Below are 57,671 nucleotides of genomic sequence, written 5' to 3'. Positions count from 1 at the left end.
GTTTTCTGCTGAATCAAAGAGTTATGCGGTATTTAATAAAAAGCTTCTGGATTCAGATTCGTGTAGTATTTCCTTTTTCTTTTACTGGGAAAGTAACAACGCCAGTTCCTGGCATCAATTGTTTGAACTTCATGATCCGGATACGAATAACAATTTATTTTTCACCCCTCAAAACGGTTGGGGTAATAATATGAGCTCAGTAATTAGTGATAATAAAGAATATAGTAATTATGAAGCACTTAACGCCCGACCTATTGTTAAAAATACCTGGTTGCATGTGGCGATAACATTTGCTGATAAATTGGCAACCATATATGTTGACGGTGAGGAAGTTTCTCGAGGTTATATCATGTTTACACCAAAATCGGTTCAAACAAATTCATTGTATTTGGGTGGTAATCCTAATCGTTCGAACAATTATTATATGTCGGCAAGGTTAGATGATATTAAAATATTCAACAAATCTCTTAGTGCCAATCAAATCCAGGCCTTAGCTCGTGAAACCCAAATACCGGCACCGGAAAATAATAAAACACGTTGGGAAACAGCAGGTAATCCCATACAAATAGAAATTGATATTACCGATAAAAAACAAACTATTCAGAATTTTGGTTCTTCTGATGGATGGAATGCTGAGAGAATAGGGAAATATTGGCCGGAAACCAAAAAAGAGAAGTTAGCAGAGTTACTATTTAGTTCAGAAAAAGATGCGCATGGAAATCCTAAAGGATTAGGACTGTCTGCATGGCGTTTCAATATAGGAGCCGGGACTGCAGAACAAGAAGAGGCAAGCCGGATCACCCAGGAATGGAGAAGGACCGAATGTTTTCTCAATGCTGACGGAAAAAATTACAACTGGAATAAACAAGCTGGCCAGCAATGGTTTTTAAAACAAGCAGCGGTCAATTATAATATAAATCACATCATTGGCTGGCAAAATAGTCCACCGGTCCTTTATACTGATAATAATCTCGGTTTTAGAGAATATGGGGCAGCAATGTCAACCATATTAAAACAAGAATACTTCGACGATTTTGCACGTTTTCTTGCAGAGGTATCCAAACATTTTAAAAATGAAGGAATTAAGATTGATTATATAAGTCCATTAAATGAGCCTCAATATGCTTGGGCGCCTTCGGAAGTCGGAGGAAACGTTAGTCAAGAAGGTACCCCATGGACCAATCAGGAAATACATGATGTTGTAGTTGCTATTGATAATGAGTTTACCAAGCAAAATATCGATACAAAATTGTTTATTTCAGAAGCTGGCTCAATCAGTTATCATACAGGAGGTACAGGTCATGCCAGTAACCAGTTGGACAATTTTTGGAATCAGAATTCCACCCTCTCATTGGTAGGAACACCTTCGTTTTCTAATATAGTTTCCTATCATAGTTACTGGAAAGATTTTGGATCTGCTTTAGTAAGTGAACGGAAGACTTTTCTGGATCAAAGCCTTCAGTTGGATCCCGTTCCCATGGCATGGCAAACTGAATATTCTCTGTTAGGTGGAGGTTATAGAGACGGCTATGCCGATGGATACGTGCTAACAGAAATGGAATGTGCTTTATCGCTTTCGAAAGTTCTTATGGCCGACTTAAATGTTGCTAATACAACTGGTTGGCAATGGTGGAGTACATTCGGTCAAGGAAAACATGGGGGTGAATCAAGGTTTGCCCTAATTGAAGCACTAACCAAGAATGATAATTCTGATGGCGATTATCATCTCAATAAACTTTTTTACACGTTGGGTAACTTTTCTCATTTCATTCGTCCTGGAATGAAGCGGGTAAGCTATACGCGTTCTGATAATTTGACAATCTCAGAAGAAACCTCTGATATTATTTATTCAGTTTATACCGATGACAATGAAAAAAAGTTGGTACTAGTTGGGGCCAACTATACCAACGAAGCAATAGAATCAAAGATTTTATTGAAAGGTGTTGGAGATAAAAGGCTGCAAAACGCTCAATTATATTTAACAGATGAGTTTGTTAATTTATCTAAACAAGAATTTGATTTTTCATCCAATAACCTGATTGTTCCTGCTCATTCAGTAATTACTTATACAGCGGATATTTCATCTAATATCTCTGCAAACTCGTTTTTGAAAGTCCCGGAGTTTAAAGCTTATTATAATAAGATTAATAATGATATAATAGTTAGGTTCAAAGAGAATTCATCATTGAAGGAAATACGTCTATATAATACAACTGGAAATTTATTAAGTGTAAATCCCATTAGTAAAGGACTAAGAGAGATGACTATTCGTTCTTCTCATTTGGTGCAAGGAGTTTACCTGTTGGCAGGTATAGACGGCGTTAATGTTAGTACAACAAAGGTTATGGTTTCGAGCCATTGAATATGAACAAAATCAAGCAATTTTGACAATAGTAATATTAATCAAAGCAAATGAAAAACATACTATACATACTGATTATCTTTTGGGCACTTCCATCTTTTTCCCAGAACCATTCAGAGGTGAAAGTTGAGATAGACTTTGAAAAAACCCATCAGAAAATTAAATGCTTTGGTGCATCGGATTCCTGGAGATGTCAGTTTGTTGGTGAACACTGGCCAATTGAAACACGGAAAAAGATTGCAGAATTACTTTTTAGCCTTGAAATGGATAAGGATGGAAACCCCTTAGGTATAGGGCTTTCAAATTGGCGTTTTTATTTGGGGGCGGGTTCTGCTGAACAAGGGGATCAGTCAGATATACGTAACGTGTGGCGCAGGTCCGAATGTTTCTTGGATGCCAATGGCCATTATGATTGGACCAAGTACAAAGGACAGCGATGGTTTTTAAATGCAGCCAAAGAAAATGGAGTCCCTGTATTTACAGCCTACACCATTTCACCTCCGGTTTTTTATACCAAAAATGGATTAGCACATGCTACCAAGGGTGATTTAGGATTTAATTTAAAACCAGAATACTATAAGGCTTATTCCAAGTATCTGGTTGACGTTATCGAACATTTTGAAAAAAGGGAAAATATATATTTTGATTTTTTAAGTCCATTTAATGAGCCTCAATGGGCATGGGACAAAAGCAATCAGGAAGGTACTCCAGCAACCAATACTGAGCTTTTTAATTATGTAAAAGTTCTATCCGTGGAGATGGCCTCAAGAGGTGTAAAAACAAAGTTGCTTGTAGGTGAGGCTGGAGATGTTGGTTATTTGTATCAGAAAAAAGGTAAAAATAATAATGGCGATCAAATAAACGCATTTTATAATCCAGCGTCAGATTTATACATCGGAGATTTTGAAAACCTGGAGTATGCCATTACTTCACATTCCTACTTTACAACCTGGCCGTTAGATCAGCAAATATTATATCGTCAGAAATTGGCTGCCAGAATTAAAGAGATCAACCCAAAAATCGATTATCATCAAACAGAATTCTGTATCCTCGAAAAGAATTCCGAAATAAAAGGAGGTTGGGGTCGCGATACAGGAATGGCAACCGCATTGTATGTGGCCCGCGTGATTCATTCTGATTTGACGATTGCCAATGCAAGATCCTGGGAGTGGTGGACCGCATTGTCTCAATTCAACTTTAAAGATGGTTTAATTCATCTTGATGATGGTTTAGGGAATGGAGTAGAAAGTGATACATCTAAGCTTAATCATCAATTGATGTTCAATGGAAATATTTCCGAAACCAAATTATTATGGGCATTCGGAAATTATTCACGCTTTGTTCGGCCAGGGATGACACGTATTGATGTGGAATTAGAGAGTGACTTAAGTTTACTGGATCAAGCAACGGATCTACAAGTTTCTGCATTTAAGGATGCTTCAAAAGCAAAAGTTGTGTTGGTATTCATTAATCATAAAGAGGAAGATAGGCTGGTTAAGTTGGATGGAATTAAGTGGAAGGATGCATCTATTTATATTACAGATAAGGAAAGAAATCTGGATAAAAAGAAAGTGAGGAACAAAGAGTTGTTGCTGCCTAAACGATCTGTGTCAACTTTAGTCATTGCCAATGAACGGATATTAAAACAGAATTAATAATAAACATAAGGAAGAGAAGAAACATGAAAACACAAATAAACATGAAAACACGGATTTATGAAAGTGTTAGAAATTTCGCATTAGTTGTCTTTTCAATAACGATGTTGAGTAGTTTTTCGAAACGGGATAATATGGAGATGACGGAAGAAATGCACTCGGGGAGTTTGAGTAATTCGATCGTACAGACTGACTCAATAGCCGACAACAGCAAAGGTGAAAATAGCGTAAATGCCCGTAAACAGAAGATTATACTACCAACATACGGTTTGGGGAAACCAGAGATTAACCCGGTATTTTTTGAAAAACGAGTTTACCAGGGCTCGTCAGGTAAGGTTTATCCAGTTCCTTTTATCGATAAGGTTTATGACGAAAAAACGGATGAAACCTACGAATCGGTAGTCCTTGAAAACGAATTTGTGCGCTTGGTAATGTTACCCGAAATAGGTGGGAGAATTTTTGAGGCACAAGATAAAACCAATGATAATTACAATTTTTTCTATCAACAAAAGGTAATTAAACCGGCCTTAGTTGGTTTGGCAGGCCCTTGGATTAGTGGCGGTGTAGAATTTAACTGGCCACAACATCACCGTCCCGGCACGTATCTGCCGAGCGATGTTTACATTGAAGAGGAAGCGGATGGGGCAAAAACATTATGGATGTCGGAATACGATCCAATGTACCGTTTAAAAGGTATGCACGGCATCCGGATTCGTCCGGGAAGCTCTCTTGTTGAGCTACGCGGAAGACTTTTTAATCGTACGCCTTTAACACAAACATTTTTGTGGTGGGCCAATGTAGCGGTTGAAGTACATAAAGATTACCGTAGCTTCTTTCCACCTGATGTACATTATGTGGCCGACCACGCTGTTCGTGCACAAAGTAGTTTTCCAAATGCCGAAAACGATTATTATGGAATACCGTATCATGAGAGACCTGGCAAAAACGATTTGCGTAATTATGATAATATTCCTGTACCTACCAGTTACATGGTTTGCGATACAAAATACGACTTTTTTGGAGGTTATGATTTCAAAGCTGATGGTGGATTTATTCATGTGGCCAACCGCCATATTGCTCCGGGAAAAAAGCAATGGACTTGGGGTAATCATGACTTTGGAAGGGCCTGGGATCGTGAATTGACTGATGAAGGCGGACCGTACTTTGAACTTATGGCAGGTGTGTATACGGATAATCAACCCGATTTTACCTATTTGCTCCCGTACGAAACAAAAACATTCTCTCAATATTGGTGGTCATTTAAAAAACTTGGTCCCGTACAAAATGCCAACAAAGACTTGGCCATTCGTCTTGAAATTCAAGAGAACAATAAGTTGGATTTAGGGGTAGCAAGTAGTCGCAAACTAGAGAACCTAAAATTCATTTTGAAGATTGGTGATAATGAGAGAACTTTTGAAAACAAAACAGTAACTCCGAATGAGCCATGGCAAGATAATACCATTAAGATTAAAGATGGACAGAAAAATACTGTTTCATTAATCGTTCAGGATGAGAATGGTAAAGAGTTATTAGCTTACCATCATCGTGAAATCAATAAAGAACGTAACAGAAAATTGGCGTTTGAACCAGAAGAGCCTAAAAAAGTTGAAAGTGCTAACGATCTTGAATTGATAGGAGAACATCTTGAGTTGTATCGTCACCCCACGCGTTATCCGGAAACATATTGGAAAGAAGCGATTAAGCGCGATCCTAAAAGTTATAAGTCTTACATTGGACTGGGACGTTTAGCGCTTAAAAGTGGAAAATTTGCTGAGGCAGAAAAGAATCTTAAGGCAGCCATTGAAATAATGACTACTTATCATCCAAATCCTGCGTCAGGAGAGGCACACCATTTTTGTGGACTGGCTTGTGCGCTTCAAGGTAAATATGGCGAAGCTTATGGTTTATTCTATAAAGCTACCTGGAATTTCGAATGGCGTTCAGCATCATATTATCAGTTGGCAACAATTGATTGTATGAACAACGATTATGATACGGCATTGGAACATCTTGAAGAGTCGCTAAATACCAACAGACAAAATAATAAAGCAATAATTTTAAAAGCGGTTATTCAGAAAAGACAAGACAAAAAAGCGCTTGCTCAGGAAACCTTAAAAGCGCTTTTCAAAACTGACGCTCTTGATCAGTGGGCAAAATTTGAAGCAGCAAACCTGTCGGGTAATTACGATGATTTTATTCAATCGTCAAGAAATGATGCACAAACAATTATCGACATAGCATTTGATTATGCAGAAGCTGGTTTTTATAAGGAAGCGATTGATTTAATCGAACTTCATCATAAAAATGAAATCCCGAAATGTGTTGTACCAAACCCTATGGGTAAATCGGTAATGACACAGTTTGTACTGGCTTGGTTATATGATAAAGCAGGTGATGAATCAAATTGTACTAAAGTACTAAGTAAAGCGAAGGATGCTTCGTACGACTACTTTTTCCCATCAAGGCTTAATGAGCAATTGGTGTTGGAGTGGGCAATTGAGAAAGCAGAGCTTAAGTCACTTGCAGCATATGGTTTAGGTAACTATTACTTTAACCTAAAAAGACATGAGGATGCTATAAAATCATGGGAAATAGCTGTAGCAGCCAATAGCAAATACGGAACGTTATACCGTAGTCTGGGAATTGCATATTGGAATGCACGTGGTGAAGGTGAAAAGGCAAGAGAGGCTTATTTAAAGGCTATTGGGTTCTCGCCTGAGGATATGCGAATCCGTTATGAATACGACCAACTTAGAAAGAAATTAAACGATAGTCCAAAAGAGCGCTTAGCAAGTTTAGAACCTATGCTAGAGAAAATTAAAACACGTGATGATTTTTCTGTAGAGTTGGCAGCATTATACAACTTTAACGGTCAACATCGCAAAGCGCTGGATTTAATGGAGAACCGTAGCTTCCATCCATGGGAAGGTGGTGAAGGTCAGGTTTTAAAGCAATTTACTGAAGCTTGCCTTAAATTAGGACAGGAAGCATTGAAGAAAGGTGATGCTAAAACTGCCTTACAGTATTTTGAAAAATCGATGAACACACCAGATAACCTGGGAGAAAAATATCATCCACTTCAAGCTGTTGCACATATCAATTATTGGAAAGCGATGGCACTAAAAGCAATGGGTAAGAAGAAAAATGCAAATGCACTTTTCACAAAAAGTACCCTTGAAGAAGGTGATTTTATTAACATGGCTGTAAGTGCATATTCCGAGTTGTCATACTTCAAAGCACTTTCATTAATGGAGTTAGGAAAAAAGAAAGAGGCTGAAACCTTACTGAAAAACATTAAAGCATTTGCTGAGGCCAAATTAAAAGAAGAAGCGGAAATTGACTATTTCGCAACTTCATTGCCATTACTTCTGGTATTTGAAGATGATATTCAGAAGAGAAATACCATTGATGCAAAATATTTAATTGGACTTGCTGAGGTTGGACTTGGAAATACCAAAAATGCAAAGGATATACTTAAGGAAGTTTTGGTATTGAATTCGATGCATGTTGGGGCAAAAGAACTATTGGAACAGATTTCTCTTTAGGTCTGCCATAATTTAAAAAAATAAAATATGAAGTCAATATCGAGAATTATAGCATTACTCTTAGTCGTAATTATGGCAAGTTGTACATCTTCTTCGGTTGAAGAAATAAATCTTGAAGGAGAATGGACAGTTGTTTTAGATTCTGCAAATGTTGGCTTATCTGAGGAATGGGCGAAAAATAAACTGAATGGAACTCCCATTCAGTTGCCCGGCACCTTGGATGATGCCGGATTAGGAACAAAAAACACGCGTAAGCCTGAAATGAACAACGACATATTATGTGCGTTAACGCGAAAGCACCAGTATATAGGGGCGGCCTGGTATCAAAAAGAGATATTTATACCTGGTGAATGGAACGGAAAGCAATTAACATTAGAGTTAGAACGTGTTATTTGGGAATCTAAACTATTTGTTGATGGCGTATTGATAGGGAAAAATGAAAGTTTAATTGCGCCTCACAGGTACGACCTAAGTTCGGTTTTAACTCCAGGTAAACATACCTTGACTATCAGGATAGATAACTCAAACTTATATCCATTCATAAATGTTAAAGGTAACAAATATCCAGATCCGGTAAATCAGGACATGGCACATGCCTATACCAACCACACGCAAATTAAATGGAACGGCATAATTGGTGATATCAAACTAACTGCCAACAAAACAAATAAAGTAGAGAATCTTCAAGTATACTCAAATGTTTCCGAGGGAACAATTAAAGTAACATTTGAAGGAATTTCAAATACAGATTTGGAATTAAACTACCAAATATCTTCAACAGATGGTGAGGTGATTGCAAATGGATTCAGTAAAGGAGTAAATACCATAATAATACAGAAACCTCACAAAATGAAGCTTTGGGATGAGTTTACTCCCAATTTGTACAACTTTAATTTAATTGCTGGTACCGATACAACTTCTGTTCAGTTTGGTTATAGGGAAATTCAAAAGAACAATAAAGTACTAACGCTAAACAACCAACGTATTTTCCTTCGAGGAAATCTTGAATGTGCCATATTTCCATTAACCGGACATCCTCCGATGGAAAAAGCTGAATGGGCAAAGTTAATTGCTCAAGCAAAAGCTTATGGATTAAACCACTTGCGTTTTCATTCGTGGTGTCCTCCCAAAGCTGCTTTTGAAGCCGCTGATGAAGCCGGGTTTTATTGTCAGGTCGAATTACCTCATTGGAGTTTGATGTTTGGTAAAGATCAAAAAACTACTGATTTTCTAGTGAGTGAAGGCAATAGAATATTAAATGAATATGGGAATCATCCTTCCTTTGTGTTAATGGCTTTAGGGAATGAATTGGAGGGAGATGTGGATTTGTTGAATTCAACTGTAGCCAAGTTAAAGGCTAAAGACAACCGTCATTTATATATGACAACCTGTTACTCATTTCAACGTCCGTTAGGATTGGTAGCTCAACCACAAGATGACTTTTTTGTGACGCAAAAAACGGATAAAGGTTGGGTGCGTGGTCAGGGAATTTTCAATGCAAAGCCACCTCATTTCAACGAGGATTATAGTGCAACCAGTGAACATGTTCCCGTTCCTATTATTTCTCATGAGATTGGTCAATATTCGGTATATCCTGATATGACAGAGATTGAAAAGTATACTGGTGTTTTACAGCCATTAAACTTTATGGCAATAAGAAACGAACTGGAGAAAAAAGGACTAATGGATTTGTCTGATGAGTTTACTTATGCGTCAGGGAAACTTGCAGCTATGCTATACAAGGAAGAGATTGAAAGAGCCTTAAAAACGCCAGCTTTTGATGGTTTTCAGTTATTGCAGTTGCAGGATTTTCCCGGGCAAGGAACTGCATTAGTTGGTTTGTTAAATGCTTTCTGGGAATCGAAAGGCGCAATAAGTGCTGAAGAGTTCAGAGAGTTTAATTCAGAGGTTGTACCTCTTATCCGGTTTGAAAAGGCTGTTTATGAAAATGGCGAGAAGTTTAGTGCTTCATTAGAAATTGCCAACTTTTATAAAGAGATGAAAGGGCAGGATTTAGAATGGTCTCTTACGAATAAAGTTGGTGAAAAAGTAAAAGCCGGAGTTATTAAAGGTGTTGATTTGAAAATTGGTAATAATATCAATTTGGGCAATATAGAAATAGATGTGAATGTTGAAAAGGCTGCAGAATTAACCTTTAATCTCGCTTTAAAAGGTACCGAATATAAAAATAAATGGCATGTTTGGTTTTATCCAAAGAAAGTGAAAACATCCTCCGATAAAGTGATCATTACCAACTCTTATGAAAAAGCGAAAAAAGAGTTAAGTAAAGGTAAAACGGTACTGTTAAATCCTGATTATAAAAATATAAAAGGAGTTAATGGACGTTTTGTTCCAGTATTTTGGAGTCCAGTTCACTTTCCAAATCAACCGAGTACCATGGGTCTGCTAATGGATGAAAACCATAAGGCATTTAATGATTTCCCAACGAAAGGTTATACAGAATGGCAATGGTGGGATTTATGTATTCAATCTAAGTCTTTAATTGTAGATAGCTTGGATGTTACACCTATTGTGCGTGTTATTGATAATTTTGTTACCAATCATCATTTGACGAATGTTTTTGAAACGAAGGTTGGAAATGGAAAACTGATCTTTTCATCTATTGATTTAATGAATGAACTTGAAAAGCGACCAGTTGCCCGTCAACTAAGGTCAAGTCTTTTAAAATATATGGTAAGTCAGGACTTTAATCCATCTGGTTCGGTAAACATGGAAGATCTTGATTTTATGGATGAGAAAACTAAAAAGCAATTCAAGGCTTCTGATATTTATGATGAATAATAAATTTATGACACCTGGTACTCAAGGCATATTAAACTGTTTGTTGATCCTGTTGTTTCTAAGCTGTGGGGATGTTTTAGGGCAAAACAGACCCAATATCTTATGGGTGACTATTGAAGATACATCACCACAATTTATTGGATGCTACGGTAATAAAGATGCACGCACCCCTGAGATAGATAAACTGGCATTGAAAGGTGTGCGATTTGAGAACGCCTTTTCTACCGGAACGGTTTGTTCTTCAAGCAGGAGTACAATCATCACAGGTGTTCATACTTTTGAGATGGGAACCGGGCACCAGCGAAGTGCCTATCCTATCCCAGATTTCATTAAAGGATTTCCATATTTTCTTAAGCAACAAGGTTACTATGTAAGCAATAATAGTAAAACAGATTATAACATCGCGAATGCCGATGAGTTTACAAACGAGGCTTGGCACGAAAGCTCCAACAAGGCGGGTTGGTGGAAACGTCAACCTGGTCAGCCTTTTTTCTCAGTGTTTAATATTGCCGATTCTCATCAGTCCAGGACCATGACAAATTCGTATGAGTGGTATCAGAAAAATGTATTGGAGAGGCTTTCTCCAGAGCAAAGGATTGCTGAGGATGAATTCAAAATGCCTCCATTTTATAATGACACACCAGAAATGCGAAAGCATTTTGCACGGGTATATAATTCTATTAAACTAACCGATGTGCGAATAGGTGAAATATTACGTTGGCTTGAACAAGATAATTTAAGGGATAGTACCATTATCTTCTTTTATGCTGATCATGGCGAAGGAATACCCAGATGTAAGGCCAATGGCATTAATCTGGGATATCGGGTTCCATTTGTAGTCTGGTTTCCTGAGATGTACAAACATCTTTCCCCCTGGGGAACAGGAGGTGTAGTTACCGATGAACTGATTGATTTTAAAGATTTGGCACCTACATTAATTCATTTGACTGGAGGTATTGTTCCGGAATATATGAAGGGGCGTGTTTTTATTGGGGATAAAGTTGCTGATCCAGCAAAGTATATTGAATTGTCTACCGATAGGGTGGATAATGGAATAGACCTTGTGCGCAGCATAACAGATGGTAGGTTTATCTATTCTAGAAACTATATGCCTTTTATGCCACAGTTCCGCTATATCAATTATTTTGAAATTGGAGATATAAGCGTACAAATGAGGAAGGATTACGGGAAAGGGTATTTAAATGCGATGCAAAAATCGATTTTTTCGGAACGTCCTACCGAATATCTCTACGACATAGAGAATGATATATGGGAGACACGCAATCTGGTTGACGACCCGGAATACAGAAAGATACTGTTAGCAATGAGGAAACAGTTGGAAAAAAGGATATTGGGCTCACGCGATGTGCTCTTTCTGCCAGAATATGAAATGGCATCCATATCTAAGAACGAAACCCCTTATGAATACCGGATGGATAATAAACGGTTTTCAGTAAAGAAAATTTATAAAGCGGCTTCTTTATCTGGAAGTAGAGGGGATGAGGCGGCAAGGAGACAGCAGAAATTATTGAAAAATTCGAATAAAATAGTGCGCTACTGGGCTATTACAGGAATGCGCTCGCAGTCTGCAAAATGTATAAAAGCATATAAGGATGATATTCTTGGCCTGATTGACGATGAATATCCACCGGTTGCCGTAACGGCTGCAGCGGTAGCATCTCATAACTTTGACCATGCCGATGCAAAAATCAAATTAGCAGAATCCTGTAAAAGTAAAAACAAGGATATCGCATTAATGGCAGTAAATTTTCTATTGTATCAGGATAATAAAGATGACTTTATTGAGGTAGTTAAGTCGGTTTATAAGGTTCCCAATCAGGATAATAGTGTTAAATCTGCATGTAAGGATTTTCTGAGTATCGTGGGTTTAAAGACTTCAGAATATTAAATAAAAAAATAAGCAATGGTAAATAAAATAAGTAAAGATAAGGTGTTGGTGTTTCGTGGTTTGGGTATAAGGTTGGTGTTTGGTGTTATTCTTTTTTTAGGAAGTCATAAAGCTTTAGATGCCCAGGAAAATGACAAGCAACAAAAGGACAGTGATTATTTAGCCGAACTGAAAGAACAGCTTGTATTAGTATGGCCCAAAAACAGAACCATTAATATTGTTTTTCATGGTCATAGTGTACCTTCCGGTTATTACAGAACGCCAAAGGTGAACACGCTTTCTGCCTATCCACATTTATTTCTTGAATATTTAAAAGAGAACTATCCCAATGCAGTAATTAATTGCATTACTACTTCCATTGGAGGAGAGCAGTCAGAACAAGGAGCTAAACGATTTAAAAAAGATGTATTGCCCTTAAAGCCGGATTTGCTTTTTATTGATTATGCGTTAAACGATAGGGGCATTGGTTTGGAAAGAACAGAGAAAGCATGGCGGTTTATGATTAAGAAAGCTTTATCATCAAAAATAAAACTTGTACTGCTTACACCAACCCCTGATTTAAAGGAAGACATCCTTAACGATAATACAAAGCTTGCCGGATATAGTAATTTGATTAAGAGGTTGGGCGAAGAATATAAAATTCCCGTAGTAGATGTTTATGCTCAGTTTAAGAAAATGAAAAGGGAAGGTGTGGATTTGAAGTTATTTATGAGTCAGAATAACCACCCTAATAGTTTAGGGCATCAGGTTGTGTTCATAGAATTGGCAAAAGCACTTTTTTAAGAAATTTATAATTCAAATACAGCATGCGATATATTTTACTAATAGCAACCATATTTTTATTTGTGAAATGCACTAATCCTGTTAAATCAGCGGATTCAAATAAAAAGCAACCCAATATTATTCTGATAGTTACCGATGATCAGGGGTATGCTGATTTAAGTGCATATAAACATGTTTCGGCCAATTGTAAAACACCTAATATGGATCGAATAGCTCGAAACGGTGTTCTGTTTGATCAGTGTTATGTTTCCGGACCAGTTTGTAGCCCATCGCGTGCAGCTATTTATACAGGGAAATACCAGGAACGATGGGATGAAAAGATGAGCTGGGGTCCAGGACTACCTGTTAACGTTTTTACTATTGCTGAATTACTTAAGAAAAATGGTTATACAACCGGAAAGGTAGGGAAAAGTGATTTTGGAAGAAATTACCACAATCCGGAAGCAAGGGATTTTCCTAACAACCATGGTTATGAAAGCTTTATTGGATTTAGTGCCCATGCCCACGATTTCTTTTTGCTGGACGAAGACATTGAAAAAGCTACTCCCGATCCGTATGGAGAAAGTGCTTCGCTGGGTAGAATATTCAGGAACAAAGATAAAGTTGGATTTAAAGATACTTATAGTACTGACCTTTATACAGATGAGGCCTTACAATTTATTGATAAAAATAAGGATAAAACTTTTTTTCTGGATTTAGCTTATAATGCAGTACATGAATTAATTCATCAGGTACCCGAGAAATACCGTGAAAAATGGGATGCTCCCAAAATACCGAATTATGATCCCTCCATGGGAACATATAACGATTACTATTATAAATATACCAAAGTGGGAGAAATAACAGATGAAGGAAAAAGAAAACTTTATCTGGCCAACTTAAATTGTCTGGATGATAATATTGGTCGCCTGTTAGATCGTTTAAATGAACATAACTTACTTGATAATACTTTGATCATGTTGGTTTCGGATAATGGAGGAGAGCCACTAACTGGTGCGAATAACTTGCCGCTGAGCGGATCGAAATACACAATGCACGAAGGTGGAATTCGCGTGCCTTTTATTATGTCATGGCCAAAAGAGTTACCATCCGGGAAATTATATAAGCATCGGGTATCCACTATGGATATAGTACCAACCTGTCTGGAAGCTGCAGGAATAAAAGCAGATAAATCTATAACGTTTGATGGTGGTAGCTTGTTACAACCAGTTGTTAAGAACGAACCTACACTAATATCAAAGCAACCATTGTGCTTTAAGTTTGATAAGCAATGGGCTATTATTGATAATGGTTGGAAACTTGTTTTTGCAGAGGATTATTGTCCGAAATGGCGCCCCATTACTTCTCAGATTATGTTAGGTTCAAATAGTGGAAAGTTAGCATTGTATAATTTAAAGGAGGATATCGGAGAAAGAAATAATCTGATAGAAATTGAGTCTGAAAAAGCCAAAGAACTACAAGCTAAATTTGATCATTGGCTTGAGAAAATGAATGATGATCATGGTAATTATGTGTTTTGGCAAGCAGAGTAAATCGAAAATATTATTAACAAATAAGAATTTAAGAAGATGTATAGATTCAACAGCATACTATTTTGTGTCTTAAGTATTTTACTGTTTTCCTGTACTAAAAATGGACCTCAAACTAAACCCAATGTGCTTTTTATAGTTGCAGATGATCTGGGTTATCATGATTTGAGCTGCATGGGAAGTACTTATTATGAAACACCGAATATTGACCAGATAGCAGGTGAAGGTATGGTTTTTACTGACGGCTATGCAGCTTGTCAGGTATGTAGCCCCTCTCGAGCCAGTTTAATATCAGGAAAATTTCCGGCTCGGCATGGTATTACCGACTGGATTGGTGCCGCTACAGGTAAAACATGGAGTGATGCTGGTTATAACACAAAATTAATGCCTCCTGAATACAATCATCGTTTATCAAATGAATATATCACTTTGCCGGAAGCACTAAAAGAGGCTGGTTATAAAACGTTTTTTGCAGGAAAATGGCATGTTGGCGATAAAGGATCATGGCCTGAGGATCATGGCTTCGATATTAATATTGGAGGATGGGATGTTGGAAGTCCTAAAGGTGGCTTTTATGCACCATGGAAAAATCCTAACTTGCCTAGTGGTCCTGATGGAGAAAGTTTAACCATGCGACTTGCACAGGAAACTGCAGACTTTATTGAAGCACATAAAGACACATCATTTTTAGCCTATCTGTCTTTTTATGCAGTACATGCTCCCATTCAAACGACTCACGAGAAATGGTCAAAATACAGAGATAAAGCTGAAGAACAAGGTATTGCTGATTCAGGCTTTGAAATGGAAGCACGCTTACCTATTCGAAATGTACAAGATAATCCTATATATGCTGGTTTAATTGAAACAATGGACGATGCTGTGGGACTTGTGTTAAACACATTAAAAGAGCTTGGATTAGATGAAAATACCATTGTGATTTTCACAGCCGACAATGGTGGGGTTGCTTCGGGTGACAATTTTTCAACCTCGAATCTACCACTTCGTGGAGGTAAAGGCTACCAGTACGAAGGTGGAATTCGTGAACCTTATTTTATTAAAGTTCCGGGATTAACTGATGGAGGATTGACCTGCCATAGTCCGGTTTCTGCCGTCGATTTATATCCTACAATTTTGGATTTGGCGAAAGTTAATTTACGCCCCGAGGAGCATTCGGATGGAGTAAGTTTATTGCCTCTTTTAAAAGGAGAAACAATTCCTGATAGGCCTTTGATATGGCATTATCCACACTATGGGAATCAAGGGGGAGATCCCGTTTCTATAATTCGTTTGGGTCACTGGAAATTGATACATTATTACGAAACAGGATTAGAAGAATTATATAACTTAAAGACAGACCTAGGTGAACAAAATGATCTGGCGGTACAACATCCATTTCAGGTGAAAGAACTTCATGAACAGCTTTTTAACTACTTACATTCTGTAAATGCAAAGTTTCCTGAAAAGGATCCAAATTATAATGAGAATAAAGCCAAAGAGAGCAAAAAATATAGAGAGGAGACCTTATTACCTAACCTGGAAAAACAAAGGTTGAATTTTCTCTCAAAGGATTTTAATCCTGACAATGATTGGTGGGGTAGTGCAGTTACAAATGATTAATCGCTTTAATATGAAAAAGAATGTAGTAATATTTTTGTTAGTGACTGTTGGTGTTATTGTTGGATTGATTTTTCATAAATCAAGACCAATTCAAAAATTAGGCTATACAGAGCAAGCAGAACTTAAAACAGATAAAGAACATGAAGAACGTCCTAAACTTACTCTTTCAGCCGAAGAAAAAGCCGTAAACAAAAGACGTCAGGAAAGATCATTAAAAGCGGAGAATGCCTTAAAGAGTGTTTCCAACACATCATCTTATGCGGATGGGCAAATCACTGGGACGTGGGAGCAGTTTAGGTTTTTAACATACGATGGGAGTCCATATGGATTTAGAACAGTAGGGTCTGTATACGACCAAGCCAATGATGTTATTTATGCTATAAGCTATGCCGGACATATTTGGAAAATTAACAGAGAGTCCGGAGATGATTCGAAAACCGATTGGGAAGTGATGAATCACACAGGAAACTTCAGTACCTCTTATATTGACGGTTTAAATAAAGCAGATCAATCTTTCAGGATGATTCGCAGCGCTGCCAGCAGGATGCAATATAGCGACAATGAAGGAAAGGAATGGATTAATGCAAGCGGCGTGCAGTTTACTGCTAACACATACGAAGGAGCCATTGTAAAAACAGAAAACGGCAATAAAGTATTTGTACTGGTTAAAACAAGTTCAAATAACCAACAGGTTTATGTATCCAGTGATGATGGAACAACATACTTGCCACTCTCAACAAAATTTAACCCCAGCAGCTATTATGTAAAAATGTTTAGAGTCCATAATTCTGAATCAGTGTTTCTAGCCGTGTATAATTATGCCGATTCCAAAGTCAGCATTTATGAGCATGCTGTAGATGCTCACGATTTTACATTAGTAAATACATCATCAAATACCTTTGTTAGTTTGGATAGGATTTTTGGGACTTATTATAATGGGAACTACCATTTTTACGTTGCAACAAAATATTCAAATATTTACTATTCAACAGATAAAGGAGCAAGCTGGACACATAAGCAGATAGATATAAGCAATGAAAGTGGAGATACAAATGCCAGAGATGTACACCCAAATAAACCCAATGTAATAGTAAGAGGATACTTAGATGCTAATGTATCAATAAATTATGGTACATCTTTTAGTAATTTCGGTCACCGCTTAGGTTGGGATGTACACCATATGAAATTTTATAAGAGAAAAGATAATAGTTGTTTTTTCTTTTTAGGTAAAGATTTCGGATGTTATATATCCGATACGCCTGAGCTTTGGTCAAGTTATGTATCGTTGAACTATGGAGCGCCAGCCCAAATGTGTTACGATGCAGATCATGGACAAAATTATTACAGTTCGTTCACCAGCACCCAGGATAGAGGAACTGTTGGCTTTTTGACTTCTTCAAATGAGGCAGTCACAGAGGATGTGCGAACAACTGACGGATTAAGAGTGACATTAGCAAATAATGATGCTTCTGTTTGGACTTGGATGTATTTTGGAACGATTTACCATAAATCAAATTTTTTGGCAGAAAACTCGGGTCTTATCTCAATTAATTACCCGACAGGTAATTGGTGGGCTGCACCAATGATTCCTTCTCCTAACAAAAATGAGGATGCTGTATATTTAGCTTATGGAAATAATTTATCTAAATTAACATTTAACCCTGAGCAGCAATCGATTATTCAAACAAAGCATTATTTCGATTTTGAAAAAGAAACGGGTAGTGAAATTACCGGCTTTGGATACTCACCCATTAACACAAAGCGATGGTATGTTTCTGTTAAAAATGGCGTTTTCCTGTATTCCTTGGATGGCGGACAAACATTTGAGAAAACTACTTATTTGGGTTCAGTGCCTAAAGCAAATGACCAATCATATAATTACCATAGAAATCAGCATATTATAAGGGCCTCGAATATGAATGAAGAAGTAGTTTATTATGCCGGTGTTGGAAAAGTTTTTTTGATTAGTCAAGATGGCGGTAAAACCTTTACCAACCATAATAATGGTTTGGATGTATATAGGATACGAGATTTTGATTTATCCGCTGATGAGAAATTTATTTATGCGGCATGTGGTTCTGGAGGTATATGGGTTTACTCTGTAGATGATGATAGGTGGTATGAGATGAATGACGCATCAATTCCTTACGTAGAGTATACTGATGTTGAGTTTATAACAAAACAAAATGCAGTTAAGTTTGCAACTTATGGGAGTGGTATATTAACCTTTAAAATCGATGAGAATTTCCAGAATATTATATACCCTGATAATTTAGTTGCCGAAGTAGGAAGTGAAGGCACAATTAGCCTTCAGTGGGAAGATAATTCGGATAATGAAGAAGGTTTTATTATTGAACGAGCAAGAAATGGTGTTTTTCAGCAAGTAGCCAGTGTAAGCGCCAACACCGTTTCGTATATCGAACCTGATGTTCTTGAAGAAGGAAGTTATCAATATAGAGTAAAAGCGTTTCATTCAAATGATGAATCTTATTATTCTAACTATGTTGTTATTAAGGCTATATCGGAAGGCACTGTTTCTAAAAAAACTTGGACGTTAGTAAGCGTTGATAGTGAAGATTATGTAAATCCACAATTAGCAACTTATGCTTTTGATGATAATCCCGGAACATTCTGGTTTACGCAATGGTCTGGCGGACAACCTCCTTATCCTCATGAAATTGTTATCGATATGAATGAAACGCATAGCTTTATCGGTTTTAGCTATATGCCACGACAGGATGGAAAAACAAATGGAAGCATTAAAGATTATGAGTTTTATATTTCTAATGATAATGCAACGTGGACTAAGGCTGGTAGCGGAACCTGGGAAGGTTCTTCAGATTTAAAAGAGGTGTATTTTTCGGGAAGTAAAAATGCCAGGTATATTAAACTAGTTGGTTTATCGGGTGTTAATGGAACTAACTTTGCGAGTTGTGCAGAATTGTCAATCCTTACTAAAAGATTAGAACCAACGTTACCGAATGCTCCTCAGTTTGTTCAAGGTGGAAGGTTATCTGATACGCAAATAGAGCTGGTATGGATGGATTTGTCTAAGGATGAAAAAGGGTTTGTCGTTGAACAATTTGTAGACAATGCATTCACACCTATTTATACTTCAGGTAAGGATGCGACTACTTATAATCTCCAAAATACAAATAAGGATGAAACTTATTGGTTTAGGGTTTATGCTTTTAACGATATAGGAAACTCAGCGTATTCAGATACCATAACAATTGGCTCAAAAGAATTTTCTAATGTGGGCATCTATGATTTGATTGATGAAGAGGATATAAAGATTTATCCAAATCCATTTATAAATGAATTACATATTAGTTATGAAATAAGCAATTTATTTTCTGAGTGGGAACTATTAGATATGTCTGGAAGGATGATTAAAAAAGGCGATGTCTCAGAATATCAGAATCAAGTTAGCATTAGGGTTCAAGATATAATACCAGGCGTTTATATTGTAAGGTTATCAGGAGAGAAGGGAAGTATATCTAAAACTGTAATTAAAAAATAAATAGATGAAACTTGCACAAGCTGTATCGCTTTGACAGAACAGCTTGTGTTCGTAGTCTATTATATTTTGTCTAATAATCTCTTATTTATTAAGTATATGAAATTTTCTTTTTCAACTATATTATTGTTGCTATTGGTAGGCAATGTTTATTCTCAGTTTATCGATGCTGAAACACCTGAAAATGCAAAACCAGCAAACGATATAATTAGTAAGGAATGGAAACTGGATTTCAGTGATGAATTTAATGGAACAGAAGTAAATACGGTTAAATGGAATATTGATAACAGCACCAAATCGAGAAATGCACGACCTAATATTGGAATTTATGATTGGAGATGGAAACCTGAGAATGTTTCTGTTCTGAACGGCAATTTGATTTTAAAGGTTCATAAAACCGGAAACAATGCCATGACCAACGGATCAATACAAAGTCATAATAAGTATTCAACCCAATATGGCTATTTCGAAGCACGAATAAAGGTGGGTGATGCTGCAAAAGGCACGCATACAGCCTTTTGGTTGCAAGGTCCAAATATGGGTAATGTAGATGGAACCGCCAATGATGGGGCTGAGATTGATATCTTTGAAACAGCCTGGACAGAGGACTATACAAAGTCCGTTGTTCATATTGATGGATATGGAGCAGATCATAAAGCGAATACCAAAAAATATGATACACCAGGCATACATTCGGGATTTCATACCTGGGGATTTCATTGGACTGAACAATTTATGGATATCTATTATGATGGTGTTTTTAAAGTAAGATATTCAGATCCTAAATGGGTAGTGAAAAGTCCCGAGTTTCTTTGGCTTTCCAATGGGGCAAGTTTTGGGTTAAGTGGCGATCAGTATTTTATTGATTTACCGCTTGGTTATTTGACCGAAACACAGGTGGACTATATTCGTGTTTGGAAATCATTGAGTGAAACAGAAATAGATCCTACATTGCTTAAGCAAGATACATGGAGCTTGCTTAGTGCAGATAGTCAGGATGAAGAAAATCCCCATCTGGCTGTTGATGCTTTTGATAACAACCCTTATACTTTTTGGTTTACACAATGGTCAGGTAGTCAGCCTGCACATCCCCATGAGGTACAAATAGATTTAGGTGAAACAGCAGATATAAGCGGTTTTAAGTATCTACCACGCCAGGATGGAAAAACCAATGGAAATGTGATAGACTATGAATTCTATGGAACTAATGATCTTAATAATTGGGGTGAGGCTTTATCAATGGGTAAATTTAATGGTGATAACACCTTGAAAACTATTGATTTGGGTCAGACGGTGAATTGTAAGTACATTAAATTTGTTGCGTTGTCTGATGTCAACAGTACTCCTTATACCAATGTTGCCGAGCTGTATATAAAAGGTCAATATCGTAACGTAGGCATAAGGGATAATCTAGTGTACGTAGATATTAAGGTTTTTCCAAATCCATTTCAGAATCAGATAAATGTAGAATGGAATAATAGGGCAGATTTTAATCACTACCGTATTTATTCGATTGATGGAACCCTAATAAACAAGGACATAATAACTGAAAATCAGAAGTTAAGAATCACTACGCGTAATATGCAACCAGGCGGATATTTAATAGAATTGCTTGGGCATAAAACAAAAGCTGTTAAAAGAATCGTTAAAATATAGGATACCAGAAATTATTGATAGGTCCTTAGAAATATTATATAACTATGAATAAGTTTTTAAATATCATTAGTTTATGCTTTTTTGTGTGTTGTGTGTCATTATTGTATAGTTGCTCAACCCAAGAGGTAGATAAAATTAATTTATCCGGACAATGGAAATTCCAAATTGATAGTTTGGATCAAGGAATTAGAGAAAGATGGTATGCCAGGGAATTTTCTGATTCAATTATACTTCCAGGCTCAATGCCAGAACAACAAAAAGGCTTACCTGTAGGCTACCATACCAAATTTACCGGTAATACATGGAAAGAATATCCAGCGGGTAAGTCCTGGTTTGACGATGAAAATTATAAGCCATATTTAAGCGATGATAAGTTTAGATACCCATTTTGGTTAATTTCCGATTATCATTATGTTGGCAGAGCCTGGTATCAAAAAGAGATTACCTTACCTGAAGGTTGGAAGGACAAAAGTATTGAGTTGTATTTAGAACGTCCTCATTGGGAGACCCAGCTTTGGGTGAATAATGCCTATGTAGGTTTAAAGAATGCCTTGGGTGTTCCTCATACCTACGATTTAAGTAAGTTCCTGAAAGTGGGTTCAAATATCATTACCATTTGCATAGATAACCGTGTAAATGATATTAATGTAGGAATAGATGCGCATAGCATTAGCGACAATACACAAAGTAACTGGAATGGGATTGTTGGCGATATTCAATTAATAAGAAAGGATGTCATAGCTATTTCTAATGTGAGAATTTTCCCGGATATAGCGAAAAATTCAGCACGTTTAGAAATTGAGCTTAAGAATAGCAGCCAGCAGAAGCAATCAGGTCAATTAAAAATAGCTGCATCTGTCTTCAATAGTGAAAAGGTACAAGATGTAAAAAGTATAGAAGTCGCTTTTGATAGTGGGACTGATTCTTCCTCTGTTATAGTCAACTTACCATTGGGTGATGAGGTTCTTCTATGGGACGAATTTCATCCTAATTTGTATGAACTACGTGTGGAGCTGCAGTCGGGTGATAACAGCGACTTATGGACCGGGAACTTTGGTATGCGTGAGTTCCGCGCACAAGATAGAGGCTTTTCGATTAACGGTCGTCCGGTATTTCTTAGGGGAACATTGGAGTGTGCCATTTTTCCAAAAACAGGTTACCCTTCGACTGATGTTGAAGCTTGGGAACGAATTATAAATGTTTGTAAGGCGCACGGTTTAAATCACATCCGTTTTCATTCATGGTGTCCACCCAAAGCCGCTTTCCGGGCAGCTGATAAATTGGGTTTTTATTACCAGGTTGAAGCTTCTTCCTGGGCAACGAATCTGGGGGCTGGCAACGGTGTAGATCAATGGTTATACGAAGAGAGTGAGCGTATGGTAGCAGCGTATGGTAATCATCCTTCGTTTTGCCTCATGCCCTATGGAAACGAACCTCATGGCAAAAATCATAAAGCCTATTTAACTGAATTTGTGAAGTATTGGAAGGCTAGAGATTCACGTCGGGTTTATACTACGGGTGCAGGATGGCCAATTATTCCCGAGAATGATTTTCATAATGTGCATAGAGGAACACGCATACAGGGATGGAATCAAAATCTGAACAGTATTATAAATAAAGAAGCGCCTCGAAGCGATTACGATTGGGAGAAAACTGTAGCTGAGTTAACTGCTCCTATGGTAAGTCATGAGATTGGGCAATGGTGTGTTTATCCCAACTTTAAAGAGATTCCTAAATACGATGGCGTGCTTAAAGCTACAAACTTCGAAATCTTCCAGAAAAGCCTTGAGGCACATGGTATGCTGCATCTGGCCGACGATTTTGTAAAGGCATCAGGTAAATTACAAGCACTTTGTTATAAAGCGGATATTGAAGCGGCATTGCGTACCAAAGGCTTTGGCGGATTTCAACTACTCGACTTACATGATTTTCCTGGGCAGGGAACGGCTTTGGTTGGAGTGCTCGACCCATTTTGGGATGAGAAAGGATATATTTCTCCCGAAGAATTCCGTCAGTTTAGTAACGAAACAGTGCCCCTTGCACGATTCACAAAAATGATTTTTACCAGTGACGAGAAAATAGAAGCGGATATTGAGGTCGCTCATTACGGTGAACATGAAATGACTTCGGAAGTTCCTACATGGAAAGTAGTGGATGAGAAAGGTCAGCTTGTTCGTAAGGGAGCGTTTAATAAACAGGATTTGCATTGGGGGCATAACCAGAAATTGGGTTCAATAAGTGAAACTTTTGAAGTAGAATCGGCTTCAAAATTCCAATTGCAAGTTGACGTAGCTGGTTTTGTTAATTCATGGGATTTTTGGGTGTATCCAGATAAATTACCCGAAGTTGGGAATGATATTCTGGTGGTTTCAACCCTGAATAAAACGGCATTGGAAACTCTGGAAGAAGGAGGCAAAGTGCTTTTGACGGTTAAAAAAGGCAGTATAAAAGAAGGCAAGGGCGGGGAAGTGGCTGTTGGCTTTTCAAGTATGTTTTGGAATACTGCATGGACCAACGGACAGAAACCACATACGCTGGGTATTTTATGTAATCCCGACCATCCAGCACTTTCTGAATTCCCCAGCGAATACCACAGCAACTGGCAATGGTGGGATGCCATGAGCCATTCAAATGCCATTTCGCTTGAAGATTTTGCTAATAAACCAGATCCGATAGTTCGTATTATAGACGATTGGGTAACCAACCGAAATCTGGCATTAATATTTGAGGCAAAGGTTGGCATTGGAAAGCTAATTATGACTGGTGTTGATTTGCAATCGGATTTGGAAACCCGTCCTGAAGCTCGTCAGCTATTGTTCAGCTTAAAAAAATATATGAGCGGTGATAACTTTAAACCGCAGACGGAGGTTCAGGCAGATGAAATTATTAGTTTGACTCCTTTTTAATTTGAAGGGAAAAGAAAGTACCATCTTATTTTGAAATTAATTATGCTTGTTATGCAATTAAGATTATTTTTCATAGTGCTCTTATTAGGTGCATCGGTTTATTCATCAGCACAGTATTCGGGTAAAATATACTCAGAGGCGGATTCTCTTGTTAACCAGATGTCGAAACTGATTTATAACCAGGTGAAGAGTGTTCATCCGATTAACAATTCCTCGAACATGTGGTATAAAACCCATACGGCAGAAGGGAATCAATATTGGTTTGTAGATGCAGAAAGCGAGAAAAAGCAGGAAGTGTTTGATCAGAACGAATTGCTCAAACAATTATCGGATATTCAGGAAAAAGAGCAAGATTGGAAGAAACTGACTTTAACCGATGAGAAGGTTTCAGCAAATGCGGATACTTTTCTATTCAAAAGCCAGGGATATAATTGGCTTTATCTAACCAGTAAAAATCAATTAATTCAAAAAGACAGAGTAAAAACACCAGCAACTAAAAAGCATTGGGCAATAGCCAGAGATGAACTGGGTCAGGAGCCAATTCTTTCACCAGATAAAAAATATACAGCTTACATTCATGAGAATAATTTGTTTGTAAAAGATAGTACAGGGAAAGCTACACAGTTAACCTTTGATGGTTCGCCAGGTGAGTTTTATAGTTCATATTTAAGATGGTCGCCCAACTCAAAATGCATCGCTTTAAATAAATTCCGACCGTCGGAAAAACGATTTATTAAGTTTGTGGAGTCTTCTCCAAAAGGGCAGTTACAACCCAAATTAAAGCAGGTGGAGTATTTTAAACCCGGCGATGCTTTACCCATTAAACAACCCTGTTTATTTAGTATTGAGTCGATGAGCCGGATTCCTGTAGACATTAGTAGTTACATGAATCAATATGGCGTGTCAGACCCAGACTGGCGAAAAGATAGCAGGGCGTTTACTGTTGAGTACAACCAACGTGGCCATCAAAAATATACGGTTCTTGAAGTGAATGCGAATACGGGTAATCTATCCGTACTTGCAGAAGAAAACCCTGAAACATTTTTTTTCTATACTGGAAAAAGATATCGGTATGATATAAATGACGGGGCAGAGATGATTTGGATGTCGGAGCGTGATGGCTGGAACCATTTGTATTTGTACGATAATTCCGGCAAAGTGAAAAATAAAATTACGCAAGGTAATTGGGTGGTGCGCAAAGTAGTTCATGTTGATGAAGAAAAACGTGAAATTATTTTTTGTGCCAGCGGGAAAAATAAGAATGAAGACCCGTATCATTTACATTACTATCGAATTGGATTTGATGGGAAAGGTTTAAAAGCATTAACAACAGAAAACGCCAATCATGAAGTTACTTTCTCCCACGATTTTAAATACTTTGTTGACTATTATTCACGAGCCGATTTACCCGGAAAAACAGTACTGTGTAATGCTCAGAATGGGAAAGTCATTAGGACTTTAGAAGAAACGGATATTGTTACGTTAAAAGAAACCGATTGGAATATGCCAGAGGTCTTTTCTGCCAAAGGGAGAGATGGTGAAACCGATATTTGGGGACTGATCTACCGCCCCTCTAATTTCGACCCCGCAAAAAAATATCCGGTGATAGAATATATTTATGCCGGACCGCATAATTCATTTGTTCCAAAATCATTTCTCGGAATTAATCGCCGCTTTGCAGGCTTGGCTGAACTAGGTTTTATCCTGGTTCAAATTGATGGAATGGGTACATCGAACCGTTCTAAAGCTTTTCATGATGTGTGTTGGAAAAACTTAAAAGATGCCGGTTTCCCCGACAGGATCAAATGGATGCAGGCGGCAGCTGAAAAATACCCGTATATGGACATTGAGCATGTGGGGATTTTTGGAGGCTCGGCAGGTGGACAAAGTTCAACCGGTGCCGTTTTGTTTCACCCGGAGTTTTACGATGTTGCGGTTTCATCTTGCGGCTGTCATGATAACCGAATGGATAAAATATGGTGGAACGAACAATGGATGGGCTACCCCATTGAAAAACAGTACGAAGAATGTTCAAACGTGGTTAACGCACATAAATTACAGGGAAATTTAATGCTGATTCTGGGTGAGGTGGACGATAACGTCGACCCAGCATCTACCATGCAAGTGGCAGACGCATTAATAAAAGCAAACAAGAATTTTGAGCTAGTTGTTTTGCCGGGAGTAAACCACACCTTAGGAGGAAATTACGGAGAACGTAAACGTCGCGATTTCTTTATAAAACATTTAAAAGGAGAGAAGACTCCTGCTTGGAACACTGAATCAAACAAATAGCATACTGAACTAATTAAAAATATAAATGGAATGAAAACCATAAAGACTTTTCTTTCTAACTATTATCTAGTGATTGGGATCGTATGGCTCTTTTGTGCCCTATCAATCATAATTTTTAAACTTAATTTTTAAGTAAAAGAAATCTGGCTGACACTTGTTGTTCCTCTTAGATTCACCATTTTTAGATTTTTCACTGAAAATGAAAACAAATAATATTTAAATATATAAATATGATATACAGGAGTTTGGTTTTGTTGCTTGTAGCAACTACTACATTTATAGGCTGTACTAAGAATAAGCAAGTTCAACGCAAGCCTAACGTTGTTGTCATCATGGCCGATGACTTCGGTTGGAGAGATACCGGCTTTCAGGGAAGTGAATTTTATGAAACACCAAACCTTGATCGACTTGCTAGCGAAGGTATGATGTTTACCGATGCTTATGCCTCTTGCGGTGTTTGTTCGCCGAGTAGGGCTAGTTTATTAACCGGGCGATATACCCCTCGTTCAGGGATCACAGATTGGATCATGGGATATCAAGCGGAGAAAACACCGGAAGAGTTATCGGATTATGCCATGATAGGCCCTCAAAATGTATATAATTTGCCACTGGAAGAAACTACTTTTGGAGATGCTTTTAAAGCTAAAAATTACAGTACGTGTTTTGTCGGAAAATGGCATCTTGCTGAAGATTCTTTGTTCTACCCACAATATCAGGGTTTTGATAAAAATATAGCAGGTTGGTTAAAGGGTGGGCCTAATGGAAATAGAAAAGGGAATCGTTCATATTATACGCCCTATAATAACCCACATTTAGAAGATGGTCCGGAAAATGAATTTTTAACAGACAGATTGGTTAACGAGAGTATTGATTGGATGGAAAATAATAGGAAAGATCCTTTCTTATTGTATTTGTCTTTTTACACGGTACATACCCCAATCCATCCTAAACCGGAGAAGATACCTTACTACAATGAAAAAGCCAAAAAAATGGGGTTAGACACCATGAACACCTTTACAAAGGATGTGCAATGGTATCATGACTGGCCACAAAAAAAGTGGCACTGGAAGGAACGCCTGGTACAAAATAATGCCGAATATGCAGCACTAATTGAGAGTATGGATGAAAACATCGGAAGGGTCTTGGATTATCTTAAAAGTGCCGGTCTGGATGACAATACCATTGTTGTTTTTACTTCTGATAATGGTGGTTTGTCAACAGCAGAAACATCTCCTACTTGTAATGCTCCTTTACGTGGCGGTAAGGGCTGGTTATACGAGGGTGGAATTAGAGAGCCATTCATCGTTAAGATTCCAGGTAAAACCAAACCAGGTAGTGTTTGCAAAGAGCCTGTTCATGCAGTTGATGTTTATCCAACATTATTAGATGCTTGTGGATTTGATATACCCAATCCTGAAGAAATCGATGGTGTGAGTCTTTTACCTTTATTAGAAGGTAAAAATCTTAACCGCAACGCCTTGTATTGGCATTATCCGCATTATGGAGGAAAGGGAGATGCGCCAGCAGGAGCTATCAGGAAAGGGGATTACAAGTTAATTGAGCTTTTCGAAACCGGCAAAGCAGAACTTTATAATGTAAGAAAAGACATATCCGAATCTCGTGATTTGTCGCCGGAACAACCAGCCTTGAAAGATGAGTTATTACAGGATTTAAGAAATTGGCGATTGGAAGTTGGAGCTAAAATGCCTAAAAAAAATCCTTATTATAAATACAAATAGGATACATCATATGGTTAATTTAAAGCATAGGATTGCAGGAGTATTGCTGATCTGTTTTACAATTTTGATAAATTCTAACGGTCAGGCTATTGCCAACTTAAAAGTGTACGCCAATGATAGAGTCGCCATAAGTTCAGATCTATTTGGTATTAACAATGACTGGAGACAGATTTCTAATACAGCTTTCCCGGATTTTGTAACTTCCTTTGAAAGTATCAATTATGGCGTGTTTCGTTTTCCAGGAGGGTGGGAGTCTGAATTTTATAGCTGGAGTTCTAATTCAACGCCGGGTTGGGATAAAACACCCAGTGAACCTGGAGCCTCAGTTACATCATTAAAAGCTGAAGTACAGAATTACTCTATTGTTGTTCCCACGGTTACAGCCATGGAAAAAACATATGGTTCAGCGCAATGGGATGCAGCGATTAATAATTTGAAATTAGTCGCAAAAGATGCCATTACAAGAGCTGATCCTGATAAAGTAAAATATGTTGAAATTGGTAATGAGTGGTGGTTACAGGCTGCAGGAGGTAGCAGCAGAGCAAATAAGCTGTTGAAGTACTCAAAAATTGCTATGGAGATCACAGGGTATATTCATGCTCAATTTCCGACTCGTAGTTTTAAAATTTTTGTCAATGGTGATTATACGGTTCCCGAGGAATTTACTGCCATGAAGACTCACTTTTCAGAAATTGTATCTTATAATGCAGTTGACGGTGTGGCTCTACATACCTATACGGGTTATACAACAGACACGCATAATATTAGCGAATTAGGTGAACGGATAGAAGCTTGCGCCAAAAATTTCAATTCACAAAAAGATATGCTTGTGTATCTGTCAGAATGGATGCCTTCCAGGGATTATAATGAGAGACGTCTATATATGGAAGCCGCAAATATTATCCCTGATATTATCCATATCTATGCAAGAGAAGGAGTGGATGCAGCTGCCTATTGGCCTCCGGTGAATAATTCCGTTCCCGGATTAGGTATTGTAAACTGGAACGGGTCTGTGGTTTTTCCTTGCGGTCAGATTTTGGGTGAAATGGCAGCCTCGTTTAAGGGTGATGTTGTTCGTACAGTTTCTGACCGAATAACGATTACCGGGGCACTTCAGGATCCTAATAATCTTGTTTTATTTGTGATGGGCAAGGATTTCGAAAAAACCGATGTCATCGTTACAGTCAGCGGTTTTTCCATTGATCATATCAAATCGGTAAAAAAGTTACGTTCGGAAGATTACTTCTCAACAGATAAAGCAGCTCCATATAAAACAGAAGCAGGAAGCGCAACACTATTATCTTCTAATGAAATAAGTTTCGAAATTAATAAAAATGGACAATATGAAATTTTTAAGATTGAGCTAAGTGGTTCTCCGCTGGAGGAAACAAGTATCAATTTAATTGACTTTGAGTCGCCAGTATCGGTTACAGAAGATTATGGGGCCATCTTTAATATTGTTGATAATCCCGATAATAGGTCATTGAACGGTACTTCAACTTGTGGGCAGATTGGAAGAACATCTTCTAATTGGTATGAACTCGTTGACATTGAAACTTCGTTTTCGATACCTGCCGGAGATACACGCTACCTGCATATGATGGTCTTGTATGATAAACAGCCTGATTTTATTTTACGATTAAACCAAGCCGGCAACGAAGGAAATATTAGACCCTTAAATACATATACAGATTTAGGAAAGTGGCAGGACCTGGTTTTTGAACTCAATGGAGGTACCAACGGAATTGATGTAAATAATCTACGCTTAATGGGAGATTGCGGTTTTGAAAATGATCCGGCAGGTTTTGTTCTTGAGGCAAGTACATTTGGATGGATAGATGAAATCTTCTTAAATGAAAATTCTATTCCAAGATCTTATGATACTGCTGTAGGTAAGGGAATTAAAGATCAGGATTATGAAGTTTATTCAAGCAATGGAAAAATTTATGTGGAGATATTATATGGTCTTCACACCCAAATAAACGTATATAACAACATGGGGGTTTTGGTTGAATCTGCTGAAGATGCTCACTTGGAGTTTGAGGTTCCTGCAGCAGGATTATATATTGTACAAATTGGCAACCACACTGAAAAGCTAATCGTGTTTTAGTTACTCTTAATCGAATTAATTTCTTTAGATAAAGAAACAAGTTTATCTACATAATTAACATTTTAACTGAAAAATATTATGAATATGAAAAATTTACGTTTAGTATTGGCAATCTTTATGCTTCCTTTAGCTAGTGTAATTGGACAAGAAGTTAATTTTGAAACAGAAACATCAGTTACTCCCAATTTTGGAGCTACAGCTATCTGGATTGATAATCCTGATAAAACGGGTGTGAATACTTCTAATAAGTGTCTCCAAATAGGAAGAACAAGTACAGTCTGGTGGGAATTGGTGGATGTGCCTATTGGTTTTACTGTTCCCGCCAATACAACTAAATATATTCACATCATGGTTTTATATGCAGAGCAACCTGATTTCGGAATTCGTTACAATACGGATGGAGCGACCCATAGAAGATCAAATGATTATACTGATGTAAGTAAATGGCAGGATTTAGTGGTTCCTTTAACTGCAGGGGGTTCCGATTTGGAGGTTACACAAATAAGAATTGGTGCTGATATTGGTGATTCCAGATATTCCTCAGGTCAGATTCTTAATAACACAGATAAGTTTGGTTTAGTAGATGAAATTATTGTTAACGATGACGATACTCCCCGATCACTAACAACCGATATAATTAAAAAAGCGGATGAAAAGAAATATATACTCTATGCTGGTAACGGAAAAATTTGTTTCAAAAGCCAATCGGAAGAAGTAGTGCCAATTAATATTTATAATGCCAGTGGCGTTTTAGTTAAAACTTATGCTCAAAATCATTTTGAGTACCAAACTCCTCTATCCGGACTTTACATTGTACAGGTTGGTAATATAACCGAAAAAATTATTATTAAATAATATATTTCCCAAGAAGCTATTTTAAATGATCAAGGTTTAAAAGGTTGTATTTAATAGTTTATTAAGAATAGCTTCAGATATTTTCGTCCAACCATATATAATCTTATATGGTTGGATGAATTATTAATATTCGTTTATTTACACGAATAAAATTGGTTCTACCATATATGGAAGCTAATGCTACCGAAAAGACTGATTGATTGTCTTCGGATTTGCGTATAGTAATTTTAATTATCACATCAATCATATCCTGATTCGAAATAAAATCCATATGTTATCCAATACTTCAATATCATTCTGTTTTTAATTCCATCTATTTCATACTAAATCAACAGAAGTACTCAAAACACCCCTGTATAAAAGCATAAAAATGGACGGAACAATTATAAATTTCATCTTATTTTTCCGATAGAATAATACTCATAAAACTTCTAAGGGATGTTTCGATCGATTTTATTGTTATTGATGATAGGTGTGAGTCTTTCAATTTACTCACAAAAGAAAAAATCAAAGTCAGGTAAGCCAAATATTGTTGTAGTGTTTGCCGATGATATTAGTGCTCGCGAAATACCGATCTACGGTTCATCGGTTTGGAGTAAACCACCACAAGGGGGAGATACATCTGATCCAATATACAGGGCGAAAACTCCTGTTCTAGACAAGATAGCCAATGAGGGAGTTTGGATAAAAACAGCATGGGCATCAACCGTATGTATGCCTAGCCGCGCTATGATGATGACAGGTAGGTTTGGCCATGTACATAAATGGTGGAACAACAAAGATAAAGGTACCTGGATTAATGAAGATGGTAAAAAAGAAGCCTGGCCTATTTATGAAGGCTCACCACACACCAATGCTTTTGTAGCTAAAGCAGGTGGTTATGCAACACTTTGGGCAGGAAAAACCCAAATGAGTGGTGTTGATAAATTTGGGTTTGATGAGGGTGTGTTTACACCCGGTGTTCACGAAGAAAATAATGCCTATTCCGACTTTAAGATTTTGCAGAAAAAGAAGAACGGCAAAAGTATTTTAATCAATACAGATACGGGTGTTGAAGTAGATTATTATCAACAGTTTGGTTGGTATTGGCAACCTCATGTAGAACTAATGAACCATCCGGGCAGTAAATCTCAATTCGAAATTTGGCCCAATACGCCAGAATCCAAAGCTTCTTATGGTTTACATACTTACGGACCAGATATAGAGTTGGATTTTGTTTTTGACTTTATGGAGCGTAAGCATCAGGAGGGAAAACCGTTCTTTGTATACCATACTACCCACTTGGGGCACGATGGCTGGGACTTCTTTAGTCCAGATATCAATAAAAATACCCGTCAAAAGTGGCCTGGAACGCCTAAAATAGAATGGGTAAATGGTAAGTACTACCGAACAGAACCTAAAATTACTGGCGACAATGGAAAGTATAATACACATGGTACCGTAACCGAAGGAGGTATACATACCCATATCAATTATATTGATTACCAGATATGGCAATATCTTGAGAAATTCAAAGAATTAGGGGTAGAAGACAATACGGTTCTGATTTTTTGTGCCGATAATGGTACAAGCGGTTATGGAAAAAATAGTCCTATAAGCCAAAAAGGGGTTCATGTACCTCTGATTATTTATGCACCATGCCTAAGCATGACTAAAAGCGGTGAGCAAGATGTACTTGCAAATATTGCAGATATTCTACCGACGATTGCAGATTTGGGGGGAGTGAAAATACCTGATAGCTACGAGATAAACGGTGAAAGTTTAATGCCGTTCCTGACTACCAACAAAAAAGAGCACAGGAAGTGGATATATTCTTATCATAAAGAAATGCAGCTTATACGAGGAAAGAATGTGATGAAAGATGGCAAAGGTAAAATTTATGATGTGTCTAAATATCCGGATGATTTAATCAGTTTTCCTGTCATTAACGATTGGAGTGCTGTTTCTGAAAAACATATTAATGAGCACAAGAAGTTACAAAACATTCTTCCTCAATTTAACTTGCATAAAACAGCCCATGATGCACCCATCGGCGGTTTAGGTGAGGTTGAGCCGCTGAGGTTGAAGTAGTGTTTGGCAGGCAGTTCTCAGTTAGCCGTAATCAAAGCAGGCCGTAACATGGAACAAAGTGTAGAACCGTAAAATAACCAACTTTGTGATCTTAACAGCCTTAGCATTAAATTTAGTTTTTGGACTGCCTTAAATAATCGATTAATAAAACCGATGCATCAATAAGTTCAAACACTATTATAATGACTTTGCATCGGAAGTTGTAAAAATTAAATTGGCAATGAAAACCTTAAAATTATTTGCTTTTGTGCTATTGGAAATCCTTTTGTTTTCTCAACAGGTGGAAAGCCAAAACGATAAACCCAATCTTGTTATCATCTTTACCGATGAGCATAACTTCAGAACCCTGGGCTGTTACCGTGAGCAGTTAGACGAAGACCAGGCATTTGTTTGGGGAAAAGGAGTAGAGGTAAAAACACCTCATATCGACCGTATTGCACACGAAGGGGCTGTTTGTAATAATTTCTACTCTTCTTCGCCGGTTTGTACTCCTTCCAGGGCTTCCTTTGTGTCAGGGAAATACCCCATTGCCACACGTTCGTACCGTAACGATATACCCTTGTATGATGATGTAATAACATTTGCAGAAGTTTTGCGAAATGAAGGCTATTCAACTTCGTACCTGGGAAAATGGCATTTAGATGGAGATGCCAAGCCCGGTTTCGAACCAGATCGTAAATTTGGTTTTACAGATAATCGTTATATGTTCAATCGAGGACACTGGAAAGGATTGGATGAAAAAGATGGCAAACCCGTGTTGTATGGAAAGTATGACGCGCAAACACAAAGGCAATCTGTAAACCTTAAAAAAATTACCAAGGAAAATTTTACAACCGATTATCTTGCTAGCAAAGCATTAGAGATTTTAGAGAGGGACAAAGACAAGCCTTTCTGTATGATGATTTCCATACCTGATCCACATACGCCAAATACCGTGCGACCTCCATACGATACCATGTATGAGGATTTGTTTTTTAACGAGCCTAAAACTATGCAGACACCAAAGGATAAGATGCCTAAATGGGCTGCCATTGGAGGTAAGAACGAAGCTAAAGAGTTGGATCAGGGGAAAATGCAGCGTTATTTCGGTATGGTAAAATGTATCGACGATAATGTAGGTCGTATTCTTGGTTTTTTGGATAAAAACAAGCTTACAGATAATACCATTGTATTGTTTACTTCTGATCATGGTGATTTAATGGGAGAACACCGAAAGCACAATAAAGGTAACCCTTACGAAGCTTCAGCCAAGGTTCCGTTTGTACTTCGTTATCCTAGTAAAATAAGGCCTGGTAAAGTAATTAACAAGGCATTTACAACGGCGGACTTTACGCCTACTATTTTAGGGATGATGGGAATGCCTGCACTTAAAAAACAACATGGAATTGATGCTTCTGTTGATTTTACTTCTAAAAAGAAAGTCATTACAGATGATAGGGTTACTTATATGACCAGTTCGTCGCAAAATTGGATAGCAGCATTAACGTATAGGTATAAATTGATTTTATCGCCATCTGAGAAACCATGGCTGATTGATTTAAAGAAAGATGCCAATGAGGAGGTTAACTTTTATAAAAATCCGGAATATAAAGAAGTCGTTAAGAAATTACAGACTGAGCTTTTAATGCAGGCGAAGAAATTTAAAGACCCTATATTTGATGGTAAAAAGGAGTTGTTGTTAGAGTAAGAAATAAACCACGAAGGGGTTAAATATTAATAGTCCGGAGTTGAAACCTCGGGTTTCTGTATAAAAAAAGTCGACGCATTACTGAAGTAATGAATTTACTAAGTAGCTTTGTGTCGAATGTTGGAAGATTATGAATTTAAAGTTACATAGATATTCTACGATAGGTTTGATATTAGTTTTCAACCTATGTTACTCTTATTGCCAGAATCCTTCTGGCAATAAAAAGAATCTTATCAAAGTCCTCAAAGCAACTTCGCCAATAATCATTGATGGTAGAGCCGACGAATCTTCCTGGCAAAGAGCACAAGCTCACCCATTCAACTATTTTAAAAACATTCAGAAACCCAGCGACAAGCAAAACACAACTTTAAAAATGCTTTGGGACGATGATCACATATACCTGTTTTATGAATGTAAGGACAAATATATCACTGCCCGTATGAAAGACAGGGACGGTTGGACCTTTGTAGATGACTGTGCCGAAATATTTCTGATTCCTTCCAATGATAAAATAGATATGCATTTCGGTTTTGAATTGAACCTGTATAAAACAGCCAACGACTTTGTTTTTATCAACGATGTGCATAAAGATGGGAATTTTGTGGTGAAGGCCTATAATCCTGAATATAAGGTTGAGGTAACTATTGACGGAACCATCAATGACAATTCGGATATTGACAATGGATGGACCATGGAGATGGCCATTCCGATAGAAGCCTTTTATACGGTGGGTCCAGTTACGCCTGTCGAAGAAGGAGCCATTTGGACATTTATGGCCATTCGTCAGGATAGGAATGAAGTTGAAGGGCAGAGGGTAACCGCGTCTACTATTTTTCCGCTTAAGGGTAATGATAAAAATGTGCACAACCCTAAGAGTTTTGGACTGATGCAGTTTGTAAATGAATAAATTTTTGTTTGTTGGTATTATCCATTTATTTTGGAAGTCTCAAACTGAAAATTTATGACCAAGAAGGAGGAAAGCAAACTTTTATACTATCTAAAAAAATGGACAGAAATATCTGTAACAGATGAGCCTATCATTCTTTCTTCGTTTGAGGAGTTGTTTTTTAAAAAGAAAAGAAATCTACTAGCTCCCGGTGAAAAATGCGATTACATATACTTTATTGTTAAGGGTTGTGTACGTTCATATTATGTCGATAACAAAGGAGTAGAACATATCTATCAAATCCGTATGGATAATAGCTGGATCAGTGATTTGGAAAGTTTCTTCTCAAAACAACCATCAAAATACTACATCGAGACTCTTGAAGACACCCAGCTTCTTCGTATTTCAGCAGATCGCCTTGAGCAATTATATACCGAAGTTCCTACCTTAGAAAGGTATTTCCGTATTCTTTTTCAAAAAGCCTACCTTAAAGCTTTAAAACGATTGAACGATACCATGTGGGAAACCGCAGAAGATCGATATAAACAAATGCTTAAAGAACTTCCTGAACTGTTAAAGCGCGTACCATTGGTTTACATAGCCTCCTATCTCGGTATAACACCAGAAAGCCTAAGTAGGATTAGAAAGCAGAGCAAATAAATAAGATTCCCACTTTATTTCTTAACATAGGTCAAGTGTTTTAAACAAGGTCATAGCATACATTTGGGGTGTACTTAATTTGTTTGGTATGAAACGAAGACAGTTTTTAACTAATATTTTGGCCGCAGCACCTGCAACATTGTTACCTATGAAACTAAATGATTTAAATAAATTGATTAACGGTCTGGAACTAACACCTAAAATGCCTGTTCTATTTCTGGGCCATGGTAGCCCAATGAATGCCATCGAAGAAAATGAGTTTGTTCAAGGTTTTAGAAAAGTTACCAAAGAAATAGAAATGCCAAAGGCAATTTTATGTATCTCGGCACATTGGGAAACCAGAGGCACTCAGGTAACTGCTATGAAGAACCCTAAAACAATTCACGATTTCAGTGGCTTCCCTCGTGAATTATACGAAATACAATATCCCGCATCTGGGCACCCTGAGTTAGCTAAAGAAACCCAAGCATTAATTACCAATACCAATGTGCAATTGGATGATAAATGGGGGCTTGATCATGGGGCCTGGTCTGTTATCAAACATATGTACCCCAAAGCCAATGTTCCGGTTATTCAATTAAGTTTAGATTATTCCAAATCGCCACAGCAGCATTACGAAATAGGGAAGGAGCTGGCATTATTAAGAAAAAAAGGAGTATTGGTAGTTGGAAGTGGTAATTTGGTTCATAACCTGAGATTGGTGGATTGGAGGAAAATAAATGAGCCTTATGCGCATGAATGGGCCCAGGAAGCCATGTTTAAAATGAATCAGTTTATTTTAGATGGAAACCATGAAGAGTTAATTAACTATACCAGACTTGGTAAAGCTTTTGAGTTATCTATACCAACCCCCGATCATTATTTACCATTATTATACATTCTTGCTTTACAAGAGAAAAATGAGGGTTTATCTATTTTTAACGATAAACCGATAGGAGGCGCACTGTCCATGACATCGGTAAAAATAGGATAAAGGAGGAAATGCTATATGGTACCTGATGTAACCCTGTCGCAGGTTTGCAGGGGACTTGCATCGCTGATGCAACCTTGCCTTAGGTTTGCAGGGGACTTGCATCAAATTATGGAAATAAAATTAGTTAGATTCTGACTTTTTTCTAATTCAAAACGCTTTCGTAGCCTATATCTGGAAACGTGAACACTGGTAACTGAAATGCCCAATAAATGCGCCATTTCTTTTCCTGAGAAGTTTAATCTAATTAGTGCGCAATGTTTTCGTTCTGTTTTGCTCAAGTCCGGATATTGCTGCTGAAGACGTTCATAAAAACCTGAGTTTACTTCTACAAAGCGAGTATTAAATTCGTCCCATAAGGCTGTAGAAGAAGCCTTAATGCTTTTTTCGATGGATTCTACCGAAGATGCTTCTGTTTTTCCTTCTTTTAATCTTTTCAGGAGTTCGTCAATCGTTTCTTCCTTATCAATTAATTTTAGGGTAAAGGCTGTGAGTTCTTTGTTTTTTATTTCCAAGGCTTCGTTGGCTTCTTTTCGCTTAAGTTGCATATCCGCTTTCTCAAGCTTAAAACGTCTGCGTTGCACATGATTCCGGTAAAATAACATGCTAATGAAGATGATTAACAGGAGACCAAGAAGTAAAGACCTAATGAGTAATAAACTCCTTCTTTGCTCTGCTACCACTTTATCTTTTGCAAGTAGCTCTAGCTCTTGTTGTTCTAATTGATCTTTATATTTCGATTTAATTTCAATTAAGGTATTGTTACGCAGACTACTTATGTTAAAGCTAGTGTCACTTAGGGCCTTAGATTGTTTTAAATCAATATAGGATTGCCTGAAACGATTTACGTTAAACTCAGCATAAGCAAGGTTTTCCAGCACATCGCTACGTATATTGTTATATAATCCATATTCTTGATTTAATTGTAGCGACTGTGTATAAAATTTTATAGCTGATAAATAATTGTTCTCAATCTTATAAGCATTACCAAGGTAATAGTATATCATACTTAAATATCCCTTAACGTGATCTTGTATTTGGGGGTTATTCAAATTATCTTCAATTTCTTCACTAATTCTGTGCAGAATTACCTTCGAAGAGTCAGTTCTGCCTAAATCATTATAAATACAAGCCTGCTCACCTCTGTGGTAATTCATGTATATTTTTATATGCTTGTCTTTAATTCCAATAATTTCGCATGTATCTAAATGAGCTAGAGCGAGCTGCAGTTTGTTAAACTTGCGGTAATGCATGGCTAGGTGATAATGAGAGCCAGTCACGGAATTAGATGTTACAATGGCGTTTTTATAAAGTAACTTATTCAGATTTAATGAAAGTATATGAAAATTGTGAGAAATTGCCTCCTTACCAAATTGTGTATATAAGTTTCCTAATTCTTGAGCACAACGGGCCTTCATAATGAAATCTTTAACAACTTCCGAAGTATGCAAGGCTTGTTCAAAATAGTCAAACGCCTCTGAAAAATTTTGTAGTTGTGTAGATAGTTTCCCTAAATGGTAATAAGTATTTAATAATAACGAGTCATCAATGTCTTGAGCGTTATCTAGAATAGATTTTAGCATGATTAAGGCCGAATCAGGTTGTTCAGAAATTAGCTTGTTAGCTTTGTTGTATAAACGATAAGTGTCTTCTTGTTTTTGTATAGCATGGATGTAGCTTGTGCTAATTGTTGAAATGTATATAATTATTATAAAACAAATTCTGAATTTCATTTCTGTTTGATTTACTACTTATTACAAATTATAAAACTATACAATAATTTTTAAAAGTATAGATTTATAAATGTCTAAAAAGGGATATGTATAGATTTTTTATATGATGGATAAAGTGTATTCTGCCTTACGCTTGCTTATATTGTACTGGTAATTATAGTTTGAAATCAGTTAGTTATGGTTTATTTGCCAGAAATAACAACCTCCTTCTAAAATCAATATTATTAAAGTTATGAAATTTGTAAAAATCTACGTTGTAATGTTTTATTGGGTGCTTACTTTAATGCTAAACGCACAATTTAAACCAACATTTAAATCGCTTGATGAACATGGTGTACCAGAATGGTTTCAAGATGCCAAATTTGGAATTTACACCCATTGGACACCAACTACTATAGGAAATGAATTAGTGCCTTGTGGTTGGTATCCTTATTATATGTATCAAAAGGATTCAGTTTTAACGCATGGCGGAGATAAGCGAAGCGATGGCCCTCATAGGGCGTATACAGCACATGTGAAAAAATATGGCGATCCGTCTGAGTTTGGATGGAAAGATGTGGTTAAAACGTTTCAACCTAAAAAGTTTGATGCTGCAGAATGGGCAGAATTATTTCATAAAGCAGGGGCTAAATTTGCCGGACCAGTAGCCATGCACCACGATGGTTTTGCGATGTGGGACAGTGAAGTTACACGTTGGTGTGCAGGCAAAAATTCTGGTATTGATCCATCGGCAGGATTAGAAAAGGAAATCCGCAAACGAGGCATGAACTATATTGCTTCGTTTCACCATGGTAAAACATGGCAATATTTTGTGCCTTCTTATGCGTATGATGGAACAAATCCAGAATACCGTGATTTATATTTTGAACCTCATGCATATCACGATCCAATGTCTGATAATTATAAAAAGTGGTGGCGAGATGTATTGGATGAATATATAGAAAAGTATAATCCGGACATGATATGGTTTGATATGGGAGAAAGTAAAGTGCCTGAAGAAACCATGTATCCTTTTTTAGCTTCTTATTACAATTATGGAATAAATGAAAATAAGCAGGTAGCTACAACCTGTAAAAACTACGCCAAATACCTACCTGGGTCTATTGTTGATTATGAGAAAGGCAGAGTAAAGGATATGCAAGACAAACCATGGCTTACAGATGATTCTATGGCACCTCAATGGTTTAACTCAAATAGAAAACCTACTAAAGATGCGAATGATATTATTGATATGCTTGCAGATATTGTAAGCAAGAACGGATGCCTGTTATTAAATGTGGCACCAAACTCAAACGGTGCAATTTTAGAATATGAGAAAAATGTTCTGCATGAAGTGGGCGGTTGGTTACAAACAAATGGTGAAGCTATTTACAGTACACGCACATGGAAAACTGCCGCTGAAGGTCCTACGGTACTGGAGGGTACCGGGAGCTTTATAAAAAAGAAACTAGTTTATTCTGCAAAGGATATCCGTTATACCCGAACAAAAGATAATAAAACGGTATACGGAATTGTATTGGATAAACCCACAGGTGAGTTTGTAATGAAATCGGTTTCGGCAAAGGACAATATTAAGAAAGTATCTCTTTTAGGATATAAGGGTAAGGTAAAATGGGAGCAAACTGCTGACGGATTAAAAATTGAAATGCCAAAGGATGCAATTGATGCACATGCATATGCATTTGAATTGAAAAAGAAATAATACAAAAAGGATTAGGTATGAAAATAATTAAGATTTTAACCCTAATATATTTGAGTTTGCATTTTTTTCAAGCAAATGCTCAACAAAATGCGCCTACCATGGATCAGTTAAAACCAGTTACCGATGAGCAATACTCAGCCGATTGGGCAGAAATTGACAAGCGTCCGCTCCCGGATTGGTTTAATAATGCCAAGTTCGGAATATTCGTGGTTTGGGGACCGTATTCCGTGCCATCCTATGCGCCGGTTGGGTATGCCGAATGGTATTGGGCTCGCTTACGAAATGGAGATAAAGGCACACAGGAATTTCATAAAAAGGTTTATGGCGACATACCGGTTGAAGAACTGATACACGACCTTACCGCTGATTTTTTTGATGCCGATGAATGGTGTAAACTCTTTGAGCAAAGTGGAGCAAAGTATGTTGTTACTACCGCCAATTATCATGATGGTTTTGCCATGTATCCTACCCAATATGCCGAAACCGAATCAACCAATGTGTGGAACAGCATGGTGGTTGGCCCCAAACGAGATGTCATTGGTGAATTGAATGATGCCGGAAATAAAATAGGACTTAAAATGGGAATTTATTATTCGTTGTACGAGTGGTATCATCCCTTATGGTTATCCAATAGAGATAAATTTGTGACCGATTTTTTCCACCCTAAGTTTAAAGAAGTGGTTAGTAAATATAAACCCTGGAGCATTTTCCTGGATGGTGACTGGGGCATGAATGGAAAAAAGTGGCGTAATAATGAATTGGCAAAATGGTTGTATTTCGATTCTCCGGTAAAAGATGTTGTTGTGGTAAACGACCGTTGGGGAAGTTCAAGAGGAATTAACGGTGATGTATTTGAAAGCGAATACGGATATGGGAAATGGACTTCGCCGGAACACCCATGGCAAGAAGACCGAGGTATTGGTCAAAGTTATGGATATAACCGCAGAGAAGGTATTCAGGACTATAACAGCGCCGATGAACTAATTGAACAACTTTGCTTTGTAACAGCAGGCGGAGGAAATTTCTTGCTATGTGTTGGCCCTACTGCCGATGGTAGAATCCCGGTAATTATGCAAGAGCGTTTATTACAAATGGGAGATTGGCTTAAAATTAACGGAGAAGCTATATACGATGCAAAAGCTAATCCGTTCTGGCCACGAACATTTGATTGGGGTACCGTTGGATCAAAACAGGACACCTTATTTTTATATGTTTCAGACCCAAAAACAAATGCTATTCAAATTGATGGTTTTAGTGGAAATGTAAAAGAAGCATATATAACCAATAATTACGGAAAGAAAGAGGTAAAAGTAAAATCTAAAAAGAATACCTTAAACCTTAGTTGGTCGGAACACGATAACTTAAGTACGGTTTCTGTTATTACTATTGTAACCCAAGGCCAATGTAACTATGATAAAATACAACGCCAGTTTTCTAATGGTGATTTGTATATTACTGTTCGGGCTTTTGAATTCTCTAATCCCAAAATACAACCTGTTTATGGTGGATATAGGAATAGAATGAAAGTAGTTGGTTGGACAGATGCCAATGACCATGCTAAAGCTGATGTCATAATCACCAAGCCGGGCAACTATAAGCTTTCCATTACTTATGTCGAAAAGTTTGAAAAGAACACAGGTAGTGAGCTTTCCGTCAGTATTGCCGGACAAACTTTTGAACATACCTCTGAGCTAAGCAAAGAAGAAAAAAACTTTGATTACCCTGCCAAAGAATTAGGGACTGTTAAATTCGACAAACCCGGAAAATATACCGTAACCATTCAACCCCAAAAAGATGGTGTATGGAAAGGTTTAGGCTTACAGTCTTTTTCTTTGGAGGCAGTTGATAAGTAAACAAATGGATTAAAAAATAAAAATTAAACAAATGAGAAACAGAATTATAGCAATGCTTTTTTTTGCAATCCAGATAATCAGCGTATCTGCACAAAATCAAAAACAAACGGATAAAAACGTTCTTGATTTCCTAAACCTGAAATTTGGAATGTTTATCCATTATAACACAGGAACCTATCATGCAGAACAATGGGCCTATCCATTTCACGACCCCAAAGATTTTAAACCTTCGGAACTAGACTGTAATCAATGGGCTACAGCAGCAAAATCGGCCGGAATGAATTATGCAGTTTTTACCACCAAACATCATGATGGATTTTGTTTATGGGATACCAAAACAACGAATTATGATATTGCTTCTGCTGAAAAAGAATATAAAAACATCGATATCGTAAAAGAATATGCGGATGCTTTCAGAAAAGCAGGAATCACAGTTGGACTATATTTTTCGGTTTGGGACAGGCACCAGGGAGTTCAGCACAATAACATTAACCAGGTAAATATCGATTTTACCAAAGAACAGTTAACCGAACTACTGACCAACTATGGAGATATAGCTTGCATAGTTATCGATGGCTGGGGTTCTAAATGGGGAAATGGTCCCGACTTTGAAGAACTGCCCTACGAAGTATTGGCCGACCATATTCATTCTATCCAGCCTAATTGTTTGGTAATTAACCACAGTTGCCGAACCGACTTAAAGTATACTCAGCTGGTTCATTACGAGGCAACCCACGGTCAGCATTGCCCTTACGATAATACTATTCCATCTCAACAAGGTCCAACATTGCAGTCCACCTGGTTTTGGGAAAAAGGATATGAAAATCAGGAGCTAAAGTCGGTTGATGATGTGGTGAGAGAACTGAATTTTGCTAACTCACATTATTCCAATTACCTGCTAAATGCTGCTCCCAACGATAAAGGTTTGATGGACGAAAATGTGATTCAACGACTAAAAGAAATTGGAGAAGCCGTTAAGTTATCTGCACCTTTAAAGGAGCTTCCAGAATTAAAACCAGTTCATGAAGGGGTAAAAATAACCGCATCAAGCTTTAGCTCTGATGAATACAAGCCCGAGAATATTATTGATGCCGACTTGTTTACCCGTTGGAATTTTAAAGAAGGAGATAACAAACCTTGGATTGAACTGGACTTTGGTTCTAAAAAGACATTTAACAAGGTGATTTGTGGAGAGTTCAGGCGAGGCATTGATGCTTTTAAAATTGAAGCGTTCGTAAAAGGAGAATGGAAATTGCTTGTGGAGAGCGACCAGCCAATGACGCATAACTTTAATGGTAGCTTTGAGGAGGTTAAAGCAAGAAAATTCAGATTAACCGTCTTAAAACATCATGCAAAGCCAATGCTGGCTGAACTGACTTTTGTGAAATATTAAAGAAAGAATAGTGTGTTTAGTGAGCTTTAGTAGCAAAGCTGTTCTAACTTAAGAAGTAAATTGTAAGTGAATGTTCTATGGTTCTTCCCTTTTTGCATGTGCAAAAGGGGAAGTTCCACGACGTAGGTGTGGGGATGGGGATTTATAAGTTATTTATTTAAATTTTTCCTAAATAATTACTCAAACTATCCTCTCTGTTTAAACCCAACTTTTTACGTATGCGTGAGCGTGCCATATGAACACTATTGATTGAAATTCCCAGTAGGTGCGACATTTCTTTACTATCGAAATTTAACTTGATAAGGGCACAATGTTTCAGGTCGGTAGGGGTGAGCTCCGGGTGCAAATCCAACAAACGTTTATAAAACTGGTCGTTGGTTTGTGTAAACCTAAGGTGAAAATCTTCCCATATTTTTTTGTTGCTCTGTTTATATTTGCGCTGCAGTGAATTATGGGTTTCCGGCGATTTAACCAAAATAGTCTCTAGCAGTTCTTTAACGGTTTGTTCTTTCTCGATGATTTGAAGGGCATGAGCCGTCAGTTCTTTATTTTTAACTTCAAGGATGGCTTGGTTCTTTTCTTCGTTCAGCGATTTTTCGTAAGTTATCTTTTTCATTTTTACCTTCATTCTAAAGCTAAAAAACGCAATAACAGCTAAAAACATCAAAACACCTATTAATAATCTTAACCTGAACCGGGCCTCATTGCTAATTTTAAGTAGTTGATTTTGAGATGATAATTCTTGCTCTTTCTGTATTAAATCCTCCTTGTACTTGTTTTTAATTTCAAATAGAGCCTTGTTTTGTTGGCTTTGTGTTGTAAAAAGGCTGTCGGTTAAAAGTTTAGCTTCTTGCATACATTCAAATGCCTTTTTGTTTAAGTTTATTTTCGAATATACAAAGGCTAAGTCTTGGAGTACGGCAGGCTTTAGCTTTAAGTTGTTTTGCAAAGAGTCTATTGCTGACAATGACTTCTGATAATAATAAATGGCGCTATCTGTCTGATTGAGTTCCCATTTTAATTTCCCAAAAAAATAGTTCGCCGAAGTCTGAAAACCGTTTCCCCTTTCTTCCAAAAAAGGGATGACGCCTTTTAAATATTGCTTCGCCTTTTTATAGTCTTTCTTTGCCAGATAAACCTGCCCATACACACCGTCCACAAAATGTAAACGCTTGCCCGAGGAATCGTGGGCATAACAAGAATCTAGATAAAGCAAAGCCTGATTATAATTTTTCATGGCTTCATATTGTATGGCCACATCTAAATAACATGAAACCAATCTACTTTTGTATTTATCATCTTTAATGGCGTACTCTTTCGAAATTTGTAATCCTTGCTTTGTGTGAGATAAAGCTATGCTATCCTTGCCATATACCTGATACAGGATTCCTAGCATTTGGTGGAACTCAAGCAGAGGCATTTTGTTTGATATATTTGTTGCCAGGGGAAGGCCTTCCCATAACAAATCAAATGCCTGATTAAACCTTCCTTGGCGGTGCTTAATGTCAGATAGGTGGGCTATACTTAATAGGTGATGAATAGTGTCTCCTTTTTCTAAATAGTATGCCGCAGAGTTCTTAAAATAAGAAGTAGCCTCCTTAGTATTTTTCTGTACCATTTTATATCGTTCCCTGTTAAAGTGTTCCACTTTGTATATGGAATCAATGGCATTTTGAGAATAGGCAAAAAGGGCCGACGTAAAAATAAGCGCAAGTACTAGAAAATTCCTCAATTGCATATGCATGTTTTTATTTCTGATGACAAGTTACGGAATTTGTCTTCGAAATATAGTTTATGTTAGAGGGGGAGTGTCAATAATATAGTTTTCATATAGTCATGTTTTCTTTAGTTCGTATGTGGGTTTGTAATTTTGAACTATTGTTATTCAGTGTTTTATGGCTTGTGTTTTTATTTCGAATGCCAAATGACTATGAAGAAATTGAATGTGAAAATTATAGTGCCTGAATTTGTAAAATATAGTCAATTGTAACTCAAATTACATCTAAATGAAAAAGAAATTATTTGCTGCGTTAATGGTCGTGGTGATGGCTTTTACATCATGTGAAACCAAGGTTGAAAAGACCGGAAAATTTGAAGCTACTGTAGAATCGCTTCAACAATACGAAACACCACATTGGTTTGGAGAAGCCAAGTTTGGAATTTGGGTCTGTTGGAATGCTTATGCACACACTGCTGTAGGAGATTGGTATGCCCGTAACATGTATATCGAAGGACATCCACACTACAAACATCATGTAGCCAATTATGGTCATCCATCTGTGTTTGGGTATAAAGATATTATTCAGGACTGGAAAGGGGAAGGTTTTAATGCCCAGGAACTGGTTGATTTATTTGTTGAAGTAGGAGCCAAGTACATTGTGGGCATGGCTAATCATCATGATAATTACGATCTATGGGATTCAAAACATCATAGTTGGAACTCGGTGAATTACGGACCTAAACGTGATGTCATTGGGGAGTTTTATGATGCCGTAAAAAAGTATGAGAAACATGGAATTCGTTGGGGAGTTACGAGCCATGTTGAACGTGCTTCGTGCTGGTTCCAGACCAATAAAGGAGCCGACAAAGAAGGTCCTTATGCAGGAGTTCCATATGATGGAAACGATAAAAAATATGAAGAATTGTATCTGCCACCGGATGCTGATGGAGATATGAAACCTACTCAGCCATCTAATGCACCTGATTATTGGAAGGAAAACTGGCTAGCACGATGTAAAGATTTATTCGATAATTACGATCCGGATTTCTTTTATGTAGATGGTGGTGTGCCTTTTCCTGGAGAGGATCATGGAAAGACCGGTTTAGAGATGATTTCATATCTATATAATCAAAATATGGAGCGACATGGTGGAATGAATGAGGCCGTAATGTGTATAAAAGACTGGTACAAGAAAGCACCTAAAGGCGAATGGGGTTATTACTGGGATGGGATTGCAACGCTTAATCTTGAGCGTGCCCGATTACCGTTTATCCGCAAACAGCCTTGGCAAACAGATACTTCTATTGGCGATTGGACCTACGTTAAGAATGGTAATTACCGTTCGGCAACTGAAATTGTTCAGGAGCTGATTGATATTGTTTCAAAAAACGGAAATATGCTGTTAAATGTAAGTCCGATGGGTAATGGTAAACTCGATAAAAAGGCATACGATTTATTAAAAGAAATAGGTGCCTGGATGAAAATTAACGGGGAGTCTATTTATGGAACAAAGCCTTGGTTAACAAGCGGTGCTGAACAAGAACGTTTTGTTACTAAGGGAGATAACACTGTTTACCTAAGTGTTTTTGAAGTACCTCAAAACGGAAGTGTAAAAGTAGAATACTTTGCTCCAGTAGAAGGCAAATCGCTGGACATTTCTTCCATTAGAATTTTAGGACATGAAGATAAGAAGGTGAAGTGGGAGTCAACTACTAAAGGGCTTAAGCTTGAAATACCTAATGGAATAGAATATAGTCATGCACTCGTATTTAAAATTGAAGGAGATGGGTTTGACAATGTGGATGAAAAAGTTATTGAAAGGTTATTTGACAGAAAAGAAGCATTAACGCGGTGGTGGGAAAATCAATCGGTAACAAAAACAGAAGGCGAATATAAAAGTATTAGCGCTGATGCTAAAGGTGGTATTTGGGCAATCAATACTAATGACGAATTGGTTGAACTTACAAATGGAAAGGAAACCAAGTTGGGTATAAAAGCAAAAGATGTAGGGTCTAGCTCTGCTGGTGTGGTATATACTTCGTTAAACGGTTCTGTTTATATTCACAAATTTCGTCCTTTGCAATGGGTAGAAATGCCTAAAGGAAAAGACCGTATAATAAATATAGGTAAGGATGGTAAAGAGTGGTTGGAACTGCCTGGCATAAAAGCCGAACATTGCGATATTACTCACACAGGAACGATTTGGGTTACGGATATTAATAAGGTAGTGGCATATTATTACGATGCCCAATGGAAACCGCTCGATAAAAAAGCCGAAGATATAGGTTGTGGTGGAGAATGGCTTGGTTGTGTGGCTGCTATCTCAAATGGGCAGCTCGAACGGTTTGATGGCACCCATTGGACAAACCTTGGGGGAAGCAATTTAAAAGCCGTAGATGTTTCGGTAAAAGAACAGGTAATAGTTACCATCGACAAAGACGGTGAAGTCTCGTTTTATGATAAAATGGGTTCTGCAAATATTATAACTGACAAAAATTATAAAGATGTAAGTTGTGGATTGAGTTTAAATAAGGAAACGGTAGTGTTAAGCGATAAGTAAGGTTTGTAATATAGATTTGCCTCCCATTTTTATGTATTTTTTGACATAAAGAATGGGAGGATATAAAAAAAGAATGAATCGCTTATGGTAGATCTGCAGTGTTGAAACTGCATTCGTTGACAAAAACAAAAAAAGGCAGTAACTTGATTTGTGTAGATGAGAGCTTAAATAAATGAAATGTTAAATGAAAAAGATAGTTGCCTTCTTAGTTTTGTTTATGCTTTTCTTGAGTGCTTACTCACAGGAAAAAAGCGATTCCCTTGATTTGCAGAAATTTTATTTAGAAAAAAGTGTAAATCAAAGAAACACTGGTTTGATTCTTTTGGGAAGTGGTACGACAATGATTATTGTGGGAGCCATTGGATTTGAAAGTAGTTGGGAGTCAGGATCGGCAGGAGCTACGGATGCATTGGGATTTATGATTCTGGCAGGTGTGCTTGCTGACTTAATAAGTATTCCTGTATTAATTAGTTCAGGCGTTAATAAAAGGAAATCCTTAAATGTATCATTCACGCCTCAGAAACTATATACTCCTAATCACGAGAATAATATGTTAACGGAAATAAATTATACTCCAGCTTTAACCCTAAGGTTGACATTTTAAAATACAGATTGATCTTAATATAAATCTCCTTTAAATTAGAAAAAATAAAGCCCCAGATGCACTATACATTTTCTGGTAAGTATAAAAATGGTGAAGCTACTTTGTGTTTGGGTGTTGGACGTGATCATGGTCAATCTTTAACTCCTGATGTGAAAATCAACAGAAAAAAAGTTGTGGTGAAAGGTGATGTAGTTAGAGGATACGACCAACATATAAGAAAGCGTTTTTTCTGTGTTCTTGAATTACTTGTTAACATGGAGGATCTAAAAACAGGGGATAACAAAGTTGAAGTTACCTTCCCAGATAACGGAGGGCATATTACTTCTGCAATTCTGCAAGGGCAGATGTCCGATAAACCTTTGTAGGGTTACAAATATTAAACATCATATAAATGGCTCTTTCCTTTAGTCTTGAGTCTAAGGGGAAGTACTCCGCAGTACGAGCAAAGCGACATCCCGATTCATTTAAGTATAATTTCTTCGGGAAGGCGGAGGGAAGGGTATTTTATCCGTTAAATAGTTGCCGATATTCCTTCGGCGTTTTTCCTGTAATTTTCTTAAAAGCACGGTTAAAGTTAGATAGGTTTTCAAAACCAACCATATACGATATCTCAAAAACCTTTACTTCCTTATTTTCTTGTTTTCGAAGTATTTCGCATGCTTTGCTAACACGGAACTCCTGTAAAAAAACAGAAAAATTCTTAGCTGTATTTCGTTTAAACCATAAACTGAATCCAGTTTTTGTCAAACCAGTTATCGTACATAAGTCATCTAAATTTATTGAAGAATTAAAATTCTCGTTTACAAGTTTAAAAACTTTACCAAGTCTGGAATTCTCATGAATTTGTACTCTTGTGCTGTTTGGATTAAGCAGTTGAAATTCACCAGAGGATTGGACGAAATTGAGAATGTCTAGATAAAAAAATAAACGTTTCAATCCTTTAAGTTCAAATAACTCGGGTAACTTTTCGGCAACTTTGTCTCTTGTTTTGCCTAATATTTTTAAGCCTTTGGTACTGTTCTCTAGCAAAAGTTTTACTGCTTTGAATTCTGGATAAGTAGATACTGCCGTTTTAAAAAAATCATTAGGTATTTGAACTACTATTCCTTTAACTTTTAAATTAGGATCGTTTTCAAAAAAAGCCATATCGCTTTCCCAACAATGAGGAAGGTGAGGTGCAAGCATTACCATGTCACCATTTTCAAAAGGTTCAACATTTCCGCCTACAAATCGTTTTCCATACCCTTCTTCAACATAAACCAGTTCGTATTCCTTATGGTAATGAAAAGGATAAGTAAAATGAGGTTCGTTCTTTCTTTTAACAATTATAGAAGAATCTACAGGAAATTGTATTTGCTCATTTAAAATAGACACGTAACAAATGTAACGAATTTAAAAATAGTATCACTTTATTAAAAGATTCTACCAATGTATTAAATACATAGAATATACTTTTGCTTTCAATACAAATAAAGTATAAAGCAATGTTTGAATTAAAAGGAAAAGTAGCCATTGTTACCGGTGGAGGAGGTGTGCTTGGAGGTAGCATATCAAGAAGCCTAGTTGAGGCAGGAGTTAAAGTGGTGATATTAGATGTACGCAAAGAGAATGTGGATGCCCGTATTAATGAGTTGAAGCAATTAGGGGGAGAGGTAATTGGTTATGTATCAAATGTGTTAGATGTTGAGGAACTTAAGCAGACACGTTCAGAAATCATTGCAAAATGGGGACGTATCGATATCTTGATTAATGCTGCCGGAGGTAACATGCCTGGAGCAACATTAACGGAAGAGCAGAGCGTATTTGATATGAAGATTGAAGACTTTCAGAAGGTGAATGATTTAAACATGAATGGAACCGTGTACCCTTGTTTGGTTTTTGGAGAAGTTATGGCAAAACAAGGTGAGGGCAGTATCATTACAGTTTCTTCTATGGCCACCTATTCCGCCATCACAAGGGTGCCGGGTTATTCTACGGCAAAGTCGGCCATAAATAGTTTTACACAATGGATGGCCATGGAAATGGCAACTAAGTTTAGCGAAAAGATTAGAGTTAATGCCATTGCTCCCGGTTTTTTTATTGGCGACCAAAATCGAAAAGTTCTTATCAACGAAGATGGTAGTTACACCGAACGCAGCAAAAAAGTGTTGGCCCGCACACCTATGGGACGCTTCGGCGATATTAGAGAATTAAATGGCGCCGTTCAGTTTCTATGCTCCGAAGCCGCATCATTTATCACCGGAGTAATATTACCAATTGACGGTGGGTTTAGTTCGTTTAGTGGGGTGTAAGGTAAGGGGCTCGCAAAGACGCTAAGCTGCAAAGAGTATTAAGTTTGTTTTTGTACCTTGGTGGTTAAAGAAGTTTTTCAATCCATTAAATACTTTAACCACTATGAGAGAAAATAGTCTTACAGAAAATGGAATAGCCAGTATCATAATTAATGCTTGCTATGAAATTCATGTAGATTAGGCCCTGGATTATTAGAATCCGTGTATGAGGAAATCCTGTATTATGAATTAACGGAACAAGGGTTAAATGTTGAAAGACAAAAAGCAATACCAGTCTCCTGGAAAGGAAGAAAGATGAATGTTGGATTTAGAGCGGATTTAATTGTTGAAAATAAGGTTATTGTTGAGTTAAAATCTGTAGAGCATATTGCTCCTGTTCATCCAAAACAACTACTAACCTATTTAAAGGTAACAGGTATAAAACTAGGACTTCTAATTAATTTCAATGAAAAACTAATAAAAACTGGAATTATAAGAATTGTCAATAATCTTTAATTCTAATATAAAAAGAAACATTTTGGCCTTTGTTGTTTAGCGAGATGATTAAAAGACTATACTTTTTTTCTTTGCGACTTAGCGCCTTTGCGAGAATTTATATGAAAACACTAGAAAAAACATGGCGCTGGTTCGGATTTAACGACCCAATTACCCTCGACGATTTAAAACAGATGGGAGTGGAGGGTGTGGTAACGGCTCTTCATCATATTCCTAACGGAGAAGTATGGCCAATAGAAGAAATATTAAAAGTTAAAAAAGCTATCAAAGAAAAAGGTATGCGGTGGCGTGTCGTTGAAAGTCTGCCGGTTTCAGAAGGTATAAAACAACATTCCAATGATTATCCTCGTTTAATTGAAAACTATAAGCAGTCCGTAAAAAATCTGGGGCAGTGCGGTACTGATACTATCTGCTACAATTTTATGCCGGTGCTGGATTGGGCTCGAACCGATTTAAATTATGCATTGCCCGATGGAGGAGAGTCTATGTTATTTGACTTTCCTACATTTATTGCCTTTGATGCTTATATTTTAAAGCGGCCTAATGCCGAAGAAGAATATCCTGCCCAATTGCTTGAAAAAGCTAAGGAAATATATTTAAATATGACCAGTGCCGAAGCCGATAAATTGGCATATAATATCATTGTTATAACGCAGGGGTTTATTGATGGTGTAATAGATGGTTCTGTTTCAAACCCAAAAACTTTGTTTTTAGAATTCATAAAGAAATATGCAAACATCAATAAGGAAAAGTTAAGAGAAAACTTAAAGACTTTTTTAGATGATATTATTCCTGTTGCCGAACAGGTAGGTGTTCGTATGTGCATTCACCCCGACGACCCTCCGTTTCAAATATTGGGATTACCCAGAATTATTGGAGGATTGGATGATTTCAAGTGGCTGCTTTCTGCCAATTCATCACCCAATAATGGAATTACTTTTTGTACAGGTTCCTTATCGGCCAAACCAGAGAACAATTTGTTGGAGATAATTCAGGAATGCGGACACAGAATTTATTATACTCATCTGCGTAATACAACTTTGCTTGATGATGGTAGTTTTTATGAGTCCGGCCATATGGATGGTTCACAAAATATGCCTGAGATTATTAAGGCCTTATTGCTCGAACAACAAAGCAGAATAGAATCAGATAACTCCAATATTAGAATTCCTGTTCGTCCCGACCATGGTTTAAAAATATTACATGATTACCAGAACAATTATAACCCTGGTTATCCACTAATAGGCCGATTAAAAGGTTTGGCCGAAATTATGGGAATGGAAAAAAGTATTATAGAATTAGGAATGTAAAGGACTCTAATTGTTAAATGTTTCCAATTCCACCAATTCGCAACTAACATCAGTTCGTTGTAGTCCACTTACCTCAAATAAGGCATTGAAGGTTTTGGAATTTTTGGGTAATTGTTTTTCAAAGCCTTTTAGCCAGTCTTTATCTGTAAATTTGCGCAAGGTTGCTAATACACCAATGTCATTATTGGATACAAAGTAAAAAGCCATTTTTCCCGATTCTATTGGCTTGTAACTTACCATGGCATATTCTAATTTTCCGTTCTCTTTAAACCGGGTATTATAAATTTTTTCTTCGTTGTTGTTAGCGTATTTAAATCCATCGCGATAAGTAGAAAACATCTTGCTGTTTTTTAAAAACAACGAGTTGGAAATATTCATGGTTTTATACTGACCAATGAAAAGAATATTATTCTCCCGAACATCATCGTAAGTCAGATTGCTTTCTAATTGAAGGTTATAACTGCTTTGGTTTGATATGAACCACTCTGTCAGTATTTTAATACCATAAGGAGCCATTTTTGACATGATGGTATAATCCGTGTTTTTTAAATGAATATCAGGATGCTTTTGATTATAGTTTAGCAAATCTTTATTGTTGTTGATATCGCCATATAGGACGGCGTGTCTTAGTCCATCCTCTAACTTTTGCGTTACTGTAAATTGGTCAGAAACTACAATCAGGTTGTTGGCACCTTTTATAAAATAAGGTTCCCAAAGTATATTAGGTTTTCTTGAGAAATGTAAAATTATAAAGAACAATAAAAGTGAGCCTGCAACAGATAATGTTGCGGTTAATAGTGTTTGTTTTGATATTTTAAAATAAGACTCCTCTTTGTTGATACTGCTCTGATACTCTTTAGACGACAAAAAGCTAAGGTTATACTGGCCTTTTTCTAAATGGAAAACAATATCGTTAATTGGTTTAGCACTTTCATAATATGCAGCCACCTTTTTTCTTAATTTATACATGTACGAACGTACCGTACCATTATTTTTATCTATAGAATAATCAATGCCAAACAAATCTGAACCAATGGTATATTCTTTTAAATCCTCACCCAAAATTGCCTTTTCAACCAGGTATCTTAAAAGACGGGTGTGGGTATTGGAATGAATAAATAAGGCATGTGAACATATTTGTTCAAGTGTTTCGTCGATAGCTTTTTTATTTTGCTCAACCTTCATAAGTCCAAAAATAGCTTTTGTAAGTTACTCTTAAAAATATTGATGCTAAAAAAAATGAAGTCAAATGTTTCAGGGGCTAGATTATTCGGTTTTTATCCCAGCGGGGTGATATGTGTAGAGAAATATAACCACGGTACGAAATGACCCCCTGCTGAATCGAACATCGACGGCAAACACTTATAATGTGTGACTCTGGTTGAGTCGTTTGTGCCTGTATAGAGTTGATTATATAAACGTGAGACGCCTCTGGATTAATCTTGCTGGGAAAAAAAAAGTTTGGTTTATATAATGGTAAGAATATCAGTCTTATATGGTCTTGATTTAACCGTTAAAATCACCGTATCAACTACCGTTTTAAAACCGCAATCCTTTATTAAAAGGCAGAGTGTTAATAAATCTTAATGTATACTTGTAAGAGTAATATCATTTACTATCTGTGAAAATATTCAATATGAAGATTTTAAAAGTTCTATTCGTACTTGTTTTAATATTAAGCAATACATTGGCTTTTGCACAACGCCCGGAGGGTTATCCTGCTAACAACAGGACCAAGCAAAACATCAACCTTAATTGGAAATTCTCCAAGATGCCGAAGCAGGATAAACCCGTGACAGTTGCTTTTGATGACAGTAATTGGGAAACGGTTTGTTTGCCGCATAACCCTGATCCACTTTCATTATGGTTAGATAGCGTTAATTATCGTTGGGAACAAGAAGCATTTATTCGCGACCTTAACTGGTATAGAAAGCAATTATATATCGATCTTACGCAAGAAGAAAAGGCTTTTATTGAATTTGAGGGTGTTCACAACGCAACGGAGCTTTACGTGAACGGAAAGTTTGTAGGGCGTTTTGAGGTGAACGGTTATGTGCCACACCATTTTGATATTACCGATTTTGTGGTATCGGGAAAAGAAAACACAATCGCTGTTCTTGCTGATAATAGTTTTAACCCTACCATTTCTCCTGACCCATATGAGACGGATTATTTAAAGTGGGGTGGGATTTATCGCGATGTGTATCTGGTTAAAACCAATAAGCTGCATGTTAATTTTAATTGGGAAGATTTTGAAGCAGGTGTGCATATTACAACACCAAGTGTAAAAAAGAATAATGGTACAGTTTCGGTAAAAACAACAGTTGTTAATGAGTTTGATGTACAAGTTGATTGCCGTATTGAAACCTTGCTTTTGGATGAACATGGTTACCTGGTTCGAAAGTTAAGTTCAGAGGCCAAGGTGGGAGCTGGACAAACCAAAACATTTCGTCAGACAACGGAAATAGTCGATGAATACCGCTTATGGTCGCCCGATGATCCCTATTTATACCGGGCTGTTTCTGTGATTTATACGGACGGCAAAGCAGTTGATTTTGTAGAGAATAAATTTGGATTCCGTTCTGTGGAATTGGTCGATGGTCAAGGTTTGTTGTTAAACGGAGCGCCATTTTTTATGGTAGGGGTAAACCGTCACCAGAGTTTTCCGCATATTGGGGATGCGGTTCCAAACTCCATGCACTATGAAGCGGCCCTTCGTTATAAAAAAGCTGGAATCAATGCCGTCCGTTTATCACATTACCCTCAGGACGATTCCTTTATTGAGGCTTGTGATGAGTTAGGAATTCTTCTTTACGAAGAACCTGCTACCTGGATTAAATGGAAGGAAGGCGAGTGGATGAACAAGTTGGAGCGATCGCTTCGAATGATGGTTCGTAACCACCGCAATCACCCGTCGATTATCATCTGGGGAGCAGGAATTAACCACCGGGGGCCGGTTCCACAATTAAATAATGCAGCCAAGGAAGAAGACCCATTCAGGTTAACCGCAAGTGCATCTGCGCCATGGAATGGTATTAAAAACGCAGGAGTAACAGATATCTATGCCACCATGGATTACCGCCAGACGGATATGCCTGAGGGTGATTTTTGCATGGTAATGGAGCATGGATTTACCCATAATGGTTTAGGACAACAACATCATATTTCACGCTACAAGAAACGTAAAAACAACATTGGCGCGATACTTTGGGTAGGAGCTGATTACAATCGCTTACAACCCAAGCCAGAATCGTTTGATTATATGACAGATTATGGAATGCAAACGGCTTACCGTATTCCCAGGCCGGAATATTATTGGTATAAATCGGAATTGACAGATGCTCCTTATGTTCATATTGCAGATGAATCGGTTTATAAGAATCGTAAAATTCATGTATATAGCAATGCCAACAAAGTTGCGTTATATGCCGATGATAAGTTAGTTGCTGTTCAAAAAGCCGATAACGACCCATTACGTTTATGGAACGATCATCCATCCTTTACTTTTAACCACAATTGGACAAACGAAACACTTACGGCAAAAGCTATCAGTTTTGGCCAGGAAATTTCGACTCATTCGCGTTTCAAAACTCAAGACCCATATGCATTAAAACTGGCAGTAGATAATCCTGATTTGAAGTTAGTAGCAGGCGGTTCAGACTTAAAAATGATTCGGGCATACGTGGTAGATAAAAATGGAGAAACGGTGACAGACGCTGATGTCAAAGTCCATTTTGAAGCCAAAGGTGCAGGTACGATTATGTATGCAGATAAACATTTTACCCAAAATATGCAGGCATACCATGGGGTGGCTACGGTTTATTTAAAAGGAAATCAAGAAAATGGGGAAATAAAAATAAGGGCAACATCTGGTAAGTTAAAAGCTGCTAATTTATCTCTTACTACCATTCCGTTTGTTGCGGATGAGTTGGCTAAAGCTAAACCTATATATGATTACCCAACTCATAAAATAGATATGCAAACAGAAGGCCAATTAGAGCAGTTTGGATGGAAAATAAAAAATGGGGGAGATACTAAACAGTTTGAATTTGAGGTAGAGGGTTGTAACTTTAAAGTAAGCTCAGAATCGGATTTGGAATGGAGAGAAGGAACCTTTGCTATTTTAGGTGATTTGGCATTTATGGCCTGCGATGGTGTTTTTGCTAAAAAAGGTGAACTTGTTCTTACGATAAAAGATGTACCAAAGGGCAGGTATCGATTAATAACCTATCATCATTCTTTCCAAGATCTAAAAAAGTTATTCCCATATCATATGAAGGTTGAATTGAATGATGCTAATGGAGTTTTTGACTATGTATCTGACGATGCGGCAGTAGGTATTCAGGATGGAAAAGATATCGGTGAACGTAAACCTATCTCTGTTACCAATTATATTGAAAGCGATGGGGTGAATCCTATTGTTATCAAGTTTGAAACAGATAACAAAGGTGCGGAAA

34 protein-coding genes (2 of these 34 only partly in view) are annotated in these 57,671 nt (G+C 37.2%); 30 read left to right on the top strand and 4 right to left on the bottom strand.

Annotated features, from left to right (window positions below):
• The 20 genes from ACT29I_RS07100 to ygiD form a co-directional block, all read left to right on the top strand.
• A protein-coding gene (locus ACT29I_RS07100; RefSeq protein ID WP_444793064.1) for a glycoside hydrolase crosses the window boundary here: on the top strand, positions 1 to 2,362 show its 3' portion. The gene continues 203 nt to the left of window position 1, outside the view; only the last 2,362 of its 2,565 coding nucleotides appear in the window; its start codon lies off the left edge, out of view; its stop codon occupies positions 2,360 to 2,362.
• A gap of 50 nt (positions 2,363 to 2,412) precedes the next feature.
• Positions 2,413 to 4,017, top strand: coding sequence for a glycoside hydrolase (locus ACT29I_RS07095; RefSeq protein ID WP_444793063.1), 1,605 nt, complete (start codon positions 2,413 to 2,415; stop codon positions 4,015 to 4,017).
• 44 nt (positions 4,018 to 4,061) lie between these two features.
• Positions 4,062 to 7,562: a DUF5107 domain-containing protein gene (locus ACT29I_RS07090; protein WP_444793062.1), complete on the top strand. Its 3,501-nt coding sequence runs from the start codon at positions 4,062 to 4,064 to the stop codon at positions 7,560 to 7,562.
• 27 nt (positions 7,563 to 7,589) lie between these two features.
• Entirely contained in the window at positions 7,590 to 10,364 is a 2,775-nt protein-coding gene (locus ACT29I_RS07085; RefSeq protein ID WP_444793061.1) for a sugar-binding domain-containing protein, read from the top strand.
• Positions 10,354 to 12,273 carry a sulfatase family protein gene (locus ACT29I_RS07080; protein ID WP_444793060.1) on the top strand — a complete coding sequence of 640 codons (1,920 nt, stop codon included), beginning with the start codon at positions 10,354 to 10,356 and terminating at the stop codon, positions 12,271 to 12,273. Before ACT29I_RS07085 ends, ACT29I_RS07080 begins: the two co-directional genes overlap by 11 nt.
• Before the next feature lie 15 nt (positions 12,274 to 12,288).
• Positions 12,289 to 13,056: an SGNH/GDSL hydrolase family protein gene (locus ACT29I_RS07075; protein ID WP_430934883.1), complete on the top strand. Its 768-nt coding sequence runs from the start codon at positions 12,289 to 12,291 to the stop codon at positions 13,054 to 13,056.
• A 23-nt stretch (positions 13,057 to 13,079) separates the two neighbouring features.
• Positions 13,080 to 14,588, top strand: a complete 1,509-nt coding sequence (locus ACT29I_RS07070; RefSeq protein ID WP_444793059.1) for a sulfatase family protein — start codon at positions 13,080 to 13,082, stop codon at positions 14,586 to 14,588.
• A 123-nt stretch (positions 14,589 to 14,711) separates the two neighbouring features.
• Positions 14,712 to 16,202, top strand: coding sequence for a sulfatase (locus ACT29I_RS07065; RefSeq protein ID WP_444793058.1), 1,491 nt, complete (start codon positions 14,712 to 14,714; stop codon positions 16,200 to 16,202).
• Between the two features lie 10 nt (positions 16,203 to 16,212).
• Positions 16,213 to 19,725 (top strand): discoidin domain-containing protein, encoded by a 3,513-nt coding sequence (locus ACT29I_RS07060; protein ID WP_444793057.1) that lies wholly within the window; start codon positions 16,213 to 16,215, stop codon positions 19,723 to 19,725.
• A 45-nt stretch (positions 19,726 to 19,770) separates the two neighbouring features.
• Positions 19,771 to 21,378: a discoidin domain-containing protein gene (locus ACT29I_RS07055; RefSeq protein ID WP_444793099.1), complete on the top strand. Its 1,608-nt coding sequence runs from the start codon at positions 19,771 to 19,773 to the stop codon at positions 21,376 to 21,378.
• Between the two features lie 44 nt (positions 21,379 to 21,422).
• On the top strand, positions 21,423 to 24,284 hold the full coding sequence (locus ACT29I_RS07050; protein WP_444793056.1) for a sugar-binding domain-containing protein: 2,862 nt from the start codon (positions 21,423 to 21,425) through the stop codon (positions 24,282 to 24,284).
• 51 nt (positions 24,285 to 24,335) lie between these two features.
• Positions 24,336 to 26,576, top strand: a complete 2,241-nt coding sequence (locus ACT29I_RS07045; RefSeq protein ID WP_430934888.1) for a S9 family peptidase — start codon at positions 24,336 to 24,338, stop codon at positions 26,574 to 26,576.
• Positions 26,577 to 26,806: 230 nt separating this feature from the next.
• Positions 26,807 to 28,315, top strand: a complete 1,509-nt coding sequence (locus ACT29I_RS07040; RefSeq protein WP_430934889.1) for a sulfatase — start codon at positions 26,807 to 26,809, stop codon at positions 28,313 to 28,315.
• Between the two features lie 10 nt (positions 28,316 to 28,325).
• On the top strand, positions 28,326 to 30,425 hold the full coding sequence (locus ACT29I_RS07035) for a hypothetical protein (RefSeq protein ID WP_444793055.1): 2,100 nt from the start codon (positions 28,326 to 28,328) through the stop codon (positions 30,423 to 30,425).
• An 84-nt stretch (positions 30,426 to 30,509) separates the two neighbouring features.
• Positions 30,510 to 31,280, top strand: a complete 771-nt coding sequence (locus ACT29I_RS07030; protein ID WP_444793054.1) for a T9SS type A sorting domain-containing protein — start codon at positions 30,510 to 30,512, stop codon at positions 31,278 to 31,280.
• Between the two features lie 438 nt (positions 31,281 to 31,718).
• Entirely contained in the window at positions 31,719 to 33,350 is a 1,632-nt protein-coding gene (locus ACT29I_RS07025) for a sulfatase-like hydrolase/transferase (protein ID WP_444793053.1), read from the top strand.
• Positions 33,351 to 33,570: 220 nt separating this feature from the next.
• Complete coding sequence (locus tag ACT29I_RS07020; protein ID WP_444793052.1) at positions 33,571 to 35,037, top strand: sulfatase family protein; 1,467 nt, start codon at positions 33,571 to 33,573, stop codon at positions 35,035 to 35,037.
• 130 nt (positions 35,038 to 35,167) lie between these two features.
• Complete coding sequence (locus ACT29I_RS07015) at positions 35,168 to 35,944, top strand: carbohydrate-binding family 9-like protein (RefSeq protein WP_444793051.1); 777 nt, start codon at positions 35,168 to 35,170, stop codon at positions 35,942 to 35,944.
• A 54-nt stretch (positions 35,945 to 35,998) separates the two neighbouring features.
• Positions 35,999 to 36,583: a Crp/Fnr family transcriptional regulator gene (locus tag ACT29I_RS07010; protein WP_430934895.1), complete on the top strand. Its 585-nt coding sequence runs from the start codon at positions 35,999 to 36,001 to the stop codon at positions 36,581 to 36,583.
• An 88-nt stretch (positions 36,584 to 36,671) separates the two neighbouring features.
• The gene (gene ygiD, locus ACT29I_RS07005; RefSeq protein ID WP_430934896.1) at positions 36,672 to 37,556 is read left to right on the top strand and encodes a 4,5-DOPA dioxygenase extradiol; all 885 of its coding nucleotides are present in this window, start codon (positions 36,672 to 36,674) and stop codon (positions 37,554 to 37,556) included.
• Positions 37,557 to 37,657: 101 nt separating this feature from the next.
• Here the strand turns inward: ygiD and ACT29I_RS07000 are convergent, their stop codons facing one another.
• Positions 37,658 to 39,286: a tetratricopeptide repeat protein gene (locus tag ACT29I_RS07000; RefSeq protein ID WP_430934897.1), complete on the bottom strand. Its 1,629-nt coding sequence runs from the start codon at positions 39,284 to 39,286 to the stop codon at positions 37,658 to 37,660.
• A gap of 232 nt (positions 39,287 to 39,518) precedes the next feature.
• Here ACT29I_RS07000 and ACT29I_RS06995 point away from each other — a divergent pair, with 232 nt between their 5' ends.
• The 3 genes from ACT29I_RS06995 to ACT29I_RS06985 all read left to right on the top strand — a co-directional run bounded on the left by ACT29I_RS06995 (position 39,519) and on the right by ACT29I_RS06985 (position 44,234).
• Positions 39,519 to 40,988 carry an alpha-L-fucosidase gene (locus tag ACT29I_RS06995; RefSeq protein WP_444793050.1) on the top strand — a complete coding sequence of 490 codons (1,470 nt, stop codon included), beginning with the start codon at positions 39,519 to 39,521 and terminating at the stop codon, positions 40,986 to 40,988.
• A gap of 98 nt (positions 40,989 to 41,086) precedes the next feature.
• On the top strand, positions 41,087 to 42,841 hold the full coding sequence (locus tag ACT29I_RS06990) for an alpha-L-fucosidase (RefSeq protein ID WP_430935978.1): 1,755 nt from the start codon (positions 41,087 to 41,089) through the stop codon (positions 42,839 to 42,841).
• 31 nt (positions 42,842 to 42,872) lie between these two features.
• Complete coding sequence (locus tag ACT29I_RS06985; protein WP_430935980.1) at positions 42,873 to 44,234, top strand: alpha-L-fucosidase; 1,362 nt, start codon at positions 42,873 to 42,875, stop codon at positions 44,232 to 44,234.
• A gap of 157 nt (positions 44,235 to 44,391) precedes the next feature.
• Here ACT29I_RS06985 and ACT29I_RS06980 read toward each other — a convergent pair whose 3' ends face one another.
• Positions 44,392 to 45,972, bottom strand: a complete 1,581-nt coding sequence (locus ACT29I_RS06980) for a hypothetical protein (RefSeq protein WP_430935982.1) — start codon at positions 45,970 to 45,972, stop codon at positions 44,392 to 44,394.
• A 268-nt stretch (positions 45,973 to 46,240) separates the two neighbouring features.
• On the opposite strand from ACT29I_RS06980, the gene ACT29I_RS06975 reads away from it, so the two are divergent.
• The 3 genes from ACT29I_RS06975 (at position 46,241) to ACT29I_RS06965 (ending at position 49,483) form a co-directional block, all read left to right on the top strand.
• Positions 46,241 to 48,514, top strand: coding sequence for an alpha-L-fucosidase (locus tag ACT29I_RS06975; protein ID WP_430935984.1), 2,274 nt, complete (start codon positions 46,241 to 46,243; stop codon positions 48,512 to 48,514).
• Positions 48,515 to 48,698: 184 nt separating this feature from the next.
• Positions 48,699 to 49,118, top strand: a complete 420-nt coding sequence (locus tag ACT29I_RS06970) for a hypothetical protein (protein ID WP_430935986.1) — start codon at positions 48,699 to 48,701, stop codon at positions 49,116 to 49,118.
• 56 nt (positions 49,119 to 49,174) lie between these two features.
• Positions 49,175 to 49,483: a hypothetical protein gene (locus tag ACT29I_RS06965; protein WP_430935988.1), complete on the top strand. Its 309-nt coding sequence runs from the start codon at positions 49,175 to 49,177 to the stop codon at positions 49,481 to 49,483.
• Positions 49,484 to 49,622: 139 nt separating this feature from the next.
• Here ACT29I_RS06965 and ACT29I_RS06960 read toward each other — a convergent pair whose 3' ends face one another.
• Positions 49,623 to 50,492 carry an AraC family transcriptional regulator gene (locus ACT29I_RS06960; protein WP_430935990.1) on the bottom strand — a complete coding sequence of 290 codons (870 nt, stop codon included), beginning with the start codon at positions 50,490 to 50,492 and terminating at the stop codon, positions 49,623 to 49,625.
• 110 nt (positions 50,493 to 50,602) lie between these two features.
• On the opposite strand from ACT29I_RS06960, the gene ACT29I_RS06955 reads away from it, so the two are divergent.
• The 3 genes from ACT29I_RS06955 to uxuA all read left to right on the top strand — a co-directional run bounded on the left by ACT29I_RS06955 (position 50,603) and on the right by uxuA (position 53,214).
• Positions 50,603 to 51,409 (top strand): SDR family oxidoreductase, encoded by an 807-nt coding sequence (locus ACT29I_RS06955; RefSeq protein WP_430935992.1) that lies wholly within the window; start codon positions 50,603 to 50,605, stop codon positions 51,407 to 51,409.
• A gap of 201 nt (positions 51,410 to 51,610) precedes the next feature.
• Positions 51,611 to 51,904, top strand: coding sequence for a GxxExxY protein (locus ACT29I_RS06950; RefSeq protein ID WP_430935994.1), 294 nt, complete (start codon positions 51,611 to 51,613; stop codon positions 51,902 to 51,904).
• A 101-nt stretch (positions 51,905 to 52,005) separates the two neighbouring features.
• Positions 52,006 to 53,214, top strand: coding sequence for a mannonate dehydratase (uxuA, locus tag ACT29I_RS06945; protein WP_444793049.1), 1,209 nt, complete (start codon positions 52,006 to 52,008; stop codon positions 53,212 to 53,214).
• A 6-nt stretch (positions 53,215 to 53,220) separates the two neighbouring features.
• Here the strand turns inward: uxuA and ACT29I_RS06940 are convergent, their stop codons facing one another.
• Entirely contained in the window at positions 53,221 to 54,399 is a 1,179-nt protein-coding gene (locus ACT29I_RS06940) for a hypothetical protein (protein ID WP_444793048.1), read from the bottom strand.
• A 451-nt stretch (positions 54,400 to 54,850) separates the two neighbouring features.
• On the opposite strand from ACT29I_RS06940, the gene ACT29I_RS06935 reads away from it, so the two are divergent.
• Positions 54,851 to 57,671: the 5' portion of a glycoside hydrolase family 2 protein gene (locus tag ACT29I_RS06935; RefSeq protein ID WP_444793047.1), read on the top strand. Its footprint extends 38 nt past the window's final position; only the first 2,821 of its 2,859 coding nucleotides appear in the window; the start codon lies at positions 54,851 to 54,853; its stop codon lies beyond the right edge, outside the window.

It is taken from the genome of Saccharicrinis sp. GN24d3 (genome assembly GCF_052400645.1).
Taxonomy (GTDB): Bacteria; Bacteroidota; Bacteroidia; order Bacteroidales; family Marinilabiliaceae; genus Saccharicrinis.
This window is presented reverse-complemented; position numbering and strand designations above follow the sequence as displayed.

Coding starts and splice junctions, on each gene's coding strand:
- ACT29I_RS07095 (WP_444793063.1), top strand. CDS start 2,413: ATGAAAAACATACTATACATACTGATTATCTTTTGGGCACTTCCATCT.
- ACT29I_RS07090 (WP_444793062.1), top strand. CDS start 4,062: ATGAAAACACGGATTTATGAAAGTGTTAGAAATTTCGCATTAGTTGTC.
- ACT29I_RS07085 (WP_444793061.1), top strand. CDS start 7,590: ATGAAGTCAATATCGAGAATTATAGCATTACTCTTAGTCGTAATTATG.
- ACT29I_RS07080 (WP_444793060.1), top strand. CDS start 10,354: ATGATGAATAATAAATTTATGACACCTGGTACTCAAGGCATATTAAAC.
- ACT29I_RS07075 (WP_430934883.1), top strand. CDS start 12,289: ATGGTAAATAAAATAAGTAAAGATAAGGTGTTGGTGTTTCGTGGTTTG.
- ACT29I_RS07070 (WP_444793059.1), top strand. CDS start 13,080: ATGCGATATATTTTACTAATAGCAACCATATTTTTATTTGTGAAATGC.
- ACT29I_RS07060 (WP_444793057.1), top strand. CDS start 16,213: ATGAAAAAGAATGTAGTAATATTTTTGTTAGTGACTGTTGGTGTTATT.
- ACT29I_RS07050 (WP_444793056.1), top strand. CDS start 21,423: ATGAATAAGTTTTTAAATATCATTAGTTTATGCTTTTTTGTGTGTTGT.
- ACT29I_RS07045 (WP_430934888.1), top strand. CDS start 24,336: ATGCAATTAAGATTATTTTTCATAGTGCTCTTATTAGGTGCATCGGTT.
- ACT29I_RS07040 (WP_430934889.1), top strand. CDS start 26,807: ATGATATACAGGAGTTTGGTTTTGTTGCTTGTAGCAACTACTACATTT.
- ACT29I_RS07035 (WP_444793055.1), top strand. CDS start 28,326: ATGGTTAATTTAAAGCATAGGATTGCAGGAGTATTGCTGATCTGTTTT.
- ACT29I_RS07030 (WP_444793054.1), top strand. CDS start 30,510: ATGAAAAATTTACGTTTAGTATTGGCAATCTTTATGCTTCCTTTAGCT.
- ACT29I_RS07025 (WP_444793053.1), top strand. CDS start 31,719: ATGTTTCGATCGATTTTATTGTTATTGATGATAGGTGTGAGTCTTTCA.
- ACT29I_RS07020 (WP_444793052.1), top strand. CDS start 33,571: ATGAAAACCTTAAAATTATTTGCTTTTGTGCTATTGGAAATCCTTTTG.
- ACT29I_RS07015 (WP_444793051.1), top strand. CDS start 35,168: ATGAATTTAAAGTTACATAGATATTCTACGATAGGTTTGATATTAGTT.
- ACT29I_RS07010 (WP_430934895.1), top strand. CDS start 35,999: ATGACCAAGAAGGAGGAAAGCAAACTTTTATACTATCTAAAAAAATGG.
- ygiD (WP_430934896.1), top strand. CDS start 36,672: ATGAAACGAAGACAGTTTTTAACTAATATTTTGGCCGCAGCACCTGCA.
- ACT29I_RS07000 (WP_430934897.1), bottom strand. CDS start 39,286: ATGAAATTCAGAATTTGTTTTATAATAATTATATACATTTCAACAATT.
- ACT29I_RS06995 (WP_444793050.1), top strand. CDS start 39,519: ATGAAATTTGTAAAAATCTACGTTGTAATGTTTTATTGGGTGCTTACT.
- ACT29I_RS06990 (WP_430935978.1), top strand. CDS start 41,087: ATGGATCAGTTAAAACCAGTTACCGATGAGCAATACTCAGCCGATTGG.
- ACT29I_RS06985 (WP_430935980.1), top strand. CDS start 42,873: ATGAGAAACAGAATTATAGCAATGCTTTTTTTTGCAATCCAGATAATC.
- ACT29I_RS06980 (WP_430935982.1), bottom strand. CDS start 45,972: ATGCAATTGAGGAATTTTCTAGTACTTGCGCTTATTTTTACGTCGGCC.
- ACT29I_RS06975 (WP_430935984.1), top strand. CDS start 46,241: ATGAAAAAGAAATTATTTGCTGCGTTAATGGTCGTGGTGATGGCTTTT.
- ACT29I_RS06970 (WP_430935986.1), top strand. CDS start 48,699: ATGAAAAAGATAGTTGCCTTCTTAGTTTTGTTTATGCTTTTCTTGAGT.
- ACT29I_RS06965 (WP_430935988.1), top strand. CDS start 49,175: ATGCACTATACATTTTCTGGTAAGTATAAAAATGGTGAAGCTACTTTG.
- ACT29I_RS06955 (WP_430935992.1), top strand. CDS start 50,603: ATGTTTGAATTAAAAGGAAAAGTAGCCATTGTTACCGGTGGAGGAGGT.
- uxuA (WP_444793049.1), top strand. CDS start 52,006: ATGAAAACACTAGAAAAAACATGGCGCTGGTTCGGATTTAACGACCCA.
- ACT29I_RS06940 (WP_444793048.1), bottom strand. CDS start 54,399: ATGAAGGTTGAGCAAAATAAAAAAGCTATCGACGAAACACTTGAACAA.